At 58.3% G+C, this 57,671-nt stretch carries 49 protein-coding genes and 3 pseudogenes (2 of these 52 only partly in view); 30 read left to right on the forward strand and 22 right to left on the reverse strand.

Annotation, left to right across the window (positions count from 1 at the left end):
• On the forward strand, nt 1–1,033 hold the 3' portion of the coding sequence (locus tag RYB66_RS14585) for an ABC transporter ATP-binding protein (protein ID WP_016980566.1). It extends 821 nt beyond the left edge of the window; only the last 1,033 of its 1,854 coding nucleotides appear in the window; its start codon lies beyond the left edge, outside the window; the stop codon is at nt 1,031–1,033.
• A gap of 93 nt (nt 1,034–1,126) precedes the next feature.
• Here the strand turns inward: RYB66_RS14585 and RYB66_RS14590 are convergent, their stop codons facing one another.
• Both RYB66_RS14590 and RYB66_RS14595 read right to left on the reverse strand, forming a co-directional pair.
• The gene (locus RYB66_RS14590; RefSeq protein WP_029240819.1) at nt 1,127–2,095 is read right to left on the reverse strand and encodes an ABC transporter substrate-binding protein; all 969 of its coding nucleotides are present in this window, start codon (nt 2,093–2,095) and stop codon (nt 1,127–1,129) included.
• An 87-nt stretch (nt 2,096–2,182) separates the two neighbouring features.
• A complete protein-coding gene (locus tag RYB66_RS14595; protein WP_016980564.1) occupies nt 2,183–3,001 on the reverse strand; it encodes a phytanoyl-CoA dioxygenase family protein in 819 nt (272 codons plus the stop codon).
• 108 nt (nt 3,002–3,109) lie between these two features.
• Here RYB66_RS14595 and RYB66_RS14600 point away from each other — a divergent pair, with 108 nt between their 5' ends.
• Both RYB66_RS14600 and RYB66_RS14605 read left to right on the forward strand, forming a co-directional pair.
• On the forward strand, nt 3,110–4,018 hold the full coding sequence (locus tag RYB66_RS14600) for a LysR family transcriptional regulator (RefSeq protein WP_316885773.1): 909 nt from the start codon (nt 3,110–3,112) through the stop codon (nt 4,016–4,018).
• A 98-nt stretch (nt 4,019–4,116) separates the two neighbouring features.
• A complete protein-coding gene (locus tag RYB66_RS14605) occupies nt 4,117–4,989 on the forward strand; it encodes a LysR family transcriptional regulator (RefSeq protein WP_003364397.1) in 873 nt (290 codons plus the stop codon).
• A gap of 54 nt (nt 4,990–5,043) precedes the next feature.
• Here RYB66_RS14605 and RYB66_RS14610 read toward each other — a convergent pair whose 3' ends face one another.
• From RYB66_RS14610 to RYB66_RS14625, 4 genes and pseudogenes are all read right to left on the reverse strand, one after another.
• Entirely contained in the window at nt 5,044–5,469 is a 426-nt protein-coding gene (locus RYB66_RS14610; RefSeq protein WP_003364399.1) for a VOC family protein, read from the reverse strand.
• Nucleotides 5,470–5,608: 139 nt separating this feature from the next.
• Nucleotides 5,609–6,061: pseudogene (locus RYB66_RS14615) on the reverse strand (nickel/cobalt efflux transporter); the annotation flags it as partial.
• A gap of 7 nt (nt 6,062–6,068) precedes the next feature.
• Nucleotides 6,069–6,359: pseudogene (locus tag RYB66_RS14620) on the reverse strand (metal-sensing transcriptional repressor).
• 113 nt (nt 6,360–6,472) lie between these two features.
• Nucleotides 6,473–7,585, reverse strand: a complete 1,113-nt coding sequence (locus RYB66_RS14625; protein WP_005745118.1) for an NADH:flavin oxidoreductase — start codon at nt 7,583–7,585, stop codon at nt 6,473–6,475.
• Between the two features lie 139 nt (nt 7,586–7,724).
• Here RYB66_RS14625 and RYB66_RS14630 point away from each other — a divergent pair, with 139 nt between their 5' ends.
• Nucleotides 7,725–8,627: a LysR family transcriptional regulator gene (locus tag RYB66_RS14630; protein ID WP_054078951.1), complete on the forward strand. Its 903-nt coding sequence runs from the start codon at nt 7,725–7,727 to the stop codon at nt 8,625–8,627.
• Between the two features lie 68 nt (nt 8,628–8,695).
• Here the strand turns inward: RYB66_RS14630 and RYB66_RS14635 are convergent, their stop codons facing one another.
• Nucleotides 8,696–10,330, reverse strand: a complete 1,635-nt coding sequence (locus RYB66_RS14635; protein ID WP_316894992.1) for an E3 ubiquitin-protein ligase — start codon at nt 10,328–10,330, stop codon at nt 8,696–8,698.
• Nucleotides 10,331–10,682: 352 nt separating this feature from the next.
• On the opposite strand from RYB66_RS14635, the gene RYB66_RS14640 reads away from it, so the two are divergent.
• The 8 genes from RYB66_RS14640 (at nt 10,683) to RYB66_RS14675 (ending at nt 19,133) form a co-directional block, all read left to right on the forward strand.
• On the forward strand, nt 10,683–12,314 hold the full coding sequence (locus RYB66_RS14640) for an ABC transporter substrate-binding protein (protein ID WP_316894710.1): 1,632 nt from the start codon (nt 10,683–10,685) through the stop codon (nt 12,312–12,314).
• The gene (locus RYB66_RS14645; protein ID WP_316885758.1) at nt 12,311–13,261 is read left to right on the forward strand and encodes an ABC transporter permease; all 951 of its coding nucleotides are present in this window, start codon (nt 12,311–12,313) and stop codon (nt 13,259–13,261) included. Before RYB66_RS14640 ends, RYB66_RS14645 begins: the two co-directional genes overlap by 4 nt.
• Before the next feature lie 4 nt (nt 13,262–13,265).
• Nucleotides 13,266–14,198 carry an ABC transporter permease gene (locus tag RYB66_RS14650; protein ID WP_005745125.1) on the forward strand — a complete coding sequence of 311 codons (933 nt, stop codon included), beginning with the start codon at nt 13,266–13,268 and terminating at the stop codon, nt 14,196–14,198.
• The gene (locus tag RYB66_RS14655) at nt 14,195–15,838 is read left to right on the forward strand and encodes an ABC transporter ATP-binding protein (protein WP_316894712.1); all 1,644 of its coding nucleotides are present in this window, start codon (nt 14,195–14,197) and stop codon (nt 15,836–15,838) included. The genes RYB66_RS14650 and RYB66_RS14655 overlap by 4 nt, the downstream gene beginning before the upstream one ends.
• A gap of 243 nt (nt 15,839–16,081) precedes the next feature.
• Complete coding sequence (ehuB, locus tag RYB66_RS14660) at nt 16,082–16,954, forward strand: ectoine/hydroxyectoine ABC transporter substrate-binding protein EhuB (protein ID WP_316894714.1); 873 nt, start codon at nt 16,082–16,084, stop codon at nt 16,952–16,954.
• 57 nt (nt 16,955–17,011) lie between these two features.
• Nucleotides 17,012–17,689 (forward strand): ectoine/hydroxyectoine ABC transporter permease subunit EhuC, encoded by a 678-nt coding sequence (gene ehuC, locus RYB66_RS14665; protein ID WP_003383635.1) that lies wholly within the window; start codon nt 17,012–17,014, stop codon nt 17,687–17,689.
• Between the two features lie 3 nt (nt 17,690–17,692).
• Nucleotides 17,693–18,343, forward strand: a complete 651-nt coding sequence (gene ehuD / locus RYB66_RS14670) for an ectoine/hydroxyectoine ABC transporter permease subunit EhuD (RefSeq protein ID WP_004664960.1) — start codon at nt 17,693–17,695, stop codon at nt 18,341–18,343.
• Entirely contained in the window at nt 18,336–19,133 is a 798-nt protein-coding gene (locus RYB66_RS14675) for an amino acid ABC transporter ATP-binding protein (RefSeq protein ID WP_016980807.1), read from the forward strand. The genes ehuD and RYB66_RS14675 overlap by 8 nt, the downstream gene beginning before the upstream one ends.
• A 67-nt stretch (nt 19,134–19,200) precedes the next feature.
• On the opposite strand, the gene RYB66_RS26630 is transcribed toward RYB66_RS14675, so the two are convergent.
• Entirely contained in the window at nt 19,201–20,073 is an 873-nt protein-coding gene (locus RYB66_RS26630; protein ID WP_371875240.1) for a methyl-accepting chemotaxis protein, read from the reverse strand.
• 33 nt (nt 20,074–20,106) lie between these two features.
• Nucleotides 20,107–21,129 (reverse strand): annotated as a pseudogene (locus tag RYB66_RS26635) (methyl-accepting chemotaxis protein); the annotation flags it as partial.
• Nucleotides 21,130–21,444: 315 nt separating this feature from the next.
• On the opposite strand from RYB66_RS26635, the gene mexE reads away from it, so the two are divergent.
• The 5 genes from mexE to RYB66_RS14705 all read left to right on the forward strand — a co-directional run bounded on the left by mexE (nt 21,445) and on the right by RYB66_RS14705 (nt 29,373).
• Nucleotides 21,445–22,686 carry a multidrug efflux RND transporter periplasmic adaptor subunit MexE gene (gene mexE, locus RYB66_RS14685; protein ID WP_002553305.1) on the forward strand — a complete coding sequence of 414 codons (1,242 nt, stop codon included), beginning with the start codon at nt 21,445–21,447 and terminating at the stop codon, nt 22,684–22,686.
• A 12-nt stretch (nt 22,687–22,698) separates the two neighbouring features.
• A complete protein-coding gene (locus RYB66_RS14690; RefSeq protein WP_005745134.1) occupies nt 22,699–25,890 on the forward strand; it encodes an efflux RND transporter permease subunit in 3,192 nt (1,063 codons plus the stop codon).
• A complete protein-coding gene (locus RYB66_RS14695) occupies nt 25,890–27,287 on the forward strand; it encodes an efflux transporter outer membrane subunit (protein WP_005780332.1) in 1,398 nt (465 codons plus the stop codon). The genes RYB66_RS14690 and RYB66_RS14695 overlap by 1 nt, the downstream gene beginning before the upstream one ends.
• A gap of 143 nt (nt 27,288–27,430) precedes the next feature.
• A complete protein-coding gene (locus tag RYB66_RS14700; RefSeq protein WP_016980809.1) occupies nt 27,431–28,525 on the forward strand; it encodes a tetratricopeptide repeat protein in 1,095 nt (364 codons plus the stop codon).
• Between the two features lie 485 nt (nt 28,526–29,010).
• On the forward strand, nt 29,011–29,373 hold the full coding sequence (locus RYB66_RS14705; protein WP_002553302.1) for a histone-like nucleoid-structuring protein, MvaT/MvaU family: 363 nt from the start codon (nt 29,011–29,013) through the stop codon (nt 29,371–29,373).
• Between the two features lie 485 nt (nt 29,374–29,858).
• Here the strand turns inward: RYB66_RS14705 and RYB66_RS14710 are convergent, their stop codons facing one another.
• Nucleotides 29,859–30,467: a DUF4946 domain-containing protein gene (locus tag RYB66_RS14710; RefSeq protein ID WP_057401817.1), complete on the reverse strand. Its 609-nt coding sequence runs from the start codon at nt 30,465–30,467 to the stop codon at nt 29,859–29,861.
• 101 nt (nt 30,468–30,568) lie between these two features.
• On the opposite strand from RYB66_RS14710, the gene gloA reads away from it, so the two are divergent.
• Complete coding sequence (gloA, locus tag RYB66_RS14715) at nt 30,569–31,090, forward strand: lactoylglutathione lyase (RefSeq protein ID WP_002553300.1); 522 nt, start codon at nt 30,569–30,571, stop codon at nt 31,088–31,090.
• Nucleotides 31,091–31,192: 102 nt separating this feature from the next.
• Here the strand turns inward: gloA and ahpF are convergent, their stop codons facing one another.
• From ahpF to RYB66_RS14730, 3 genes are all read right to left on the reverse strand, one after another.
• On the reverse strand, nt 31,193–32,755 hold the full coding sequence (gene ahpF, locus RYB66_RS14720) for an alkyl hydroperoxide reductase subunit F (RefSeq protein ID WP_004658541.1): 1,563 nt from the start codon (nt 32,753–32,755) through the stop codon (nt 31,193–31,195).
• Nucleotides 32,756–32,879: 124 nt separating this feature from the next.
• Nucleotides 32,880–33,443: an alkyl hydroperoxide reductase subunit C gene (gene ahpC, locus RYB66_RS14725; RefSeq protein WP_002553298.1), complete on the reverse strand. Its 564-nt coding sequence runs from the start codon at nt 33,441–33,443 to the stop codon at nt 32,880–32,882.
• Nucleotides 33,444–33,553: 110 nt separating this feature from the next.
• Nucleotides 33,554–34,513 (reverse strand): site-specific integrase, encoded by a 960-nt coding sequence (locus tag RYB66_RS14730; protein ID WP_316894717.1) that lies wholly within the window; start codon nt 34,511–34,513, stop codon nt 33,554–33,556.
• 176 nt (nt 34,514–34,689) lie between these two features.
• On the opposite strand from RYB66_RS14730, the gene RYB66_RS14735 reads away from it, so the two are divergent.
• Nucleotides 34,690–35,700 carry a DNA-binding protein gene (locus RYB66_RS14735; RefSeq protein WP_316894719.1) on the forward strand — a complete coding sequence of 337 codons (1,011 nt, stop codon included), beginning with the start codon at nt 34,690–34,692 and terminating at the stop codon, nt 35,698–35,700.
• A 10-nt stretch (nt 35,701–35,710) separates the two neighbouring features.
• On the opposite strand, the gene RYB66_RS14740 is transcribed toward RYB66_RS14735, so the two are convergent.
• From RYB66_RS14740 to galU, 3 genes are all read right to left on the reverse strand, one after another.
• Nucleotides 35,711–36,985 carry a PAS domain-containing sensor histidine kinase gene (locus RYB66_RS14740; protein WP_316894994.1) on the reverse strand — a complete coding sequence of 425 codons (1,275 nt, stop codon included), beginning with the start codon at nt 36,983–36,985 and terminating at the stop codon, nt 35,711–35,713.
• A 92-nt stretch (nt 36,986–37,077) separates the two neighbouring features.
• Entirely contained in the window at nt 37,078–38,436 is a 1,359-nt protein-coding gene (gene gorA / locus RYB66_RS14745) for a glutathione-disulfide reductase (RefSeq protein WP_016980814.1), read from the reverse strand.
• 102 nt (nt 38,437–38,538) lie between these two features.
• Nucleotides 38,539–39,378 carry a UTP--glucose-1-phosphate uridylyltransferase GalU gene (gene galU / locus RYB66_RS14750; protein ID WP_002553293.1) on the reverse strand — a complete coding sequence of 280 codons (840 nt, stop codon included), beginning with the start codon at nt 39,376–39,378 and terminating at the stop codon, nt 38,539–38,541.
• Nucleotides 39,379–39,774: 396 nt separating this feature from the next.
• Between galU and RYB66_RS14755 the strand changes: the two genes are divergently transcribed.
• Nucleotides 39,775–40,056: a hypothetical protein gene (locus RYB66_RS14755; protein ID WP_029240846.1), complete on the forward strand. Its 282-nt coding sequence runs from the start codon at nt 39,775–39,777 to the stop codon at nt 40,054–40,056.
• Between the two features lie 55 nt (nt 40,057–40,111).
• Here RYB66_RS14755 and RYB66_RS14760 read toward each other — a convergent pair whose 3' ends face one another.
• Nucleotides 40,112–40,462, reverse strand: coding sequence for a hypothetical protein (locus RYB66_RS14760; RefSeq protein WP_005745143.1), 351 nt, complete (start codon nt 40,460–40,462; stop codon nt 40,112–40,114).
• A 166-nt stretch (nt 40,463–40,628) separates the two neighbouring features.
• On the opposite strand from RYB66_RS14760, the gene RYB66_RS14765 reads away from it, so the two are divergent.
• The 3 genes from RYB66_RS14765 to alkB are packed head-to-tail and all read left to right on the forward strand — an operon-like array spanning nt 40,629 to nt 41,842.
• Nucleotides 40,629–40,934: a DUF1883 domain-containing protein gene (locus RYB66_RS14765; RefSeq protein WP_002553290.1), complete on the forward strand. Its 306-nt coding sequence runs from the start codon at nt 40,629–40,631 to the stop codon at nt 40,932–40,934.
• Nucleotides 40,935–40,948: 14 nt separating this feature from the next.
• Nucleotides 40,949–41,131, forward strand: coding sequence for a hypothetical protein (locus tag RYB66_RS14770; RefSeq protein ID WP_002553289.1), 183 nt, complete (start codon nt 40,949–40,951; stop codon nt 41,129–41,131).
• A 24-nt stretch (nt 41,132–41,155) separates the two neighbouring features.
• Entirely contained in the window at nt 41,156–41,842 is a 687-nt protein-coding gene (gene alkB, locus RYB66_RS14775) for a DNA oxidative demethylase AlkB (protein ID WP_002553288.1), read from the forward strand.
• Here alkB and RYB66_RS14780 read toward each other — a convergent pair whose 3' ends face one another.
• The 4 genes from RYB66_RS14780 to gnd are packed head-to-tail and all read right to left on the reverse strand — an operon-like array spanning nt 41,843 to nt 47,020.
• Entirely contained in the window at nt 41,843–43,660 is a 1,818-nt protein-coding gene (locus RYB66_RS14780) for a glycoside hydrolase family 15 protein (RefSeq protein ID WP_316894723.1), read from the reverse strand.
• A gap of 51 nt (nt 43,661–43,711) precedes the next feature.
• Nucleotides 43,712–44,521: a Cof-type HAD-IIB family hydrolase gene (locus RYB66_RS14785; protein ID WP_005745145.1), complete on the reverse strand. Its 810-nt coding sequence runs from the start codon at nt 44,519–44,521 to the stop codon at nt 43,712–43,714.
• On the reverse strand, nt 44,514–46,046 hold the full coding sequence (zwf, locus tag RYB66_RS14790; protein ID WP_005745146.1) for a glucose-6-phosphate dehydrogenase: 1,533 nt from the start codon (nt 46,044–46,046) through the stop codon (nt 44,514–44,516). Before zwf ends, RYB66_RS14785 begins: the two co-directional genes overlap by 8 nt.
• Nucleotides 46,046–47,020, reverse strand: coding sequence for a phosphogluconate dehydrogenase (NAD(+)-dependent, decarboxylating) (gene gnd / locus RYB66_RS14795; protein WP_004664947.1), 975 nt, complete (start codon nt 47,018–47,020; stop codon nt 46,046–46,048). The genes zwf and gnd overlap by 1 nt, the downstream gene beginning before the upstream one ends.
• 315 nt (nt 47,021–47,335) lie before the next feature.
• Here gnd and RYB66_RS14800 point away from each other — a divergent pair, with 315 nt between their 5' ends.
• Nucleotides 47,336–47,509 (forward strand): DUF6026 family protein, encoded by a 174-nt coding sequence (locus RYB66_RS14800; protein WP_002553283.1) that lies wholly within the window; start codon nt 47,336–47,338, stop codon nt 47,507–47,509.
• 158 nt (nt 47,510–47,667) lie between these two features.
• Here RYB66_RS14800 and RYB66_RS14805 read toward each other — a convergent pair whose 3' ends face one another.
• Nucleotides 47,668–48,159: a GNAT family N-acetyltransferase gene (locus RYB66_RS14805; RefSeq protein ID WP_004658555.1), complete on the reverse strand. Its 492-nt coding sequence runs from the start codon at nt 48,157–48,159 to the stop codon at nt 47,668–47,670.
• A 635-nt stretch (nt 48,160–48,794) separates the two neighbouring features.
• Between RYB66_RS14805 and glgA the strand changes: the two genes are divergently transcribed.
• The 6 genes from glgA to glgX form a co-directional block, all read left to right on the forward strand.
• Entirely contained in the window at nt 48,795–50,393 is a 1,599-nt protein-coding gene (gene glgA, locus RYB66_RS14810; protein ID WP_004658556.1) for a glycogen synthase GlgA, read from the forward strand.
• A 15-nt stretch (nt 50,394–50,408) separates the two neighbouring features.
• Nucleotides 50,409–52,232 (forward strand): malto-oligosyltrehalose trehalohydrolase, encoded by a 1,824-nt coding sequence (treZ, locus tag RYB66_RS14815; RefSeq protein ID WP_316894726.1) that lies wholly within the window; start codon nt 50,409–50,411, stop codon nt 52,230–52,232.
• Nucleotides 52,222–54,300 carry a 4-alpha-glucanotransferase gene (gene malQ, locus RYB66_RS14820; RefSeq protein WP_016980822.1) on the forward strand — a complete coding sequence of 693 codons (2,079 nt, stop codon included), beginning with the start codon at nt 52,222–52,224 and terminating at the stop codon, nt 54,298–54,300. The genes treZ and malQ overlap by 11 nt, the downstream gene beginning before the upstream one ends.
• Nucleotides 54,297–57,080, forward strand: a complete 2,784-nt coding sequence (locus RYB66_RS14825; RefSeq protein WP_316894728.1) for a malto-oligosyltrehalose synthase — start codon at nt 54,297–54,299, stop codon at nt 57,078–57,080. Before malQ ends, RYB66_RS14825 begins: the two co-directional genes overlap by 4 nt.
• A gap of 17 nt (nt 57,081–57,097) precedes the next feature.
• The gene (locus RYB66_RS14830; protein WP_002553277.1) at nt 57,098–57,496 is read left to right on the forward strand and encodes a DUF2934 domain-containing protein; all 399 of its coding nucleotides are present in this window, start codon (nt 57,098–57,100) and stop codon (nt 57,494–57,496) included.
• A 158-nt stretch (nt 57,497–57,654) separates the two neighbouring features.
• Nucleotides 57,655–57,671 carry the start of a glycogen debranching protein GlgX gene (glgX, locus tag RYB66_RS14835; protein WP_004667555.1) on the forward strand. 2,167 nt of this gene lie beyond the right edge of the window, so only the first 17 of its 2,184 coding nucleotides appear in the window; the start codon lies at nt 57,655–57,657; its stop codon lies off the right edge, out of view.

Below are 57,671 nucleotides of genomic sequence, written 5' to 3' on the forward strand. Positions count from 1 at the left end.
ATTGGTCGTTGCGTTGATCATGGGTGCAGGTGGTTATGCCCTGTGGCTGTGGCACCAGGGTCAGGTTGGCACCGGTGCCGTTGCAGCGATTACCGCCATGGCGTTGCGCGTCAATGGCATGTCGCACTGGATCATGTGGCAAATGACCTCGCTGTTCGAGAACATTGGCACCGTACAGGACGGTATGGAAACCTTGACCCGCGGCCCCAAGGTTCAGGATGCGCCGGATGCAGCCGCGCTGGTCACCACGGGTGGTGCGGTAACCTTTGATAATGTGAGTTTCAATTACAACGGTGAACGTCAGGTGCTCGATGCCCTGAACCTGAGCATTCGGCCGGGTGAAAAAATCGGCCTGGTGGGTCGCTCCGGCGCCGGGAAGTCCACGCTCATCAACCTGCTGCTGCGCTTTTATGACGTGGACGAAGGAGCGATCAGTATCGACGGGCAAAATATTGCGCATGTCACTCAAGACAGCCTGCGTAGCGCCATCGGCATGGTCACTCAGGACACGTCCCTGCTGCACCGTTCCATTCGCGACAACATCGCCTATGGCCGTCCCGACGCGACTGATGCGCAAATCCACAGCGCGGCGGCCAGTGCCCAGGCCGATGGGTTCATCAGCCAACTGAGCGACAAGCAAGGCAATAGCGGCTACGACACTCTGGTGGGTGAGCGTGGCATCAAGCTGTCGGGCGGTCAGCGTCAACGTGTCGCGATTGCCCGGGTGATGCTCAAGAACGCGCCGATCCTGCTGCTGGACGAGGCCACCAGCGCGCTGGACTCGGAAGTCGAAGTGGCTATTCAGGAAAGCCTCGATGAAATGATGAAAGGCAAGACTGTGATCGCCATCGCCCATCGCCTGTCTACCATCGCAGCCATGGACCGGCTGATTGTCATGGACGACGGTCGCATCATCGAACAAGGCACCCACTCCGAACTGCTCGGCAAGAACGGAACCTATGCGCGGCTGTGGCAGCACCAGAGCGGCGGATTTCTCGGGGAGGATCAGGGTGTGGCCGATATCATCGATTAGGCAGACTGACCAATAGCCCGGCCAGGTCGCTGGTGGCGTACGCAAGCACTCCAGCGGCGATAAGAGAAAGGGCATCCATGCCCTTTCTTGCCTTTAAAGCGTTGCTTCGATCTTTTTGGCAGCAGCGTCACTGACCCAGGTGTGCCAGATTTCCGGGTGCTCCTTGAAGAATATCTTCGCCAGCTTGGGTGAATCGATACGCTCCTTGCTCATGCGGGCCAGGTTCTGGTTTAACAGGTCGATCGGCAGATTGACCTTTTCCAGAACGGCTACCAATTCCGACGCCTGCTCGTGAAAGACATTGGAAAGCCCTACCTGAATGCTGATTTTCTTATCGACGCCCGGCTTTTCTTCCAGCTTTAACAGATCGACTTGTCCCATTAACGGCGTCGGCGACCAGTAGTAGAAAAGAATGGGCTCGCCCCGCTTGTAGCTCGACAAAACGGCAGCATCCAACGCCGGGCCTGTACCCGGGCGGAAGTTGGTATAACTGGCTTCCAGGCCATAGCTCTTAAGCATCTCGCTGTTTTCCAACTCGCAGGTCCAGCCCGCCGGGCAATTGTAGAAACGGCCTTTGTCCGGTTCTTCCGGGTCCTTGAAGAGCGCCACGTACTGGGTCAGGTCGGCGATCTTCTTCAGATCGGGAGCCTTGGGCTTGAGGTTGCGTTTGGCATCGCCTTCGACCAGATAACGTGGCACATACCAACCTTCGGTGGCCCCGATAATCGGTGCCCCCACACCGACTACCTTCCCACTGGCCGCCGCCTTGTTCCAGACCTCGCTTCGCCCGACCCACTCCTCCGCCAGTACCTGAATGTCGTTATTGCTCAAGGCGCTTTCCATGGTGATGGAGTTGCCTGGCAATGTATCGATCGCACAGCCATAGCCGTCCTTGAGCAATATCTGCAGTATGTCGGTGAGCAACATGCCGCTTTCCCAATTGAGCCCGGCAAATTTGACCGGTTTACCCGACTCGCACCAACCGGCGGCCTGGCTTGCAGCACTGCCGGCAAACAGCCCGAGAGCAATCAGTGTGGCGGTAAGGTTTTTTCTGATCTTCACAATCGCACGCTCCAACACAGTGAACAGAGTTATGGCAGTGCAAATGCTCGTCACATCAGTGGCGAACCTGTTTCATCTACATGAAACTCAAGCTCCTTGATGTATCGTCGGGAACCAATCTTCGCGCAGTCTCTGACCGGTCTGCATCGCATGCCCTGGATACGGTGGAGAGGTCCGTCCTGGACGCTCGAAGTAACGTATATCGTCGCCAAGCCAGCGCAGCGACAAGACACGACGGCGCTGAGCCGACGCATTGCCTTTAGCACCATGCACGGTACGGAAATCGAACAGCACCGCGTCGCCCGGCTGCATCTCCCACTCCAGTACCTGCAGGCCTTGCTCGGTATCAGTATCTGGATCCGGCGCGTCGCGGTACCCGCCAGCATCTTTGTAGAAATCGCTTTGATCGGCCCAGTGCACCGGTTTTATGCCCTTCTCCCAACGGTGTGAGCCGGCAAGCAGCCGCAGCGTCGACTCGCGCACCGGGTCCACGGGGATCCAGAAGCTCACGTTCTGGCTACCTTCGACAAAATAGTAAGGGATGTCCTGGTGCCATGGCGTGGCCTTATGCGCGCCGGGTTCCTTGACCAGAACATGATCATGAAAAAACTGTGCCGATCTGGAGCGCATCACGGCAGCCGCGACAGACGCTGCCGGTGAATCCTCGACCATGGCGCGAAACTCTGGAATCCGCTGCCAGTTGCAATAGTCGTCGAAAAAGCCGCCCGGTTTGTCATCCTTCTCGACGTAACGGCTGGCGTAAGCACCCGGCTCGGCGAGGTTACGCTCGATTCCGTCGGCAATGGTGCCGATCCAGTCGCGGAAAACGCCGCGCAGGCAAATTGCGCCATCGCGCTGAAAGGCCTCAATGTCTTCTGTCGTGAGGGCAAACGAATGTTGTGTCATGACCTGAAACTCCCTCGGAGAAGAATAAATGTGGGCAAGGGGCAAATATTTCATGACACTCAGCGAAGATAAAATAATATGTATTGATTTATCACCCAAGAAATTCTTATGAAGTTCAGTCTGCGACAACTCCGTTATGCGCTCGCTGCCGCCAAACACGGCAATCTCACGTTGGCGGCCGAAGAGCTGCATGTTTCCCAACCGTCAATTTCAACGGCGATTACCGAACTCGAGCAGCTTTTTGGTCAGCCGCTGTTTGTTCGTCAACGCGGACTGGGCGTATCGCTTACGCCTTTCGGGCGCACAGTGATGGCCCAGGCCAGGCGGGTTCTGGCCGAAGCCCGGACGTTTTCAGACATCGGCAGCGACAACAACGACTTTTCCGGAGAGCTGGTACTGGGTTGTTACGAGGACCTGGCACCCTATTGCCTGCCGCAGATCCTCAGGCGCCTGCAACAGGAACATCCGCGAGTGAGGGTCGACATGCGCGAAGGCGGCTTCGACTATCTGGGCAAGCGCCTCGCCGAAGGTACTCTGGAACTGGCGCTGACCTACGACCTGGGGCTGCCGGCAAACATGGCGTGTGTCGAGTTGCGTCAACTGACTGCCCATGCCCTGCTGGCGGCTGATCACCCATTGGCAAACGAGCCCGATGTCAGTCTGCACGCACTCAGTGAAGGCAATCTGGTAGTTACTGATCAGGTCCACAGCTGGCAGCACGTGCTGGACCTGTTCAACATGCATGGACTGTCGCCTCAAAGCCTCCAGCGCACCCACAGCTTCGAGTTTCAGCGCAGCCTCGTCGCCAACGGATTCGGTGTTTCCCTGACCTATACCAGGCCCTTCGGCGACCGCAGCTACGACGGTCAGCCCTTGGTGTGTCGCCCGATACGCGAAACGCTGCCCACTCAGCGCATCGTACTGGCCTACGATCAGCGCTATCCGTTAACGCCGCCCGCCGAAGCATTCAAAAACCAGGCCGTTGCCTGGTTCCAGGAAAGAGTACCTTTTGTCTGAGGCAGCGCCCGGGCGTCTATGACGCTGAAGCGGCGACAACCCGCCAACAACAAAATAAACAAATGCATTTTTAGCAAAAATACAATTATTCTTTGCCCATGATCAAAGAACTGAAAACGTTTATCGCCGTGGCAAGAGAAGGCACGTTCGCTGCGGCGGGCAGCAAGATCGGGCTCACCCAGGCCGCTGTCAGTGCGCAGATGCAGCGCCTTGAAGCTGAACTGGGCGTCGAGCTGTTCGACCGAAAAGGACGTTCAGCCCAGCTCAACCGCATGGGGCAGCAGGTGTTGTTACAAGGTCAGGATCTGGTGCGCCAGTTCAGCAGCCTTGGCACTACGACAGTAGGGCTACCCGCGAGCGTGCTGGTGACCATCGGCGCAATTGCCTCTGTACAACGCTCCTTTCTGCCGGAAGCGCTGGCTCGGTTTCATCAGCAATTCTCCGCGTGCAGGACGCGCGTCATTCCCGGCCTGTCCATGGACCTGGTCAATCAGGTGGACGCTGGCGAGATCGACATGGCAGCGATCATCCGTCCGCCCTTCTCACTGCAAAGCGACTTGCGCTGGACAACGCTGGTCCGTGAACCCTATCGCCTTATCGTGCCTGCTGACATGCAGGGGGATGACTGGGCCGAACTGATTTCGGCTCATCCATTCATTCGTTACGATCGATCGTCATTTGGTGGCCGACAGGTCGATAGGTTCCTGCGCCAGACCCATGTCTCGCTGCGCGAAGTCTGCGAGCTCGATGAACTGGATGCGATTATGAAACTGGTCGCCAACGGCGTCGGCGTCGCATTGGTTCCGGAAACGGCAACCCTGCAGAGATGGCACGCCGGTGTGCGCTCTATCGACTTGAAAGAGCATACGTTCCATCGCGATATCGGGCTGGTACATCGCGCTCGCCGCAGCCTGACCGAACCGGTAACCGCGCTGGTCCAACTGATCAACGAACACGCTCTGACTCGTTAGCGCTGCGCCCGCTCTAGCAGGCCTGGCGCAACATAGTGTGCGCCAGGCTTTTTACTATTTTGCGAACAGCTGACTCATGTCTTTGAACGCCTTGAACTCAAGCGCATTACCGCAGGGATCGAACAGGAACATGGTGGCCTGCTCACCCACCTGCCCCTTGAATCGAATGTAGGGTTCGATGACGAACTCGGTGCCGAAGGATTTCAAGCGCTCGGCCAGAGCTTCCCACTGAGCCCATTCCAGAATGATGCCGAAGTGCGGAACCGGAACGTCGTGACCGTCTACCGGGTTGCTGTGCACACTCTCTTGAGAGGCGGTTTTCGGGTGTTCATGAATCACCAACTGGTGCCCGTAGAAATCGAAGTCGACCCACTGATCGCTGGAGCGCCCTTCGGAAAGACCGAACACTTCACCGTAGAAGGCACGTGTCGCGGCCAGGTCATAAACCGGGATTGCAAGGTGGAAAGGAGAAAGACTCATCAGGACTCCGATTTCAGCTCTTGGTGGCGTGTGAAAGCGGGCAGCGTGCTCGCTGTCCGGCGACTTATTCAAGTTCCACTCATGCTAAGGCCGGGCGATACCAATAAAAATCAATATATATTTTAAAAATGCACAAATTATTTTTGTGATAGCGGTCATGCTCGTGCTCATGGGAGTCCACGTCGTGCTCATGGCCATGGCCTGTATGCCCGTGACTGAGCCTGGCACTTTCGACCTTGTACAACTGCTCGCCACGCCAGGTGCGCCATAGCATCCACAATGCAATGGCGATGATCACGGCAGATGACCCGAGCTGGAAGTAAGGTTCCGTGGTTTCAGCATCCAGCCCCTGGCCCAGATACATCCCGCCGATTGCCACCAGCCAGACGACAGCGGTGTGCGAAACGGTAGCGGCGACGCCGAGCATCACGGCCTGTTTCACAGAGCCACGAATGGCCACAATGAACGCCGCCATCATGGTTTTTGAATGCCCGGGCTCCAGCCCGTGCAACGCTCCCAGCAGAATGGCACTGGGGAAATACAGCCAGGCGTGCGAACCCCCTTGCTGCAACAGCTCGACGAAGTTGGGCATGTGAGACCTAGAGGTATTTGGTGATTTGCTTGAAGGCTTCCAGTGGTGCGCGCGCCCCTGGCAATTGAACCGAGCGTGTCTTAAAGGCAGTGATCGATATGATCCTGAATCAACGTACGCTTGGCCTGGCACACCGCTTTCTCGACCGCGTGCAGCTGCTGGGCGATATCCACACACTCGCGCCCTTCTTCGATCATGGTGATGATGCTGCGCAAATGGCCGTCGGCCCGTTTCAGGCGCTTTATAACAGCTGTGTGGGACAGGTGCGTAGGCCGTGGGGGTGGTCGTATTCACTCATGGCTTGAGCTCTGGCCTGGACAATTCAGACCGGCACTCTATCCCCCCAGGGAGGATAGAGTCAAAGGTAATGCAGGATTGGAACCGGAAGCGAGCCCACCTATGAAAACCTGTTCAATTCATCCCGTTGAATGCCAGCTCGCTGTCCTTGATGTTGGCAATCGGCCCGAGAATGGCTGGATCGAAGTCGCGGAGTGGCTTGCCCTGACGCAACAGCTGTGGCAGGTCCGGATTGGCCAGCGCGCCCTTGCCCACCGCGATGATGTCCGCCCCCTGATGAAGCACCTGGTCGGCTTTTTCCGGGTCGTGCAGGCCGCCATTGGCGATCAGCGCAACGCCTGGCGCGTAGCGTCGGGCCAGTTCGACCAGGCTGGCTTTACCTTGGGCAAAGGCCGGCTGCCATGCTTCGTGTTCGGTTACATGGATGTAATCGACGCCGGCACCGGCCAGCGTAGCGAAAATGACTTCGGCATCGCGCCCGCCCCCCGCCCATTTATGTTGAAAGTCGTTGACCTTGCCTTGTGAAAGACGCACACCCACCGGTGCCTGCCCGGCGACCTTTTTCACCGCGGCGATGACCTCAAGCGTCAGCCGCAGACGCTGTACGACCTCACCGCCCCATTGATCGGTGCGTTGATTGCTGTAATCGGTCAGAAACTGGTCCAGCAAGTAACCATTTGCGCCGTGAATCTCGACACCGTCAAAACCCGCAGTGCCTAAAGCCAGCTGCGTGGCACGGGCGAACCCGTCGATGGCCTCGGCGATATCCTTGTCGCTCATGGCTCGCGGAATTCGATAGCTGCCCGCGCCGTAATAGAACGCCATCTGTTCGCCCTTGGGACGAATGGCCGAAGGGCCCGCCGACTCGCTGACGAAGCGATTGGCCTGGCTGAGTGCGCCTGCGTGCATGAGCTGCGCAATCATGACACTGCCATGCCGGTGCACAGCATTGGTCGTGGCACGCCATGCCTGAGCCTGCTCGTCATCGGTGAGCCCGGGCTGGAAGCGGTAGCCTTGGGAAGAACTGCGATCTGTATAGTTGCCCTCGGTGATGATCAGGCCAAAACCACCCTTGGCGAACCGCTCGTAATAGCGCGTCATGTTCTGCGTTGCACTGCCCTGCTCGTCCGCGCTCACGCGTGTCATGGGTGCCACCGCAAACCTGTTCTTAAGTTTGAGATGACCCATGTCGAACGGGGCTGTAACGTGTTTGTTTATCTCGCTCATACTTCAAACCCTCACTGTGCAGATCGCCTGCGAATTGCCCGCAGTCATGGACAGAACCTGTAGCAACGGTAAGGGCTGGCGAAGACCATTGGAACCCGGCCGTGCAGATAAGGCGCTTTAACGAAAATGGATATAATCCGTGCAAATATCTGATATAGAGGTGTTCGCCGCCATTGCTTCCAGCAGAAGCCTGTCGGAAGCGGCGCGTCGACTCGGGTTGTCACCGATGGCAATCTCCAGACGTCTGGCTGCGCTGGAAAACGACCTGGGCGTCAGGCTGTTTCACCGTACAACCCGCTCGGTATCACTGACGCCAGAGGGCGAAGTTTTTCTGCCTCATGCCAAAACCATACTGGAAGCAAGCGAGGCCGCCCGCACCACGCTGAAGGCTGATGCAGGCTCTGCCAGTGGCGTTTTGCGGGTTACGGCGCCGAGTGTGTTTGGTCAGACAGTCATCATGCCGTTGCTGCCCGCATTGATGCTGGAAAACCCGGCACTGAGTATCGACCTGACGCTGTCGGACAGCATTGTCGACATCGCCGGACTGGGAATCGATGTCGCCATCCGGATTGCCACGATACGCGACTCGGCACTGGTAGCCAGGTCGCTGGCGCCCAACCCACGGGTGGTGTGTGTAAGCCCAGACTACCTGGCGAGGCACGGCAAACCAGCGCTACTGGAGGAACTCAGACACCACCCGTGCATTGCCTTGCACGCAATGCCCTGGTGGCCGTTCACAAGAAACGGCGAGCCCATCACCATTCGCGCTCAGGGCCCCTTCTCTGCCAACAGCGTCGAGGCCGTGCGCACGGCATGTAAACAAGGTATGGGACTGGCCATGCTGACCTATTGGGATGTCCGACAGGAAATCAACGAAGGCAGCCTTCAGCAGGTGGACTTCGAAGATGCCATGCCCGAACAGCTGTCTGTCACGGCAGTGCTGCCAACACGCCAGCGCGTTCCTCACAGGGTGCGCCTGTTCATTGACCGCCTTGAAGCAGCGCTCAAGAGCAAGGCAGGCGCGGCGGGAGCCACCTTGTAAACGAACGAACCGGCGTCAAGCCGGTTCGCAAACCATCCACTGCAATCAGACCTACAGGGGCTGCGTGATCAGGGCACGATTCTAAACGCGTAGTTAGCGATGGTTCTGGCGTCAAGCGGTTGTCTGTTCATCGGATGCTCAGGCTTGCCTGCGAGGAATTGGGCAAGTTTTTTCATATCCATGAACACCAGGTCCTTATTTCCCTGCTGACTGTAAAGCTCCGACGTGTCCGTCGGATTCCCCGCCAGGCCGATCACCTGCTGACGAGAATTTTCCAGCGACAATGGTTCACCAAAAAGGCAATGGGTCGCATCGTCCGGGTGATGGTGTTCCGCGTCCCTGAAGGGCGGATTTTGGGATTCAACAACGGCCTTGGAGACCGTACGCAGTTGATTGAATTGCGAGGTTATAGGGTCCCGGGCTGCGCGGATATCGTCCACAACTGCCGGCCGGTCCGCCGGATCGGTTATAAAGGCTGCAACAACCCTCCTTACTCCAACCCCCGGGTTCAGGTTAAGCAAGCGCATTCCGTAAGCCACATTATTTTCATAATCCTCCCGCTCCGGAATTACCCGCAATGCGCTGGAACGCGCGCCATCTGGTCGCCTGGAGGCAGCTGGAGGATGCACCGGAACGGCTGGGCGAGGCGGAGCACTAACGGGACGTGGCCCAAGCACGCGGTGCAGCGCAACACTCAAATCCATCAGCGGGCTTTCCACAAGGCTCTCAGCCGTGTCAACACTTGGGGGAATGCCCACGCTCTGCAACGCGTACGCTATATCCAAGGGGATCGGTTGGTGCCGCAATAGATGTCTTTCAAGCGCCGTGCGCAGGTCTTCCAGATTGACCCCTTGTTGAACCAATCCCTGCAAGGCTGCGGCGGCCTGGTTATTGCCACGATTACGCATCGCAGCCCTGTCGGGGCGTATGGGTACCTGATTGACGCGTGGCGGGCTTCTGTCTACCGGTGTCTGAGAGGTCGATGCGTTTGACGAACGTCTCTGATCAGGCGTCATCAGCCGGGCGAACCGCCCAAATAATGAACGCTGGCTGCTACTCGATGATGATTGCGTAGGGGTACGGGCCGCCGGGGGCCGCGTCGGTGTCCTTGCTGGAGTTGACGCCGCCTGTTGGCGATCCGCTCTACGGAGCGCATGACGGAGCTCGATAGCGAGCTCTGAATGGGGGTTGATTCCAGTCGCAATCATGTTAGGGAAATGCTCGCGCAAAATACTCTGTTCGGCTCTAGAAAGAGCCATCTCTTCGCCTCTCATGATATTGCGCAGCGTGGTACGAGTATGGGCAAGATCAGCGCCCGCGCTGACCAATTGCTGAACGATGCTATTGGCGTGTGCCGTCACCCCTGCGTGCTGCGGCCTGGGTCTTGTCTCGGCAGGTGCATGCGGTGCTGCGGCATCGGCAGACCCATGCGGTCTGCTACGCACTTCAGCCTCCGCCGTTGGCGGCATGCCCTGCTCCAGCCACTCCCTGGTTTCGCGCGACAGCGGTCTGGACCGCAAAAGCCTCTCACGCCGATCTCGCGCCTGCGAGGCGGAAGCCTCTGAAGGGGGCGGCGGCACCTGCAGACTGTTCGAAGAGCTGGCGCCGCTGCTGGATTCGCGTGCGCGCCCTGATGCAGGCTCGGGGTCTGTGTGCCCGGTAATATAAGCGCCCGATGGCCCCGCTCTATTGATACCCACCATATGCTGATCCTCCGCGGTTTTCTGGCTGCGGGCTGACTCACCCGCAAAATCAGCAATGTGTGGCGATAAGGAAAGAACAGGTTCCACCCCACTTCTCCCTGGAATCGCTGCGAACCTACACCGCAGACATTAACCAGGCACCATAAAATACCTATAAAGCATAATAAATTATCAAATAAATCATAAAAACCTATATTAGCTTATAAGAAAAAATACTTTTACAGCCTCCTTACATAAGAATACGGTCTTAAAACCAGCCGGATCGCTGCGCTCGACTTGAAGAGGACTTTTCCATGCACCGCACTCAACCTTCGACTTTCGCCTACAGATTCGTATATCGGAGGACAGCGCGATGACCGTGCGCCCTCTTCTTGCACGCCTGTTATTCGCCGTCATTACCGCCCTCACCCTGCTCGGCTGCTCGCCCTCCGGCCAGGACAGCCAGGCAAGCAAGACGCTCAAAGTCGCTTTCTTCAGAGACAACACCACGCTGGTCAGCCTTGATCCGTTCCAGGTGTATTGGCTGGAGCACCGCGTGGTGCTGCGTAATGTCGCCGAGTCGCTGACCGATCAGAACCCACAGACCGGCACTATCATTCCCTGGCTGGCAGAACGCTGGGACGTCAGTGAAAACGCGCTGGAGTACACCTTCCACTTGCGCAAGGATGTGACGTTCAGCAACGGCACGCGTTTCGACGCACAGGCCGTGAAGACCGCCTACGACAGCAATAAAGCGTTTGCCGCGCAATTGCCTGCAACCTTTGGCGCGACCTACCTGAAGGGTTACGACCACGCCGAAGTCGTCGACGATTTCACTGTCAAACTGGTGCTGGCCACGCCAAATGCGGGCTTTCTGCAAGCCACCTCAACCACCAACCTCGCCATTCTTGCCCCGGAGTCCTACACACTCAGCGTCAAGGAACGCTCGCTGGGTGCAATCATCGGCACCGGGCCATTCGTGCTGGAGCGCTACACCCCTGAAAGCGGTTTGCGCCTGATCAAACGCAAGGGCTATGCCTGGCCATCGGCCAATGCGCAGAACAGGGGCGAGGCGCATCTGGATGCGGTCGAGGTCAGTTACGTTCCGGAAGAGAGCGTGCGCAATGGCCAGTTCGTTCAAGGCCAGGTCGATATCCTCTGGCCACGCAACCCGTTTTCCGAAGTGGACCTGAACCTGTTCAAATCCAGGGGCGCGACTATCCAGAGCCGCTCGCTGCCAGGGCCGGCCCTGAACATGTACCCCAACACGCGCGGCAATCGCATCCTCGCTGACCGCAATGTGCGTCTGGCGCTACAAAAAGCCATCGACCGCAAGACCTACGCCGCCACTGTTTACAACCCGCAATTTCCGGTGGTGTCGGGTATCTACGACGTCACCACGCCGTTTTACAAGAATCAGGCCGACAGACTGGCCTATGACCCAGAAGGTGCCGAGCGCTTGCTCGACGAGGCTGGCTGGCAGAAGAACGCCGACGGCTATCGGTACAAGGACGGCAAACGACTGAAGCTGGCCTACAACCTGTCCCCCGCTGAAACCGCTGGCGATGTGCTGATTCAGGATCAGCTGCGCAAGGTCGGCATCGAGCTCAAGCTCAACGTGGTGACCACCGCCGAATGGGCCGCTGCCAATGCGGCAGGCAATTATGACCTGACGTCCACCTACATGACCCGCGCCGACCCGATCATCCTGCAGACCATCATCGACCCGCGCAGCGCCAACAGCTCGACATTGGCGACCAATCTTTACGCACCGCAAACACTGCCCAAAGCCCTGGAACTGTTTGACGCCGGGCTGACCGCAACGCGCAGCGAACAACGCGCAAAAGCCTATGGCGACCTGCAGGACCTGCTGATCGATGAAGGTTCGGCATTCCCGGTCTACGAGCGGGTCTGGCAAGCCGCCACGGCGAAAAACGTGCGTAACTTCCACTGGACGGCGGAAGGCTTTGCGCTGTTCAACGATATCGAGATCGCAGCGCCATGAGCCGTTATATCCTCAGCCGGATCGCCCAGGCGCTGCTGGTACTCTGGGGTGCTTACAGCATCACCTACTTCATTCTGTATCTGCTGCCCGGCGATACCTTGTCGATCATGCTCAGCGCCTCGGGTGTCGAAATCGACTCCCTGTCCGCGCAGGACCTGGCGCAAGCCAAGCTCTATTACGGGCTGGACCGAGGCGTCTTCGAGCAATACGTCGATTTGCTGTGGGGCGCTGTCCAGGGTGACTTCGGCAATTCGCTGACACTCAATCGTCCGGTTTCGAAACTGCTGGTTGAACGTCTGCCGCAAACCCTGAGCCTGGCCGGGCTGGCCATTGTTCTGTCGCTGATCGGTGGCGTCGGACTGGCTTACCTCACCGCCTACGTGCGCTGGCAGCCGTTGAAGGTCGTCTTGTCCCGGCTGCCGTCGCTGGGTTTTTCAGTACCGGTATTCTGGATGGGCCTGTTGTTTATTCAGCTGTTCGCATTCAGCCTTGGCTGGTTTCCAGCGACCGGCAATCAGGGCTTTTCCAGCTTGATATTGCCCGCTGTCACACTGGCGATCCCCAGTGCTGCAGTGTACGCGCAGGTTTTACAACGCGGCTTTCAGGGCGTCTGGAAAGAGCCCTACATCATTACCGCCTACGCCAAGGGCCTCACTCGCGCCCAGGTTCAGGCCCGCCATGCGTTCAAGAACGCTGCCTTGCCGCTGTTGACGCTGATCGGTCTGCAAGTGGGCAACACCGTGTCCGGTGCCGTGCTGGTGGAAACCATTTTTGCCCGATCAGGGGTCGGTCGACTTGCCCAGGAGGCCGTGCTGCGCCAGGACATTCCGGTGGTGCTGGCCATCGTTGCGGTCTCGGCAGCTGCTTTCGTCGTGGTCAATCTGATCGTTGACCTGCTGTACCCCGCGCTGGATCCGCGCATCGCCCACACGCCAAAGGTCTCCTGACGCCATGACTATCTTCGACAACCGCCTTGCGCGCCTGACCCGCCTTGTTGATTCCAGTCAAAGCCTTTCCGGCAAAACCGCCCCCGCCGCGCAATGGCGGCGGCGTAGCAACCTGAGTCGCGCCGTAGAGGCCGCCAAGCCTCTGCTGCGTCGTCCGGGGTTTCTGCTCGCGGTGGCAATGGTCGCCTTTGCATTACTGGCCGCGCTGGCACCCAACCTGCTGAGCAGCTACGCGCCTTACGCCACCTCGCCCAGCGACAAGCTCACCGCGCCAAATGCCGCGCACTGGTTCGGCACCGACGAACTGGGCCGTGATCTCTACACCCGCGTGGTACACGGATCGAGCCTGTCGGTACAAGCCGCATTGCTGGCGGTGGGCATCGCCATGGCCGGTGGCCTGAGCCTGGGGGTGATTTCCGGTTTTGCAGGCGGGCGCATCGATGCGGTAATCATGCGCCTGATCGATGTATTACTGGCCCTGCCCGGCCTGTTACTGGCGCTGGCGATTGTCACCGCCATCGGTTTCGGCACCATTCCGGTGGCCATCGCGGTGGGTGTAGGAATCATCCCCGGCTTCGCCCGTACCACCCGCGCCGAAGTGCTGCGGGTCAAGACCCTGCCTTACGTCGAAGCGGCGCGTCTGGGCGGTGCCAGCTGGACCCGAACTCTGCTGCGCCACATTCTGCCCAACGCCTGGGGCCCAGTGGCGGTGCTTGCCACGCTGGATTTCGGTGCAGCGATTCTGGCGACTGCCGGGCTGAGTTTCCTCGGCTTCGGTGCCGAGCCACCGGCTGCCGAATGGGGCACGCTGATCGCCAACGGTCGTCACTTCCTGATGACCGCGCCCTGGGTGTCGCTGCTGCCGGGCCTGTTCGTGGTCGGCGTGGTGTTCAGCTTCAACCACATCGCCCGCACTCTGGAAGAGACTCAACGATGACCGATACCGCTCAACTGATCGACATTCGTCATCTGAGTGTCGCCTACCGTTTCGACGGCCAGACCAACCAGGCCGTGCGCGGCGTCTCGTTTCAGGTGGCCAGGGGCGAAACCGTGGCAATTGTCGGTGAATCCGGGTCCGGCAAGTCGACCCTGGCCAACGCCATACTCGGCCTGTTGCCGGATAACGCGACCATCACCGGCGGCGAGCTGCACGTCGACGGTCACGACCTGAGCCACGCCTCCGAGCGAGAAAAACGTCGGGTTCGCGGCAGCGTGATCGGTCTGGTGCCGCAAGACCCGATGGTCGGCCTCAACCCTACCCTGCGCATCGGCCGGCAAATTGCCGAAGCACTGATTCAGGCCCACGGCCGGCGTTACTTGGCGGTGGATGCCGATGTGCTGGAGTTGCTGCAACAGGTCGGTCTGGACAAGCCGGTATTGCGCGCCCGCCAGTATCCGCACGAACTGTCCGGTGGCATGCGCCAGCGCGTGCTGATCGCCATCGCGTTGGCGGGCAATCCTCGCCTGATCATCGCCGATGAGCCCACCAGTGCTCTGGACGTGACAGTGCAGCGCAAGATCCTTGATCACCTGCAACACCTGGTGGCCGAGCGCGGCATTTCCCTGCTGATCATTACCCACGATCTCGGCGTGGCTGCCGATCGTGCTGACCGTGTGCTGGTGATGAACAAGGGCGAGTTGGTCGAACAAGGCCCGCCGCAACAGATAATCATCACGCCTCGCCATACCTATACGCGCGCACTGATCGCGGCAGCACCGGCTTTCGGCCAGCGCAAGAGCCCGGCAACAGTGCGCCCGGTATCGAGCAGCGACACACCTCTGCTGACCCTGAGCAACATCGGCAAGACCTATCGCCTGCCCTACGTGAAAGGTGAAGACACAGACTTCCAGGCATTGCAGGACGTCAACTTCAAGGTTTATCCCGGCCAGACCCTGGCCATCGTCGGCGAGTCCGGTTCTGGCAAAAGTACTGCGCTGCGCATTGCGCTGGGCCTGGAAAAACCCACGCAAGGGCGAGTTTTGCTGGACGGCCAGGATGTCACCGACCTGGGCTGGCGCGAGTTCAGACCGCTACGGCGACGCATCCAGCTGGTACAGCAAAACCCGTTCGCGGCACTTGATCCGCGCTTCACGCTATTCGAAAGCATCGTCGAGCCACTGGTCTCGTTCGGCCTGCTCAAAGGCCGTGAACTGGAGCAGGCCGCGCGCCAATTGATTGAGCGAGTGCACTTGCCCGTGGCGTATCTGGACCGGCTGCCCCGTGAGCTTTCCGGTGGCCAGCGTCAGCGCGTAGCGATTGCCAGAGCGCTGGCCCTGCAACCGGATCTGCTGCTGCTCGATGAGCCGGTTTCCGCCCTGGACGTGTCGGTGCAAGCGCAGATTCTTGACTTGCTGGTCGAACTGCAATCCGAATCCGGCATCGCCTACGTATTGGTGTCCCACGACCTGGCAGTCGTCGCCAGCGTTGCCCACCAGGTTCTGGTGCTCAAGCAGGGCAAGACCGTCGAGCAGGGTCTGGCCGAGGATGTTTTTGCCAGACCTGAAGCGGCGTACACCCAGGAATTGATTGCTGCGATACCTGGCCGGCGTCTGGAGTTACAAACAGGGACGCACTGACAAATACCTGGGCTTGCATCAATTGGTCGCACGACGTTTGAAACCCATGGCGTCGGCGACTGCGTATATGCATATTCCTTATCGATATTTAAATTATCTTTTTAATAGCTATAGAGTTTCATCTTATGCACCAAACGTTGCCGAAGCAGGATGCAGGCAAGACCAGGCCAACTTGCGCACCTGACTCGCATGTTCAGGCCGCATCAGCAAGAAGCCCCCATCCCCCTACTTCGAGCATCCGCAATGAAAGGCATCAACCCCCTGTCGTTCCCAGCCCTGATGGGTTCAGCGCTGTTGCTGAATGCCGTCATTTCGTTTCCCGCCCTGGCCGGGCTGTTGGAAAAAGGTCGCAGCGACGGTCTGACCGCAGGCATTGCCAACGAACAGCCCTATGCCTACATCGGCACCGATGGCAAAGCGACCGGGGCCAACGTAGAGATACTGCGTGCGATTCTCGAACCGCTGGGTATCAAGCAGATCGAGACGCCTATCACCGATTTCGGTTCGCTGGTGCCGGGTCTGGCGGCAGGTCGTTTCGATCTGATCGGTGCAGGCCTGTTCATCAACCCGAATCGTTGCAAGGTGATCTCGTTCTCCAATCCGGTGACGCGATCCGGCGGTGCGTTCATTGTCAAAACCGGCAACCCGCTGAACCTGCACAGCCTCAAGGACGTTGCCAGTAACGGCAAGGCGCGGCTGGCCACGCAACCTGGCAGCAATCAGGTTCAGGAAGCCAAGGACAGCGGTATCGCCAACAGCAACGTGGTGTTGTTTGACAAGGACACCGAGGCATTGGCGGCTTTGCAGGCGGGTCGTGTTGACGTGGTGTATTTCCCGGATGCCGAAGTCATCAGCCTGATCAAGAAGGCCAACAGCCCGGACATCGAGCGCGCCTTGCCTTTCGAGCAGATCCCGGACGCCAATGGCAAGCCGGGCTGGAATTACCACGCCTATGGTCTGCCAAAGAATGACCCGGCCTTTGAAAAAGCTTTCAACGAGCAACTGGCCAAACTCCGGGCGTCGGGCGAGCTGCTGAAAATCCTGCAGAAGTACGGCTACACCGAAAACGAACTGGCTGACCCGGCCATCACCGCAGCCCAACGCTGCAACCCATGATCTGTCCCGCCCCGCAAGGGCGCGCAGTAAACGGCCCTGACCCACACGAGTACGGCCATGCCTGTTGATGCTGCAACACTGGAAACCGCAGGTTTCATTGCCAGACAACTGGCCCACGGCGCCTGGATCACCCTGCAGATCACTGTGCTTGCTGAACTGCTGGTGCTGGTGCTCTCGTTTGTAATCGCCCTGATGCGCCTGTCGCCATTCAGGGCGTTACGCTGGTTCGCCACGGTGTATGTCGAGGTGCTGCGTGGCATCTCGGCATTGGTGCTGCTGTTTTATCTGTTCTTCATCCTGCCGCTGTTCGGCATTCGCCTGTCACCCATGACCACGGGTGTGCTGGGGCTGGGCCTGACGTTTTCGGCGTATGGCGCGGAAATCATTCGCTCGGCACTGATCAACGTCAGCCAGGGTCAACGTGACGCTGTGCGTGCGCTGGATTTCGGGCCGATAAGCGCGTTTCGGCGAATAATTCTGCCGCAGGCCCTGCCGTTCATGATCCCGCCGATGGGCAACCAATTGGTCGAGCTGCTGAAAACCACGTCACTGGTTTCCCTTATTACCCTCACCGACCTGACCTTTACCGGCAGTCAATTGATCACCACGCTGGGCCAGCAAACGCTGATCTGGAGCATCGTGCTGGTCTGCTATTTCGTGATGGCCTGGCCATTGAGCTGGCTGGTCAAGCGTTATGAGCAGCACGCCACCGCGTGGCGCACGGCCAGGGGATGAACGATGGAGTTTGATATCGCATTCGCTTGGTCGATTCTGCCGGAGCTGTTTCAGGGCTTGCTGGTGACCGTGCAGGTCGTGGTGCTGGGGTTCCTGCTCGCGGTTTTGCTCGGTCTGATCCTGGCCCTGACACTGCGCTCGCAGATAACCATCGTGCATCGCCTGAGCAAAGGCTACCTGAGCTTTTTCCGTAATACGCCTTTGATGGTCCAGTTGTATGTGCTGTTCTTCGCGCTGCCGCTGGCGGGCATCACCTTCCCGGCCATCACTACCGGTGTGATAGGTCTTGGCTGCTATTACGCGGCCTACATTGCCGAAGCGTATCGCGGTGCCATTGATGACATCCCTGCCGGGCAATGGGAAGCCGCACGCGCGCTGGACTTCAGCCGTGGCGACACCTGGCGGCGTATTATCCTGCCGCAAGCGTTGAAACCCATGCTGCCGGTGCTCGGCAATTACCTGATCGGCATGTTCAAGGAAACGCCGCTTCTGGCGGTGATTACCATCCCTGAACTGTTTCAGGCTGCCAAGCAGATCGCCGGCATGACCTATCGTTACAACGAACCGTACACAGTGATGGCGCTGATGTTTCTGGCGATCAGTGTGCCGACCTCGTTGCTGTTCAAATACCTGGAAAGGCGCAGCCATGTCTGATCTCGCACACACCGCAATCCCACCCGTCACCATTGCGCAGATACAGCTGAAACACGTGGTCAAGGACTTCGGCCGCAACCGGATCATCGACCATCTGGACCTGAGCATTCCTCAAGGTCAGAAAGTCGCCTTGATCGGCCCCAGTGGCTCGGGTAAATCAACGGTATTGCGCCTCATCAAGGGGCTGGAAAACTATCAGCAAGGCAGCATAGAAGTCGCAGGCGAAACAGTGCCCGCGCGCAAATCCCGATGGCACTGGCCCGGCGCGCGCAAGGCTCCGGTCGAACATCGGGTTGGCATGGTGTTCCAGCAGTTCAACCTGTTCCCACACCTCACTGTTCAGGAAAATGTCACCGAAGCGCCGTTACGGGTACTCAGACTGCCTCGCGAAGAGGCCCTTGAGCGCGCGCATCAATACCTTGGGCTGGTCGGGCTCGCTCACAAGGCCGATGCCTACCCGAGCCAGCTTTCCGGTGGTCAGCAACAACGTGTAGCGATTGCCAGAGCGCTGGCCATGCGCCCGCAGGTCATGTTGTTCGATGAAGTCACCTCGGCGCTCGACCCGGAGCTGGTCGGCGAGGTGCTGTCAGTGATTCGCTCGATTGCCCACGAATTTCAGATGACCATGTTACTGGTGACCCACGAGATGAAATTCGCTCAGGACATCGCTGACCGAGTGCTGTTCATGGAGGGAGGCCGCATCGTGGCAGACGGCACCCCGGGCGAAATTCTGCTGAATCCGCAAAACGAGCGAACCCGAAGGTTTTTGCAGTTGGTGGAGCAGCGCTGATTGCCAGCGCTGCTCTTTTTGCAGGGTGAGACTTTTGGGCCTCGCGACTTTTTGAAAGTGGCGGCAATCAGATCCGGAAGCGCGCAACCATGTCCTGCAGGTTGCTGCCCAGGCGCGCCAGTTCCACGGTAGACGCCGCGCTCTGCTCAGTGGCCGTGGCCGACTGATCGGCGATGTCTCGTACGCTGATGACACTGCGATTGATTTCGTCGGTGACGGCGCTCTGCTCTTCAGCGGCAGCAGAAATCTGTTGGCTCATCTGTTCGATGGTCCCAATCGAATGAGTGATTTCAAGCAGCGATTCTTCGGCCTGCCGCGCCAGCGCCACTGTGCCTTCGGTACGTTGACGGCTGGCATTCATCAGCTCCGATGCCGCGCCGGTGCCATCTTGCAAGGACTTTATCAGCGCCTCGATTTCAGTCGTGGATGACTGTGTACGCTGAGCCAGCGAGCGCACCTCATCGGCCACCACGGCAAAGCCACGCCCCTGCTCACCCGCACGTGCGGCTTCGATCGCCGCGTTGAGGGCCAATAGGTTGGTTTGTTCTGCGACCGCCTTGATCACATCGATTACACCGCCAATCTTGTCACTGTCCTGTATCAGGCGCTGCATGGCCTCGCCCAGTTGCCCCACTTCACCGGCAAGCTGGCTGATTTCACGCGTGGCGTGTTGCACCACGCTGCTGCCATGAGCAGCACGATCACTGGCCTGTCTGGCGGCCTGCGATGCATCTTCAGTGTTCTGCGCCACTTCCTGAACGGTAGACGCCATCTGATTCATGGCGGTCGCTACCTGATCGACTTCCAGTTTCTGCTGAGTGACGCCCGCGCTGGTCTGTTCGCTGACGGCTGAAAGCTCCTCGGCCGCCGTGGCGATCTGTGTCACACCATTACTGATACCGCCAATCAGGGTGCGCAACGATACGGTCATCTGGTGCATGGTGTTTTGCAGCAGGCCCAGCTCATCCTGGCGAGTGGTGCTGAGGTCATTGGTCAGATCGCCGTCGGCAATTCGACGCGCAGCGATCACCGTGGAATCGAGCGGACGAGTAATCTGACGGGTAATCAGAATCGCCGCGAATATGCCCAGCAGCAATACGATCACCGCCACCGTGAGCAACTGGGTGACCGCACTGTCTTTTTCTTTATTGGCACTGACTACCTGGCCCGCCATCAGCTTTTCGGTACTGGTGACGATGTCCATTGACTGCTGGCGAAGGCTGTCGCGAATCTGATCGCTCTGTTGCATCAACTGCGAGATGGAGACCATCAACGATTTGTACTGTTGCAGTGCCCTGAGCGCCTCATCCACTGCCGGGCCGGCCTTGTTCGGCAATTGGTTGCGCGCACTGCTCACCTGAGCGATCAGTGAGTCGGCAGCATCGAAGGTGATCTGCCTGTTTTCAGCGGTCGGGATACTGATATAACGGCGAAACACCAGGCGAAAACTGGTCATGCCATTGCGCAGGTCGCCGGCAATCTTTACCTGGTCGATACCGCTTTGATCCAGCGAGCGGGAAACGTCGTCGAAGGTCTTTTGCAGGAGTGTCTCGAAGCTTCCGCTCACCTGCTCGGAAATGGTGATCAACGGCTGCATGGCCTGATCAATTTGCCGATTATTATCGACCAACTGGCTGAACGTTTGTCTCAAGCCACCCACCTGATCACGAATACCTCTGAGAATATCGGCATTGGCCGGAACAGTCAGAAGCTTCAGGCCGTCCTCGATGGTCTTGCCCAGGTTGTCCAGAGCGACCGTGTAGCCCTGCGAATTGCTCGCGTCAGGCTTGGCAGTATAGGCCTGCGCAGCGATCCTGAGGCTTAGCGCATCGGCCTTTACTTCAGAAACTTTGGCTGCCTTGCCCAGCCGTTCGATCAGCAGGTTGGTGCTGAGGTAGCCGATCGCGGTGACCGTCAGCACACCCAGTAGTATCAGACCGAAGCCTATACTCAGCTTTTTGCTGACCTTCAAATTGTCCAGCCATGTCGACTTCATCAAATTTTTCCTCGGGATTTATCGTAATACTCAAGGATCGACTGTTCGCTGGACAACTTGATAGCGGCGGCGATTGCAAAGATTGATCGAAGAGATAGCAATATGACATGAGCTTTTTGGCTCGCCATAAGGGGAGCATTCTCAGCCCCGAATTCCTGGCCACCATTCACCTTGCGGGTCACTCGGAGGCAGGTTTTCGAAGACCTATGGGTACTCATCATTGCCAGTGATAGTAACCTTCGGTTTATTCGATTCGTTAATAACACCCTGTGCGCAACAGAATCCGCCCATTCCTTACTATCGGCGGAACTTCCCATGCACCAGACACTCAGCCATCTGCGCTACCCCCTCACCGCCCTCGCCCTTATCGTTATCAGTGCTTGCGGCCGCGCGCCGGAAGCCACCAGTGCGCCTGGCGCAGCCAAGGTCAGCGTGGCCAAGGTGCTGGAGCAGCCGATCAACGAATGGGATGAATTCACAGGTCGTCTTGAAGCGCCGGAAACCGTCGAGGTTCGCCCAAGGGTGTCTGGTCAGATCGATCAGGTAGCGTTCACCGACGGTTCGCTGGTCAAGAAAGGCGACCTTCTTTTCCAGATCGACCCGCGCCCGTTCCAGTCCGAAGTTCGTCGTCTTGAGGCACAGCTGCAGCAGGCCCGTGCCGTTGCACTGCGCAGCGACAATGAAGCCCAGCGCGGCGAGCGTCTGCGTACCAACAACGCGATTTCCGCCGAGCTGGCCGACTCGCGCACCACCTCGGCGCAGGAAGCCAAGGCCGGTGTCGCGGCCATTCAGGCGCAGCTGGATCTGGCTCGACTGAACCTCAGTTTTACCCGTGTTACTGCACCGATTACAGGTCGTGTCAGCCGTGCAGAGATCACCGCTGGCAACATTGTGACCGCAGATGTCACCGCGCTGACCAGCGTGGTCTCCACCGACAAGGTCTACGCCTACTTCGACGCTGACGAACGCGTGTTCCTCAAGTACACCGAGCTGGCCCGCAAAGGCCAGCGCGGCCAGACCACTCCGGTGTACCTGGGCCTGTCCAACGAAACCGGTAACCCGCACCTGGGCCAGATGAACTTTGTCGACAACCAGGTCAACCCCAGGACCGGCACCATTCGCGGTCGTGCGGTGTTCGATAACGCCGACGGTGATTTCACCCCCGGCCTGTATGCCCGTCTGAAACTGGTGGGCAGCGGCACTTACTCGGCGGTGCTGATCAATGACGAAGCGGTGGGCACCGACCTGGGCAAGAAGTTTGTGCTGGTCATGGACAAGGACAACAAGCCTGCCTACAGAGCTGTCGAGCTGGGCCCGAAAATCGAAGGCCTGCGCATTGTGCGCAACGGTCTGGGCAAGGACGACACCATCGTCGTCAAAGGCTTGCAGCGCGTGCGTCCGGGCCAGCCTGTAGACCCTGAAGTGACACCGATGGCCAGCGCCGACACCCTCGCAGCATTGCTCAAACAACGCCAGGCTCTTGAAGCCAGCAACCTGCCACAAGTGGCGCCCAAAGCGGCCGTCAAAATCGCCAGCGCCACTGCGCCGCGCGGCTAAGGGACTTGTCCGATGAACTTCTCCAAATTCTTTATTTCCCGGCCGATCTTTGCCGCAGTGCTGTCGCTGCTGATCCTGATCGCCGGTGCTATCTCACTGTTCCAGCTGCCGATCAGTGAATACCCGGAAGTAGTGCCGCCCACGGTAGTCGTGCGCGCCAACTTTCCCGGCGCCAACCCCAAGGTGATCGGCGAAACCGTAGCCTCTCCTCTGGAACAGGCCATCACCGGTGTGGAGGGCATGCTCTATATGTCGTCCCAGGCCACTGCCGACGGCAAGCTGACCCTGACCATCACCTTTGCGCTGGGCACTGAACTGGACAACGCGCAGGTGCAGGTGCAGAACCGTGTGACGCGTACCGAGCCCAAGCTGCCGGAAGAAGTGACGCGCATCGGCATTACCGTGGACAAGGCCTCCCCCGACCTGACCATGGTTGTGCACTTGACCTCGCCGGATCAGCGCTACGACATGCTGTACCTGTCCAACTACGCTGTGCTCAACATCAAGGATGAGCTCGCGCGACTGGGTGGTGTCGGTGACGTGCAACTGTTTGGTATGGGCGACTATTCGCTGCGGGTCTGGCTGGACCCGAACAAGACGGCCTCACGCAACCTGACCGCCACCGATGTGGTCAATGCGATTCGCGAGCAGAACCGTCAGGTTGCAGCAGGTCAGCTGGGCTCCCCGCCCTCGCCGAATGCCACCAGTTTTCAGATGTCGATCAACACCCAGGGCCGTCTGGTCACCGAGGAGGAGTTCGAGAACGTTGTGGTTCGTGCAGGCGCTGATGGTGAAATCACTCGCCTGAAAGACGTTGCGCGCATCGAGCTGGGCTCCAGCCAGTATGCGCTGCGCTCGCTGCTGAACAACCAGCCCGCCGTGGCCATCCCTATTTTCCAGCGGCCCGGCTCCAACGCCATCGACATCTCCAACGATGTACGGGCCAGAATGGCCGAGCTGAAAAAGAGCTTCCCGGAAGGCATGGACTACAGCATCGTCTATGACCCGACGATCTTCGTGCGCGGCTCCATCGAGGCGGTGATTCACACCCTGTTTGAAGCACTGATCCTGGTCGTGCTGGTGGTGATCCTGTTCCTGCAGACCTGGCGCGCTTCAATCATTCCGCTGGTGGCCGTTCCGGTCTCGCTGATCGGCACCTTTGCGGTCATGCACATGTTCGGTTTCTCGCTGAACGCGCTGTCCTTGTTCGGTTTGGTACTGGCGATCGGTATCGTGGTCGACGATGCCATCGTGGTGGTGGAGAACGTCGAACGAAACATCGAGCTGGGGCTTGAACCGGTTCAGGCCACGCACAAGGCGATGGCCGAAGTGACCGGACCGATCATCGCCACCGCGCTGGTGCTGTGCGCGGTATTCGTACCGGCAGCGTTCATTTCCGGCCTGACCGGACAGTTCTACAAGCAGTTCGCACTGACCATCGCCATCTCGACAGTGATTTCGGCCTTCAACTCGCTGACCCTGTCGCCTGCGCTGGCCGCGGTACTGCTCAAAGGCCACGATGCGCCCAAGGATCGTTTCTCGCGTTTCCTCGACAGAATCCTTGGCGGCTGGCTGTTCCGCCCGTTCAACCGTTTCTTCGAAAAAGCCAGCCATGGCTACGTCGGCACCGTCGCCCGGGTTATTCGCAGCAGTGGTATCGCACTGTTGGTGTATGCAGGCCTGATGGTCCTGACCTGGCTGGGTTTCGCCAGCACGCCGACCGGTTTTGTACCCAGCCAGGACAAGCAATACCTGGTGGCCTTTGCCCAGCTGCCTGACGCTGCCAGCCTCGACCGTACCGAAGACGTCATCAAGCGCATGTCCGAGCTGGCACTTAAACAGCCGGGCGTGGAAAACGCGATTGCCTTCCCCGGCCTGTCGATCAACGGCTTTACCAACAGCCCTAACAACGGTGTGGTATTCGTCGCCCTCAAACCGTTTGAGGAGCGCAAGGACCCCAGTCTGTCAGCCAACGCCATTGCCGGCGCCCTGAACGGCCAGTTCGCGTCGATCCAGGAAGCGTACATGGCGATCTTCCCGCCACCTCCGGTACAGGGGCTGGGCACCATCGGCGGTTTCCGCCTGCAGATAGAGGACCGTGGCAACCTGGGTTACGACGAGTTGTACAAGGAAACCCAGAACATCATTGCCAAGAGCCGCAGCGTGCCGGAACTGGCCGGGTTGTTCACCAGCTATACCGTGAACGTGCCGCAGGTGGATGCCGCCATCGACCGCGAGAAGGCCAAGACGCATGGCGTTGCGGTCAGCGACATCTTTGACACCCTGCAGGTTTATCTGGGCTCGCTGTATGCCAACGACTTCAACCGTTTTGGCCGCACGTATCAGGTCAATGTCCAGGCAGAGCAGCAGTTCCGTCAGGATGCCGACCAGATCGGTCAGCTCAAGGTGCGCAACAATCTGGGAGAAATGATCCCGCTGGCAACCTTCGTCAAAGTCAGTGACACCGCAGGTCCCGACCGCGTAATGCACTACAACGGCTTCATCACGGCAGAAATCAACGGTGCTGCCGGTCCGGGCTTCAGCTCTGGTCAGGCTCAAGCGGCGGTCGAGAAACTGCTGCGTGAAGAGCTGCCCAACGGCATGGTTTACGAGTGGACTGACCTTACGTACCAACAGATTCTTTCAGGCAACACGGCGCTGTTCGTCTTCCCGCTGTGTGTTCTGCTGGCATTTTTGGTACTGGCGGCTCAGTACGAAAGCTGGAGCCTGCCACTGGCGGTGATCCTGATCGTACCAATGACCCTGCTTTCGGCGATTGCCGGGGTGATGATTGCCGGTAGCGATAACAACATCTTCACCCAGATCGGGCTGATCGTACTGGTGGGCCTGGCGTGCAAGAACGCGATTCTGATCGTCGAGTTCGCCAAGGACAAACAGGCCGAGGGAATGAGCCCGCTGGATGCAGTGCTGGAGGCATGCCGACTGCGCCTGCGTCCGATTCTGATGACGTCCTTCGCGTTCATCATGGGCGTAGTACCACTGGTGCTTTCCAGCGGTGCAGGTGCGGAAATGCGCCATGCCATGGGGGTCGCCGTGTTCTCCGGGATGCTGGGGGTCACGTTCTTCGGCCTGCTGCTGACGCCGGTGTTCTACGTGCTTATCCGTAATTACGTCGAACGCCAGGAGGCCCGCAAGGCCGCCAGGGCACAAAGACTGCAAAACCTGCCTGCGGAGATGCATTGATGAGCGCGTTCAAACTTTTCCTTCCGAGCCTGCTGGTCATGGCGCTGGCGGCCTGCGCCGTCGGCCCGGACTACAAGGCACCGGTTACGGCGCCAGCACAACTGGCGTCCGCAGCCCAGGGCAACTATGACCGCAGCAAAGTGGACACCGTCTGGTGGCAGCAGTTTGAGGACCCTACCCTCAATAAACTGGTAGCCAGGTCGCTGGACGGCAACCGCGATCTGCGTGTTGCCTTTGCCCGCCTGAAAGCCGCACGGGCGATTCGCGATGACGTTGCCAACGACGCCATGCCGGTGATCACCAGCCGGGCCAGCAGTGACCTGGGCAAGGGTCAGCAACCTGGTGTTACTGAGCGGCGCGTCAATAGCGAGCGGTATGACCTTGGCCTGGACATGGCCTGGGAGGTCGACCTGTTCGGACGTATTCAGCGCCAACTGGAAGCCAGCGATGCCGATCAGGAAGCCGCCGAAGCCAACCTGTATCAGCTTCAGGTGACTCTGATTGCCGAGGTGGTCGACGCCTACGGGCAGCTACGCGGCGCACAGCTGCGTGAAGCCATTGCCCGCGACAACCTGAAAAACCAGCAGAGCTCTCAGGACGTGACCACCCAGTTGCGTGATGCCGGCGTGGGCAATGAACTGGACGTGGTGCGTGCCGAGGCACGACTGGCAGCCGTTGAAGCGACCGTGCCGCAGTTGCAGGCCGAACAGGTTCGCCAACGCAATCGTATCGCCACATTGCTGGGCGAGCGCCCGGAAAACCTCAGCGTCGACCTGAGCCCGAGCAAACTGCCTGCTATCGCCAAGGCTCTGCCGATTGGCGATCCGACACAGGTGCTGCGCAATCGGCCCGACATCCGCGCCGCCGAACGCCAACTGGCCGCCTCGACCGCACGCATCGGCGTGGCGACCGCCGACCTGTTTCCGCGGGTCAGTCTGAGCGGTTTTCTGGGCTTTACCGCTGGCCGTGGGTCGCAGATCGGTTCGTCAGCGGCCAAAGCCTGGTCACTCGGCCCCAGCATCACCTGGGCGGCTTTCGATCTGGGCAGCGTCCGGGCGCAGATTCGCAGCGCCGATGCCGATGCCGAGGGCGCGCTGGCCAACTATGAGCAGCAGGTATTACTCGCCCTGGAGGAGTCGGAGAACGCTTTCAGCGATTACGACAAACGCCAGCAACGGCTGGTTTCGCTGATGCGCCAAAGCGATGCGAGTCGTTCCGCAGCCAGGCTGGCGTCAGTGCAGTACCGCGAAGGCACAGCGGACTTCCTGGTCCTGCTGGATGCCGAGCGCGAGCGTCTGGCGGCCGAAGACTCTCAGGCGCAGGCAGAAATCGAGCTGTACCGTGGCATCGTGGCCATTTACAAGGCACTGGGTGGCGGCTGGCAACCTCAGGCCTGATACGCCAACAGGCCGTAAACCCGCCCCGCGCCCCTTCAGGACGCGGGGCTTTTTTTGTCCGAACGCCGACGGCATCATGATTGTCGTTTGACAGCTGCCACCCACTCCCCGAAGCTGCAACCCGTCAAGCATTGGAAATCGATATGCCCAGACTTTCTACCAAGGGGTTATCGCCTCAACCCACTACTCGACATCGCTGGCTAATCGGCGCAGCGGCTGCGGCAATGCTGGCGCTATCACTGGCTTTCTGGTGGTGGCGCTTGCCTGTTCAGACAGCTCCCGCCAGGTTGAGCCACACCTACGCTCAAGCACTGGAACAGGCGCACGACGGCAAGCCCGGCGCTGCACGCGTGCTGTACCAACAACTGGCACGAACCGACCTGTCTGACGAGCAGCGCATCAACCTGCTCGCCGAATTGAGCGACTACCCCAGCCCTCAGGCCCTCAAATTGCTCGATGCCGCGCTGGGTGACCGATCCGCACAGGTGCGTGAAGCGGCTATCGATGTCAGCGTCAGACTGGTCTCCAACAGCCAGCGCAGCCTGCTGCTGGGCCCATTGCTGGACGACGACGAACAATCCGTCAGGTTCCGCGCCACCAGTGCCCTGCTCGGCCTGTCACCAGATGAACTGGGCCTGTACTTTGCCGTGCTGCAGCAAAGTGCCGAGGCGTTTCAGGAGTCGCTAAAGAGCCAGCCGCAAAACGCACAAAATCAGTTGCAACTGGCCAGACTGTACCTGCAGACCGGCGACCTGGAGCCGGCAGTCGCCGCGCTGCAGAGGGCCACAGCACTGGACCCGGGTAATATCGAAGCGGCGCTGGCGCACATCGAGCTGCTGGACCGCAAGGGCCAGGCCGAGCAGGCACGCAGCCTTTTTGCACAGTTGCTGGAACATAATCCTGGTTCATCCATGCTTCAGCACGCGCTGGGCATGTGGCTGCTTAACCACGGACAAGCAGAGTTCGCTGTGCTCAGCCTGGCGAAGGCTACAGAGCTGGCGCCCGATAACACCGACTACCGCTACGACCTGGCGGTTGCCCTGCATTCGTTGCACGAGCTTGAGGCGGCGCAGAGGCAGTTGACGCAGATTGTTCAGAGCCAGCCTGCGAACCGAAAGGCCAGAGTGCTGCTGATTCAATACTGGAAAGAAAATGGTCAGTTGCAAAACGTGCAGATTCTGCTGGCAGAGCTCGAGCAGCAGAACCCCGACGACCCGGTGCTGCAACAGGGACTGTAGGGTCAGAAAGGCAAAAAAAGGCAGGCCAAGGGCCATCTTTTATGCCGCTACACGCCCTTTCATCCGCTGCCTTCAGACACTTCTGCTCTTTCCGCATCCGCCAGCCTTCATGTCTGTCAGATGTTTCTCCTTTTAAGCCGTCCAGTGTCGCATGGCTCGTTTTCCATCTGCGACTAATGTCGGAAATAACTTACACAACAGCTCGCCTGATAACGCCGGCTTCATCGCCTATATCCAACACCCTCCACCACGACTATTTAACGAATTTGAAAAAGGCTATTTTCTAACTGAAAAAAAAGGTGCATCATTTGCGGGCTACTGAGTTATAACTATCCTCTGTCTGCGCAATGACAAGCCGCAAAGGCCATGTTTCAGCATAGAAACCGCAGGTACAGGGCAGCATCGAGTGAGCGAATCGGCCAATCAGTTTTGTCTCATCGCTTTATAGGGCTGACAACAGCCATTACATTGTTGGAGTGTATTACTTGTCCAGACTTGCCGAGTTTCGAGCAGCAGAGAAAGCCCTTCAAGAACAGCTTGCACAGCTGGAATCCTTGAAGAATGACGCCGGGTTGAAGAAGGAAATCGAGTTCGAGCAAAAGCTCCAGGACCTGATGGGCACCTACGGCAAAAGCCTGCGTGACATCATCGCAATCCTTGATCCTTCAAGCGCCACGTCGCTGGTCGCACCCGCCGGACCAAAGCGTCGTCGTGCACGCGTGGTCAAGGTTTACCAGAACCCCCACACCGGTGAGCTGATTGAAACCAAGGGTGGTAACCACCGCGGTCTCAAAGCGTGGAAAGAGCAGTACGGTGTAGACACTGTTGATTCGTGGCTTCGCGCCTGATTAAAACTTTGTCAATTGAAGCCCTGCACTTGCAGGGCTTTTTTTATCGACCCGTACGTCAACTGAGCGTCTGCACACTGCATCTGCCTGATCAAACGCCCATACACAGTTGACTGTCTGCCCGCCGCCGACATTCATATATATGATTAAGTGAACTGCTCGGTACATGTACTTCCAGCGCGTCAGGTATTAATACCGTTGAAATAATGACGCCAATAAAAATTCATCGATTATTCGATTCAGCGCACAGTTACAAACCTGAACAGTTGCTGAAATGTGTAGAGTAATTGTTCAGTTTATTCGGTCTAATGAGCGATAAGAGAATTTGTTACTGCGTGCTTCGCCGGATCGAAAATCGGCGGATGGCCGACACCGCGCAGCTTCACACTTTTTTCACATGGATTCTCGGATGATGAAGACCGCTAAAGGAATAGCGCCCCATGCCCGCCTCGGCGGGCTTCTTTTTGTCTGCGAAAAAGCAGGTATCACTGCGCATCGTCCAGACGCAAACTCTCGCGGATACGCAACGCCTCTTCCTTGTTGGCCGCGTACCCATCTGCCGATCCTGCGTAGGAAAGCGACCAGGCCATCTCTTTACTGGCAGCCGCTACCAGTGTCTGGGTCAACACATGTACGCCGTTCTGGGTGATCGTGCAGGTGGTTTCCAGTGCCGGCACGACGCTGAGCCGGCTCTCACGCACATGCGTGCAGACGCTCTGCAGGCCGCTGCGGGCAAAATTGACCTGAACCGACTTGCGCATCTCCAGCAGCACACCCGGGACATTAACCTCATGCCCGGGCGTCAGGCGTGTCTGAGTCAGCTCCATGACCATCAGCGGGTTTCCACTTTGATCGTTTTTCACCGCGCGCTGTCTGACTTGCACGGACGGTTGCACGGGCTTGCCCGACTCGGTCGGCAGCGACTCTACCTCCCAGCCTGCGGGCCAGATGATCATTGCGTCGGCGGCGTGAGTCTGTGCGGCGCCCAGCAGCAGGAACAGGCACAGACCTGGCAAGGAGCAACGGTATTGCGAAAGGATCATGGTCAGGTCGCCAGAACAGTTGACCGGAAATTCTGAGCCTGTTGCCGGCATCGAGCAAGACCGAAGCGAAGTTATCCGAACGAGGGTTTGGCACTGCCCGCCCTGCCCCGTATCATTTGGCATTATTTGTACATTCTGTTGGAGACACATTGATGAGCTTGCACGAACTCAACACACTACCGGGCGTTACGGCCGACCCTGAAGCGGCTACCCGGCAGTTTGTGTTCAACCACACCATGCTGCGCGTCAAGGACATCACAAAATCGCTGGATTTCTACACCCGCGTGCTCGGCTTCAGCCTGGTTGAAAAGCGTGATTTCCCGGAAGCCGAATTCAGCCTCTACTTCCTCGCACTGGTGGATAAGGCGCAGATCCCGGAAGACGACAAAGCCCGCAACGAGTGGATGAAATCGATCCCCGGCATTCTCGAGCTGACCCACAATCACGGCACCGAGAGCGATGCGACAGCTTCGTACCACAACGGCAACAGCGACCCGCGTGGCTTTGGTCACATTTGCGTCTCGGTACCAGACGTGAAGGTTGCCTGCGAGCGATTCGAGACTTTGGGCGTCGACTTTCAAAAGCGTCTGTCCGATGGCCGCATGAACAGCCTGGCCTTCATCAAGGACCCGGATGGCTACTGGGTAGAGATTATCCAGCCAACCCCGCTCTGAGGCCTTGGTTGCCCTGAGTGATTGCTCCCGCTCGGGAACGATCACCCAGATAACAAAAAGCCCCGTGATCGCTCACGGGGCTTTTTGTTTAGCGCTGCCCGATCAGGCCGGTGCGGAGGTACGGATCAGGTGGTCAAAGGCACTCAGGGAGGCTTTGGCACCCTCGCCCAGGGCGATGATGATCTGCTTGTACGGAGTTACCGTCACGTCACCGGCAGCGAAGATGCCCGGCACCGAGGTTTCACCACGTGCATCGACCACGATCTCACCACGCGGCGACAGCTCGATGGAGCCCTTGAGCCATTCGCTGTTAGGCAGCAGGCCGATCTGCACGAAGATACCTTCCAGCGGCACGGTGATTTCTTCGCCGGTGGTGCGGTTCTTGTAACGCAGGCCGTTGACCTTCTGCTCATCGCCGGTCACCTCAGTGGTTTGCGCACTGGTGATCACGGTAACGTTGGGCAGGCTGTGCAGTTTGCGCTGCAAGACGGCATCGGCACGCAGTTGCACATCGAACTCCAGCAGCGTCACGTGTGACACGATACCCGCCAGATCGATTGCCGCCTCGACACCCGAGTTACCGCCACCAATCACGGCGACGCGCTTGCCCTTGAACAATGGACCGTCGCAGTGCGGGCAATAAGCCACGCCCTTGTTACGGTACTGCTGTTCGCCCGGTACGTTCATCTCCCTCCAGCGTGCGCCGGTGGCAAGAATGACGGTCTTGGCCTTGAGGCTGGCACCGCTGGCGAATTTAACTTCGTGCAGCTCACCGGCCGCGCCCGGAATCAGCTTGTCGGCGCGTTGCAGGTTCATGATGTCGACTTCGTACTGTTTGACGTGCTCTTCCAGCGCAACGGCCAGTTTTGGGCCCTCGGTGTGCTGTACCGAAATGAAGTTTTCGATCGCCATGGTGTCGAGCACCTGACCGCCGAAACGTTCGGCTGCAACGCCGGTACGAATGCCTTTGCGGGCTGCGTAGACCGCAGCCGCCGAACCAGCAGGGCCGCCGCCGACTACCAGCACATCAAAAGCCTGTTTGGCGTTGAGTTTTTCTGCCTGACGCGCACCGGCACCGGTGTCGATCTTGGCGAGAATTTCTTCCAGGCCCATGCGGCCCTGACCGAACAGCTCACCATTTAGATAGATGCTGGGCACCGACATGATCTTGCGATCTGTGACTTCGTCCTGGAACAGTGCACCGTCGATAGCGACATGCTTGATGCCAGGGTTCAGTACTGCCATCAGGTTCAATGCCTGGACAACGTCCGGGCAGTTCTGGCAGGACTGCGAGAAATAGGTTTCGAAATGGAATTCGCCTTGAAGAGCGCGAACCTGTTCGATGGTTTCCGCACTGACCTTGGGTGGGTAGCCGCCAACTTGCAGCAGCGCCAGGACCAGCGAGGTGAATTCATGGCCCATGGGGATACCGGCGAAACGCAGGCTGATATCGTGGCCAGGGCTGCTCAGCGAGAACGACGGAGTACGCGCATCGTTGCCACTGTCATTCAGGGTGACATCTTTGGAGACACTGATCACATCATTGAGCAGTGCAAGCATTTCCTGAGACTTCGCGCCGTCATCAAGGGACGCGACGATCTCGATGGGGCGAGTAACCCGCTCCAGATAGGATTTCAACTGGGCTTTAAGATTGGCGTCCAACATGTGGCGGCTTCCTGTTTACAAAGGGTAGAAATAACAACGCCCAGGCGATTACCGCCCGGGCGTTTTTTGGGGCGATGCGGTTTACTTGCTCAAGAGCTCAACGCCCCCAGCCGATTCATGCGACTCAGATCTTGCCAACCAGGTCCAGGGACGGAGCCAGAGTAGCTTCGCCTTCTTTCCACTTGGCTGGGCAGACTTCGCCCGGGTGAGCAGCAACGTACTGAGCAGCCTTGATCTTGCGCAGCAGCTCGGAAGCGTCACGGCCAACACCACCGTCGTTCAGCTCGACGATTTTGATCTGACCTTCAGGGTTGATCACGAACGTACCGCGATCCGCCAGACCGGCTTCTTCGATCAGCACGTCGAAGTTGCGCGAGATAGTCAGGGTCGGGTCACCGATCATGGTGTACTGGATCTTGCCGATTGCAGGCGAAGTGTTGTGCCATGCAGCGTGGGCAAAGTGGGTGTCGGTCGAAACGCTGTAGATCTCGACGCCCAGCTTCTTGAACTCTTCGTAGTTGTCAGCCAGGTCTTCCAGCTCGGTCGGGCAAACGAAGGTGAAGTCGGCCGGGTAGAAGAATACGACAGACCACTTGCCTTTGAAGTCGGCGTCCGAAACGTCAACGAAAGCGCCGTTCTTGAACGCGGTAGCCTTGAACGGTTTTACTTGGCTGTTGATGATAGGCATCGGTATATCTCCTGATGGGTTGGATGGGTTGTTAATTCGATGGAGTGAAGCTTACGCATGATCAGTGACAATCGCTCATTGGCAAACCTGATGTCACTGATTGCTTTTCACTATGAAGGCAGCTTATCGATAGAAGAAACCTTCGACCCGCTCCCTGTCTCCAGGTTGCCCGGGAACGGCGCGGCGTCAATGTAGCGCATCGCCGACTTGATGTCCCTCCAGCCTACATAAGACATCAGTGACTTGAGGTCCCAGCCATTGCTGTGCGCCCAACTGGCGAAGCCGCGGCGTAGCGAGTGACTGGTGTAGTGCTCGGCGGCAATGCCTGCACGCTGGAGAGCCTGACGCAGCAACGGGATAACGCTGTTGGCGTGCAGCCCCTCCTCGCCAAGATTACCCCATCGATCCACCGCCCGAAACACCGGACCGCGCACCAGCGCCGCGCAATTGATCCACTCTATATAAGCCTGCACCGGGCACAGCCGCTGCAAGGCGGGCGTCTGATACGTTCTGCCCAGGTTATCGCGATCGCCCTTGCTGCGCGGCAGATAAAGGCTGATGCCCGAGTGGGCGATGGCCTTGACGTCCTGCACTTGCAGGCGACACAGCTCGTCGCTGCGAAAGCCGCGCCAGAACCCCAGCAGAATCAGCGCCGAGTCACGACGACAACGCAATAGCCGCGGCTGATCGTGTCGCGCCTCTGCATCACGTATCTCGATCTCCAGCCAGGCAATGACTTTCTCCAGGTCCTGCAACTGCAAAGGCTCGGCCTGCTTCTCTTGTGCCGGATGCAATGCACGAATGCCCTTGATGACCTTACGCACCATGGGCGCCTTGGTGGGATCGGCAAAACCCTGACTGGCATGCCATTGCGCCAGTGCTGACAGGCGCAGTTTCAACGTGTTGACCGATAGCTTTCCGGCATGGCTGGCCAGGTAACGCGCCACGCTTTCGCTGGTCGCCGGCAGAAACCCGCCCCATGTCACTTCGAAATGCTCGATGGCCGCCCGATAACTGCGGCGTGTGTTGTCACGGGTTGCGGCATCGATATAGCGATCAACGTCATTCATGGCTCGAACCTGCGCGGTGTACCGGAAAGAGCGCCGAAAAATGAACTGACAACGCCTGATACGGGATAATACGCCAATATCCCGTGTTAATTAATTCAAAAAGTGGCTAATTATTTCAAAACATATAGTATGTAATTACAGAGTACATACCACAGTATGAAATCGTAGGAGACAGCATGGCCCGTGGCGGTGTAAACAAGGCGTTAGTGCAGAAAGCGAGAGCGTCCCTGCTGTCACGAGGCGAAAACCCCAGCATCGACGCGGTACGTATCGAAATGGGCAATACTGGCTCGAAAACCACTATCCACCGCTATCTGAAGGAGCTTGAATCCACGCAAGCCCCAGCGCCGGATATCAATGAGGAATTGAGCGATCTGGTCGCGCATCTCGCCCAAAGGCTTCAGGAACAGGCGCAAGAGCGTATTGATCAGGCGCGCGATGAATATCAGGCCGAGCGCGACACCCTGCAGCGGCAACTTGCGGGCACTCAAGAGCAGATCAGCCAGCTGGAAAAATACGCGCAGCAGCGTGAACAGGCGCTGGAACAGCAGGCCGCCGCCCTGCTCCACACGCAAGGCACACTGCAGGATGTGCAGACAGAACACGCCCGGTTGCTTCAGGCCAATCAGGACATGGAGGCACGCCTGCGCGACAAGGACGGGCAGATCCATTCGCTTGAAGAAAAACACCAGCACGCCCGCGAGGCACTGGAGCACTATCGCAACTCGATCAGGGAGCAACGCGAGCAGGAGCAGCGACGCCACGAAACCCAGGTTCAGCAGCTGCAAATGGAACTGCGACAGGCACAGCAAGACCTTGCCGTGCACCAGGAAAACATCACACAGCTCAATCGAGATAACGAAAGGTTGCTGGCTGAAAATCGCAACACCCTGCGCGAACTGCACAGCCAGACCGACCAGCTGAAGCAAGCCAACACGCAGAATGCCGCCTTCGCCGAACAACAGCACCACACCCGCACCCAATGCGTGCTGCTGGAAGAAAGGTTACGCAGCGCGCAGGACGAAAACACCGCACTTAAACAAGGCATGACCGATGCGCAGCAACAGAGCCGCATGCTGGAACTGCTGCTGACCAAGAAGGAAGCGGCACTGGAGAACCTGCAGACAAGGCTCGATCAGCCGGACAAACCCAAAGCCACCAGAAAGAAACCATCAGACAAAGCCTGATCAGCAAGCTTCAGGCCAGCGCTATCTCGCCGCATGGCAGATGCAAATCAACCCGGGTGCCCTGACCTTCGACGCTGTCTATGTGCACGTGTCCGCCGGCTTGCCGGGTAAAGCCGTAGACCATCGACAAACCCAGGCCGGTTCCCTGACCTACCGGTTTGGTGGTGAAAAACGGATCGAACACCTGATCGATAACATCCCGAGCAATGCCACAGCCGTTATCTTCAACACTAAGCTGTACGTAGTCGCCAGGCAGCAGACCGTCTTTTTGCGTCTCCAGCGTTAACGCGCGGCTGCGCACGCACAACCTCCCTCCGACAGGTACGGCATCGCGCGCGTTGATGACCAGATTCAACAAGGCATTTTCCAACTGATGCTCATCGGTGCGCACCGCGCTCAGCCCCTCCTCCAGCTCGATCTCCAGGTGCGCATGAGCGCCGACCGTCCCCCGCAACAACTCTTCCATGGAGCGGACCATGCAATTGACATCTACCACGGTGACGTTAAGCGACTGCCGACGGGCAAATGTCAGCAGCCTGCGGGTCAGTGCAGCAGCACGGTTTGCAGAACTCGCTGCGGCATCCAGGTAGCGATCGACCTCACTGACACGCCCGGCAGCCACACGCAGCCTGATCATGTCCAGTGCGCCAATCACGCCGGAAAGTACATTGTTGAAGTCATGGGCGATACCACCAGTCAACTGACCGATAGCATCCATCTTCTGCGCATGGCGCAAGACTTCTTCAGCCATCGCCCGCTCGGCAATTTCAGCCTGCAACAGCTCATTTGCAGCTTCCAGCTCACGCGTGCGCTCGGCGACGCGCAACTCCAGACTTTCGTTGAGTTCGCGCAACGCCTCTTCTGCATTGACCTGAGCGGTGATGTCGGTGTGAGTACCCAGCCAGTGGGTAATGTGCCCCCTTGCGTCGCGCAGCGGCAGCGCACGCGAAAGGAACCAGTTGAAAGCGCCGCCCTTGCCACGTATCGGAAATGTATCTTCCCAGATCGAGCCAGTGGAAAAGCAGTATTGCAGACGCGCCATCACGCGCTCGCGATGTTCGGGGTGCAGAACCGAGCGCCACCCCAGGGCAGTCATGGCCTCGAGCGAAGCGCCGGTGTACGCATGCCAACGCTCGTTATACCAATGGATTTGCCCGCGGGGGCTGGCAGTCCAGGCCAGTTGACTCATGTTGTCAGCCAATGCCCTGAACTGACGCTCGCTTTCACGCAAGGCATCAATGTGCTGCGCGACTTCGCGGTCCTGCTCGACAGAATGCAATGGCATTCTGGCCGGTGATTGCTCTCTATTCACGTCGGGATCCATCCTCTCAAAACTCTTACCCCGGAGTTCTTCCTGAACTCCGGGCGTTGCGTGAGTTAACGTTTGACAGGCGTCCGCATGGTAACGAACTCTTCTGCCGCGGTCGGGTGTACCCCGATAGTATCGTCGAATACCTGCTTGGTCGCGCCAGCCTTGATGGCAATGGCCAGGCTCTGGACGATTTCGCCAGCATCCGGCCCGACCATATGGCAGCCCAGCACACGATCGGTTTTGGCATCGACGACCAGCTTCATCAATGTGCGCTCCTGATCATCGGTCAGGGTCAGCTTCATCGGCCTGAAACGACTCTCGAAAATCTGCACATCGTGACCGGCCTTGATTGCATCCTCTTCGGTCAGACCGACCGTACCGATGTTCGGCAGACTGAAAACCGCCGTCGGGATGTGATTGTAGTCTACCGGGCGATACTGCTCAGGCTTGAACAGTCGGCGCGCGACCGCCATGCCTTCAGCCAGAGCGACCGGCGTCAGTTGCACACCCCCGATGACATCGCCGATGGCCAGGATAGAAGGCTCGCTGCTCTGGTAATTGTCATCGACCTTGATATAGCCGTGCTCGTCCAGCTTGACGTCGACACTGTCCAGACCGAGGTTGTCGAGCATTGGGCGGCGCCCTGTTGCGTAGAACACGCAATCGGTCTCGAGCGTGCCGCCACCTTTCATGGACAGCAGCAGACTGCCGTCGGCCTGCTTGTCGATACGCTCGATATCGCTGTTGAAGCGAATCGTCATGTGGCGCTTGAGCAACTCTTCGTGAAGATGGGTGCGAACACCGCCATCAAATCCACGCAAGAACAACTCGCGGCGATAGACCAGCGTGGTGTCGGCGCCAAGCCCGTTGAAAATCGAGGCGAACTCCACCGCGATGTAGCCGCCACCCACAACGACGACCCGCTTGGGTAGCGTTTTGAGATAGAACGCCTCGTTGGAGGTGATCGCGTGCTCGCGCCCTGGTACGTCAGGCACCTGGGGCCAGCCGCCGGTGGCAATCAGAATGCGCTCGGCGCTGTAGGACTGGCCGTTGATCTCGACCCGCTGCGGGCCGACCAGCCTGGCGTGGCCTTCGAGCAGGGTAACGCCGCTGTCGACCAGCAGTTTGCGGTAGATGCCATTGAGGCGATTGATTTCGCGATCCTTGTTGGCGATCAGTGTGGACCAGTCAAAACTGGCCTCACCCAGCGACCAGCCGAACCCTTTGGCATGATCGAAATCTTCGGAAAAATGCGCTCCGTAGACCAACAGCTTTTTGGGCACGCAACCCACGTTGACGCAGGTTCCACCCAGATAGCGGCTCTCGGCCACGGCAACCTTGGCACCGAAACCGGCAGCAAAACGTGCCGCCCTGACGCCGCCGGAGCCGGCGCCAATTACAAACAGATCAAAATCAAAGGCCATCGATATCTCCTTGGCAGAGGCACAGCATAACCGCTTGGCGGCCAGTCAGAAATGACAAAGCCACCCGAAGGTGGCCTTGTCCCGAGCGTCATCAATCGAAAATCAATGCGCTTTACCGGTTTTGTAAAAGTGTTCGAAGCAGAAGTTGGTAGCCTGGATGTAGCCTTCAGCGCCACCGCAGTCAAAGCGCTCGCCCTTGAACTTGTAGGCCAGTACGTTGCCTTCTGCAGCCTGCTTCATCAGGGCGTCGGTGATCTGGATCTCCCCACCCTTGCCTGGCTCAGTCTGTTCGATCTTCTCGAAAATGTCCGGAGTCAGGATGTAGCGGCCGATGATCGCCAGGTTGGAAGGCGCATCTTCAGGCTTCGGTTTTTCAACCATGTTGGTCACGCGAAACAGGCCCGGCTTGATTTCTTCACCGGCGATCACGCCATACTTGTTGGTTTCCTGCGGATCGACTTCCTGAATGGCAATGATCGAGCAGCCATAATGCTTGTGCAGTTTGACCATCTGCGCCAGCACGCCATCACCATCAGGATTTACGCACAAGTCATCCGCCAGAACCACGGCGAATGCTTCATTACCAATCAGCGGACGACCGCTGAGAATGGCATGACCCAGACCTTTCATTTCAGTCTGGCGAGTGTAGGAAAAGCTGCACTCGTCGATCAGTTTGCGAATACCAACCAGGTACTTTTCCTTGTCCGTGCCCTTGATCTGATGCTCAAGCTCGTAGCTGATATCAAAGTGATCTTCAAGAGCACGCTTGCCACGACCGGTCACGATGGAAATTTCGGTCAGGCCTGCCGCGAGGGCTTCCTCAACACCGTATTGGATCAGTGGCTTGTTGACCACCGGCAGCATTTCCTTGGGCATGGCCTTGGTCGCTGGCAGGAAGCGAGTGCCGTAACCGGCTGCTGGGAACAAGCATTTCTTGATCATAAAAGTCCTTGGTAAGGGCTGTTGGTGTTAACGGCGCAGTCTAATCAGGAGGCGGTCACCTTACAATGCCCCGCCTTTGGCCGTACGATGCCATGATAGAGGAATCCTCAGGCAGATAGTTCCGCACTTCCTGGATATTGCCTACAGCCAATTGCAGACTGGACCACGCTCAAGTCACCGCCAAAGCCCGGCGTAACAGCCTTGTGCACGCTCTTTCGACGACCGAAGCATTTATGCTCTGCTCCCAGAGAGCTGCAACAGTGGCCAGCAAACGACGAGCTATTTATCGAGCTATCTATGATGAAAAACATGGCGGAACGATGGCACTTGTTACCAGTCCAACGTTCGCATTTGTCAATTCTCTGACCTTATCTTGAAGCGAAAAACATGATCAGAATCCTTTCCCTACTGTCCATTATTGTTGCGCTGGGCCTGACCGGCTGCGCAACCGCCTCCAACACTTACCTGAAAAACGGCAGACAGGGCTTGAGCATCGACTGCTCCGGCGAGGCGATGTCCTGGGCCAGCTGCTACGAAAAAGCGGACGCCTCCTGCGCGGGTACAGGTTATGAAATTGTCGGTACGGACGGCACTCCGCAGCCTGCGGAAAGCGAGAAAACACTGGGTGTGGACGTAGGCAACTACAAGAGCCGCAGCGTGCTTGTAGTGTGCAAATAATCAAGCCTGCCGCCCTGTCCGAAGCGGACAGGGCCGGTTGAACCCGCCAGAGCGATCAGCCTGAAATGCACGCTTCGGCAGCGTTCTGAACATCCCTGAAGCGGATCGGCACGTTGGAAAGTCGTTCATAGACCTTGATCGTACTGCCACCCGAGCGGCTCTCGACATCGACGACCGCCGCAGGCGATTTGCTGAGCTTTTGCGCCACAATTACCCGCAGGCCATCATGACGAGGCTCGACAAGCGGCGGCTTGCGACTGCTGGCGATCTTGCCGACGAAGCAATCGGCATACTCCTTGGGGTTCTTGCCCGACATCACGTTCATGGTGGGGGGTGTATGTTCGATGTCATTTACTGTGGCACAGCCAGTCATTGCCAGAGCCAGGACTACTACAGCCAGTTTCATACAAAGCCTCCAAATAAAGGTGCTACGACAAGCTCGCGCGCAATTAAATCCCTACTGAGGCAATATTTGCCAGAAACACGGCAAATTAGTGTCCAGCGACGTCAAATTGCGGGCATCACATGCTATCGTTTTGATTTTTCAGAAAAACCCTCATTCGGAGCCCGTCATGAAATTCGTACACCAGCGTGAGCATCTCAACGAGGACGACCTGGTCGTTATCGAGTGCTCGCAAACCTGCAATATTCGTCTGATGAACGATGCGAATTTTCGCAGCTTCAAAAATGGCGGTCGACACACTTATCATGGCGGTGCATTTGACACGTTTCCGGCCAAGATCGCCGCGCCGAGCACCGGTTTCTGGAACATCACCATCGATACCGCAGGCCGCAAGATAGATACCAATGCAGGCCGCAAACCGCCTTTCACTCACAAGATCAAGATCGTCCGGCGCTCTACCTCACGCCTGGGATGATGCAAGGAGTCACCGTGAACAATCCAGTCCCGCGCACCACTAAATTTGCTGTCAGCTACAAGCTCAACGGCGAACGCCGCTTCGAGTTCGCCCAACTGCAATCGGCCTCAACCGAAGAGGCCGAAGCCGCCTTGAAAAAAATGCACGGCCAGAGCGACGATCAAATCACTGACGTGAAGGTCAGCAAGGCGCTCTGATACGCGCAGGAGCTCGATCCGACCATGCAACGCAAAGGTGAAACTCCCGCCAATCTGGATCTGTTTGCCGACCAGACGACCCAGCCTGCAAGCAATGAGCTGATCGGGCCTGGGTCATGGCTGCTCAGAGGCTTTGCGCTGCCTGTCATGCCACAACTGCTGGACTCTCTTGAGGCGACACTGGCCCTTTCTCCATTCAGGCACATGCAGACCCCCAGCGGCTTGAGCATGTCTGCAGCGCTGAGCAGTTGCGGACAACTGGGCTGGATAACCGACCGTCATGGTTATCGATACACCGCAACCGACCCACAAACAGGCCTGGTATGGCCTGCGATGCCGGACGCCTTCATGCAACTGGCAAAGGATGCTGCGCACGCGGCGGGCTATGCCGACTTTATGCCTGACGCCTGCCTGATCAATCGATACATCCCTGGGGCGAAGATGTCTCTGCATCAGGACAAAAACGAGTACGACCATCGCTGGCCAGTGGTATCAGTGTCATTGGGTATACCGGCCACCTTCCAGTTCGGCGGCCTGCTGCGCAGCGACAAGACCCAACGCATATCGCTGTTTCATGGAGACGTGGTGGTCTGGGGCGGCGAGGACAGATTGCGCTTTCACGGCATTCTGCCCGTCAAACAGGCCGAGCACCCTCTGCTCGGCGAACAGCGGATCAATCTGACGTTTCGCAAGGCTGGCCGCGACGACTGATCATGCGCCTTCAAGCTCGCTCGATGTGCGAGCCAGTGCGGGACACACCGCTCGATGCAGATTCAATGCGGTGTTGATAATGCCGATGTGACTGAACGCCTGAGGGAAATTACCCAGCATGCGGCCGTCCTTCGGATCATATTGTTCCGCCAGCAGGCCGACGTCGTTGCACAGATCACACAGCCTCTCAAACAGCCGTGCAGCATCATCAGCCCGCCCCAGCAGCACGTAAGCGTCAGCCAGCCAGAACGAACACACCAGAAACGTCCCTTCGCGGCCGGCGACACCATCATCACTGCGCTCGTTGTCGTAACGCAGCAGCAGGCCATCCTGCATCAGCGTGCGCTCGATCTGCGCGACAGTACCGATAACTCGCGGGTCTTCAGGCGCAAGAAAACCGGTTAACACAATTTGCAGCAGACTGGCGTCGACCTCTTTGGAGCCATACGTCTGCACGAAACTACCAAGATCAGCATCGAAACCGTTGCGACAGACATCAGCATGGATTTCGTCCGCCACACGCCGGTAGTGTCTAGCCAACGCATGATCCTCATCGTTTTCGGCAGCCTTGGCGATCTGAGTGGCGTTTCGGTCGAAGGCCACCCAGGCCATGACTTTTGAATGGGTAAAGTGACGTGGTTCTGAACGAATCTCCCAGATGCCCGCATCCGGCAGGTGCCAGATCTTTTCCAGATAGGGCATGACCACCTTGGAGATCGCCACGCTGCGCGGGTGCTGCGGCATGCCGCCTCTCAGCGCCTGGATCAGGGCATCGGCAACCTCGCCATAAACGTCCAGTTGCACCTGAGTCGCTGCGCCGTTGCCGACACGCACCGGCAGCGAGTTCTCGTAGCCACTCAGCCACGGCAGCTCGTACTCCTGCAAACGTCGCTCACCGCCTACGCCGTACATGATCTGTATCTGTTCCGGGTTGCCGGCAACCGAGCGCAGCAGCCAGTCTCGCCAGGCGGTCGCCTCCTCGAAATAGCCCAGATTCATGAACGCCAGCAATGTCATGGTGGCGTCGCGCAGCCAGCAATAGCGATAGTCCCAATTGCGCTCGCCACCCAACTGTTCGGGCAGTGAGGTGGTCACGGCGGCAACGATGCCGCCAGTGGGCGCGTAGGTCATGGCTTTCAGCGTAATCAGCGAGCGCTTTACCTGAGCCGTCCACGGCCCGACGTCAGGGCAGCGATCAGAAAACTCGCGCCAGTAGGCAGCGGTGCTTTCCAGAGCTTGGTCGGCATCGATCTGCTCGAGCAAGGGTGCAAAGGATGCCTGATAGGCCAGCGTGAAGACCTTGCGCTCGCCTTCATCGACGTAAAAACGGCTGGCGGTGTGATGATCCTGCGGGTGCAAGGCCACAGGGCTGCGCAGCACCAGCATTTCCGGCCCGGCCACGGCAGTCAGGGTATGTTCATCCTTGCGCTCGACCCAAGGCACACTGCTGCCGTAATCGAAGCGAATGGCGAGGTCCACGCCGAACTCGACACGCCCGGACAGCCCGACCACGATGCGCACCACATGACCAGTCGTCTTCATGGGCATGAAATCGATCAGCATGGCGCGACCGTCACGGGTTTCGAAAACAGTTTCAAGAATCAGGGTGCCGTCGCGGTAACGGCGCTCGACAGCGATGACCTCTGCAGTCGGCGCAATCTTCCAGCGGCCCTGATCGTCGTTACCCAGCAACGCGGCGAAACAGGCAGTCGAGTCGAAACGGGGGAAACACAACCAGTCCAGCGAACCATCACGGGCGACTAGCGCCGCTGTCTGACAGTTGCCCAGCAATGCATAGTCTTCGATCAGTGCAGCCATTCAGAAATGCCCGTCGTGATGATGATTCGTCCGCATGCGCAAACTGCTCGATCAAGCTGGAAGAATGTAACGCTCGATGGCGACAGCAACGCCGTCCTGCTCATTGCTATCTGTAACATGATCAGCCTGTCCTTTGACTGTCTGCTCGCCCTGCCCCATCGCAATCGACAAGCCAGCCTTATGGAACATCGCCACGTCGTTACCACCGTCGCCAATGGCCGCCGTGCGAGAAAGATCGACTCCCAGATACTTTGCCAATGTAACCAGCGCGTAGCCCTTGTTGGCCTCAAGCGCAGTCACGTCGAGGTAGTATTTTTGCGAACGCGCAGCCAGGGCCAATCCTTCGATCTGCGGGTTGATGCGAGCTTCCAGAGTCTTCAGCAGCTCAAAATCAGCGCTGGCCGCAACGATCTTGTCGACGCGATCAAGGTATGGCTCGAAACTCTCGACCTGAACATAGCGGTACCCCAGTGCGTCGAGCTCATGATCAACGTAATCGGCGTGAGGATCGAGCAACAGCCATTGATCGTCGGCAAACACCCAGATCGCGACATTCTGCCCGGCAAACGACTCCAGACAGATGCGAACGGCGCGCGGGTCAATGCGATGAGCCACCAGCAGGCTGCCATCGGGATGAGTGATGGTGCCGCCATTGAATGCCACAGTGGGCAAATCCACACCCAGCGCTTCGATCACCTGGCGCATGGCCCTGGGCGGGCGACTGCTGGCAAGCGTGAAGTGAATACCCACCTCGCGCAAGCGCCTGATCGCGTCGATATTGGCCTGGCTAAGGCTGTGATCACGGCGCAGTAACGTGCCGTCGATGTCGGACAACAGGAACTGTACGGGCAGTTCAGACATTCAATTCTCTCCATTCGCGGCCATCACGGCTCAGCAGCTCTTCACCCGCTTGCGGGCCATCCTTGCCGGCTTCGTAAAGCTGCACTTGCGGCTGCGCGGCCCAGGCGTCGAGGAACGGCTGCACGGCACGCCAGCCGTTCTCGATGTTGTCGGCCCGCTGGAAGAGCGTCTGATCACCGGTCAGGCAGTCATAAATAAGGGTTTCGTAACCTGTGGAGGGCTGCATCTCGAAGAAATCCTTGTAGGCGAAGCCCAGCGCGATATCTTCCATTTTCAGTTCCGGGCCAGGACGCTTGGCAAACAGATCGAACCACATGCCTTCGTTGGGCTGGATCTGAATCCTCAGGTAGTTGGGCTTGAGGCGGTCGACTTCGGTGTCGCGAAACTGCGCATACGGCGCGGGCTTGAAGCAGATGGCGATTTCCGTGCTGCGAGCACTCATGCGCTTGCCGGTGCGCAGGTAGAACGGCACCCCGACCCAACGCCAATTGTCGACCATGACCTTGAGCGCGACATAGGTTTCGGTCGTGCTGTCGGGCTCCACGCGATCCTCCTGACGATAACCGACAACCTCCTTGTCACCCATCGCGCCTTTCGCATACTGGCCACGCACCGAGTTGGCCAGAGCCTCCTCCTGACTCCAGGGCCGGATCGCTCCAACCACCTTGGCCTTCTCGCCGCGAACAGCATCGGCACCGAAAGCGGCCGGCGGCTCCATGGCAACCATAGCCAGCAACTGGAACAGGTGATTGGGCACCATGTCACGCAATGCGCCGGTGTGTTCGTAAAAACTGCCACGGGTTTCGACGCCTACGGTCTCCGCCGCCGTGATCTGTACGTGGTCGATGTAGTGGTTGTTCCAGAACGATTCGAACAGACCATTGGAGAAACGGCTGACCAGAATGTTCTGTACCGTTTCCTTGCCCAGGTAGTGGTCGATGCGGTAGATCTGCTTCTCGCTCATGACCTTGAGCAGGCAGCCATTGAGCTCGACCGCACTGGCCAGATCGGAACCGAACGGTTTCTCGATCACTACCCGGCGAAACCCGTCGCCGTTTTCCTGCAACAAACCTGACGAGCCCAGCCGCTTGGCTACTTCGCTGAAAAACCGGGGTGCGGTGGCCAGATAAAACACCGCGTTCGCGGTGCCGGTGCTCTCGATCTTGCTGGCGATGTCCTGATAGGTGGAGTCGTCGAGGAAATCACCCTGCACATAACTGATACGCTCAGCCAGATTGCTCCACAGCGCAGGATCGAGTGGATCCTTGCCGCCACCGGCAACCTTCCCGGCGGCTTCGTCGCGAATGAAGTTCTCGAGCTTTTTCGCAAAGTCGGCATCGCTGATCGCATTGTGATCGACGCCAACGATGTGCAGCCCTTCATCCACCAGACCGTCGCGTGACAGGTTATAGAGTGCCGGCATCAGCAGGCGCTTGACCAGATCTCCATGGGCACCAAACAGAAACAGGGTCGTGGGGGGCGCCACTTCGGCTTTTTGCTCGGCGCTGCCGCGCGACAGGCCCATTACTTGGGTTCCTTGTGGCCACCAAATCCGAAGCGCATGGCCGACAGCATTTTATCTGCGTAGGAACTCGCCTGACGTGAGCGGAAGCGCGCAAACAACGCACTGGACAGTACAGGAACCGGAACCGCCTGCTCGATGGCGGCTTCGATGGTCCAGCGCCCTTCGCCACTGTCGGCAACCGAACCGGAAAACGCATCCAGTTGCGGGTCCGTCGCCAGGGCATCAGCGGTAAGGTCCAGCAGCCAGGAAGACACCACACTGCCACGACGCCAGACCTCGGCGATATCAGCCGTGTTCAGATCAAACCGCTGCTCAGCCGGCAAATGCTCGGAGTTTTTCTGCTTGAGAAGATCGAAGCCCTCAGCGAAGGCCTGCATCATTCCGTACTCGATACCGTTATGGATCATCTTCACGAAATGACCGGAACCCGCAGGGCCGGAATGGATATAGCCACGTTCGGCGCGATCGTCGGTCGAGGTACGGCCTTTGGTGCGCTCGATCGAGCCAAGACCTGGTGCCAGAGTTGCAAACAGCGGATCCAGGCGCTCGACAACAGCAGCCTCGCCTCCAATCATCATGCAATAGCCGCGCTCAAGCCCCCAGACCCCGCCTGACGTGCCGACATCGACGTAATGCAAGCCTTTTTCGGTGAGCTCCTGAGCGCGCCGAATGTCATCCTTGTAGAAGGTATTACCGCCGTCGATGATCACATCATCGGCGTCAAGCAACTGGCTGAGGGTCTGAATGGTCTCTTCGGTCGGCGCACCTGCCGGGAGCATTACCCAGATGGCGCGGGGCTTGTCGAGCGCATCGACCATTTCCTTCAGGCCTGCGACTGCAACCGAACCGTCATTGGCCAGGGCGTTGCGTGATGCCTCATCGCGGTCATACACAACAGTCGTGTGGCCGTTCAACATCAAGCGGCGTGCGATGTTGCCGCCCATGCGGCCCAGTCCAATAATCCCAAGTTGCATGAAGGTGCTCCTTAAATCGTAAAAAAGGTGCCGCACTTGCTGTCCAGCGCATCGACAGGTTACGAGCATGCTGGTTAGTCAAGCGAGGCGGAACGTCGGTTCCCTTGCGAGAAGATGAAGGCGTCTACGCCCTCCTGTGGTGCATTTTGTCGCGATTAATAAACATTCGCGACAATTAAAAATAAAAAAGTTCCAAAATCATGCAAAAGAAATCAAAATCGGTGCCGATAGAGAGGGTAAGCAGCGGCGCTCATGGATTGAAAGTCATTGCCACGGACCTTTCTGAGGTTGAATCCGCCATTTGCGAGGTGAGCAATGGGCACTGTACTACCAGCACTTGCACCACAAACCCTGTATGTCACGATCCGCCGCGACGAATTGCGTGCATTGAAAGAAGAGCGCGAGCAGTTGCAGAAAAAGGTCGCTCATTTGAGCTCGATGCTGCAGCAACCCCACTTGTCTGCACCCGGCAAGATGCTTCAAGCCTGACTGCCATTGCATCACCCCTTAAAACGCTTCAGGGCAAGCCCGATATTCTGGCTTGCCCACCTGATCTGCCCTCACAACCTGCACCCCTTCCCTGTCCGATTCTGCTGAACAGTTTTCCCTTGCACCCGACACGGCTGCACACAAACCTGCTGCGTACTTTATAGCGCCTTCTGCCAAAACATGGCACGCCCCATTTCAGGGCTCAACTGGTAATTGTCGAAACCGAGCTTCCTGTAGGCACCTTGAGCTACCTCATTGCCCTCCAGAACCTCAAGTGTCAGTTTGCAGCAACCTCGCTGGCGTGCAATCTCTTCCACCTTGAGCAACATTTTCTGGCTGATGCCCATGCCGCGGTATTGAGCGACGACCGCAACGTCGTGAATATTGACCAGCGGACGACAGGCAAAGGTTGAAAAACCCTCAAAGCAATTGACCAGCCCTACCGGCTCTCCGGAAATGAACGCCAGCACACTGAAAGCGTAGGGACGTTTGGCCAGCTCGATAGCCAACTGCTGACGCGCATCGCTCGACAGCGGCCGACCTGTACCCATGACATCCATCGAATATTCGTTCAGCACAAATCCAATTGCATCAGCGTGCACGGGATTCGTGTAACTCGCTTGCAGTACCAATACCTCGGGGGCTTCCATTTCCATCCTCGTCAATTCAATAAAAGTGATTCTGTAAAATCAGTCAAAGGGTAACTCTTTCAGACCAGCACGTTATTTCAAGCCAGCTCTGTGACTAGAGCGTCCAGCCCGATTCTATCCTGCCTCGCTGCAAAATGTTCCAGCGCGGAGGTAGGAATTTTCTCGCCACGCCCACAGATTGACCGCCAGACGCACCCAGAAAAGGCGCGACGCACCGATGGGGATCATGAGCACCTCCACTCACCCGTTTTTTTCGATAAAAAAGAAACGCATGACCTCGATTGTCGAACGATCCGACGACCGGTCATGCGCCCTCGGGACTCGAATTTAACCCATAAAAAAGCGCAACGACTGCCGGGCTGGCCCTTGCAGCGTGCCAACAAGCGCGGCTTCAAAGCCCTTGCCAGACATTCGCGCAGAAAAAAGTCGAAACTTCTCCAAAACGCCCCGGTCAGGTGAATGGAGCATCTATGCTATTGGCTGACATCCGGTAATGGCGACATCACGCGGCTTTGTCACTACGCATGGTCCAAACGGGTATTGATCTTGCGTAGTGCACGTATGTGTACCCGGCCATAGGAAATGGCCAATAAAAATCAAGTGATGCACCAAGACTGTTTTAAGGGGAAAAATCGATGATTAGCGCCGCTGTCAAAACCCAGAAGGGAGAGAGTTTTAACCAGCCTGTCGGCGAGCTGACTCATCTGCCAGTCTTCTCTACCAAGAGCGTTCCTTTGCTGCAATTACCAACCTCGACAATTCAGCCTACGCCGACCATGTCTCAGGTCAGCAGACGCAAAGTGTTGTTCGTGACCTCGGAATTGGCCGACCTGGTGAAAACCGGTGGGCTGGGCGACGTATCCGCCGCATTGCCACGAGCAATGCGCCACCTGCATGACGTGCGGGTTCTTATTCCAGGTTATCCGCAGGTCATCAACAGCGGAAACCCGATCCATATCATCAGCCAGCTGGGCGGGCATGCTGCACTGCCACCTTGCAAGGTGGGTCGCATGGACATGAAAGATGGCCTTGTGATCTATGTGTTGATATGCCCTGAGCTTTACGAGCGTGAAGGCACGCCTTACGCCGACAGCGATGGCCGCGACTGGTCCGATAACCATATTCGTTTTGCCCGTCTGGGGCTCGCGGCTGCCGAATTTGCGGCTGGCGAAGTGAAAAGCCAATGGTGCCCCGAGCTGGTCCATGCCCATGACTGGCCTGCCGGCCTGGCGCCTGCCTACATGCGCTGGCGCGGGCAGTCCACGCCAAGCATCTTTACTATTCACAATCTGGCCTATCAGGGGACCGTGAGTACCGCTTCGAGTCGTGAACTGGGCATTCCAGATGAAGCGATCACCCCGGAAGGCATGGAGTTCTACGGCAAGCTGTCCTTCATCAAGGCAGGCATGGCCTTCGCGAGCCACATTACGACCGTGAGTGCCACCTATGCTCGGGAAATCACCACGCCAGAGTTTGGTTGCGGCCTGGAAGGTTTTCTGCAGAGCAAGGCTAACAAGGGTCAGCTCAGCGGCATCCCTAACGGAATCGACGAAAGCTGGGATGCAGCGACCGACGAACACCTGATCTGCCACTTTGCGCCCAACGAATGGACGCGCAAGGAAATCAACGCCGACTATGTGCGTGAGCTGTTTGAGCTGGATGCCTCGACCGGGCCCCTGTATGCAGTGGTTTCGCGCCTTGTGTATCAAAAAGGCCTGGACCTGACCATCGGGGTTGCCGAGCACATCGTCAACAACGGCGGACAAATCGCAATTATCGGTCGCGGCGAGCCCGAGGAAGAAGATGCCATGCGCGAGCTGGCCGCACGCTTCCCGGGGCGCATTGGTGTGCGTATCGGTTTCAATGAAACCGACGCTCGACGCATGTTCGCCGGCAGTGATTTTCTGTTGATGCCATCGCGCTATGAACCCTGCGGTCTGAGCCAGATGTACGCGCAACGCTTCGGCTCCCTGCCTGTCGCACGCAACACCGGCGGCCTGGCGGACACAATCGAGGACGGCGTGACCGGCTTCCTGTTCAAAGAATCAACCATCGAAAGCTACACCGAAGCCCTGAACCGCACGTTTCAGGTATTCGCCCACCGTGAGCTGCTCAACGCCATGCGCTGCCGTGCAATGGCTGCTCCCTTCAACTGGCATCAGGCAGTAGAGCCCTACGCAGATCTCTACCGTGACCTGTTGAAGAAAAACGTGAGCATTTCCAGCAACTACTAGTTTAAGGATCAATGGATGCCACTGCGTACAGACGATAACTGGCGCCACGGCGCCGTCTTGCTAGACCCCGAACACACCCGGTTTGCCCTCTGGGCACCGGATGCCAACTACGTAAATGTCGAACTCCAGGATGGCCAGGGTGTTCAGTCACTGGCCATGCTGCCCCAGCCGGACGGCTGGTTCGTCCTTGAGGCCCGCTGCGAAGCGGGCACTCGATACAGCTTCAAAATCGACCATGAACTGGAAGTGCCTGACCCCGCCTCCCGCGCGCAGGTCGACGATGTCCATTCTCAAAGCTTCGTAGTGGACCCTCTGGCCTATTCATGGCAAAACACCTCATGGCAAGGTCGGCCGTGGCATGAGGCGGTGATCTATGAGCTGCACGTAGGTGCGATGGGCGGCTATGCTGCGGTGGAAAAACACCTGCCGCGCCTTGCGCAAATGGGCGTTACCGCGATCGAGCTGATGCCGCTTGCGCAGTTTCCCGGTGATCGCAACTGGGGCTACGACGGCGTTCTGCACTACGCCCCGCAATCTTCCTATGGCACTCCGGAAGAGCTCAAGCACCTGATCGATACAGCTCACGGTCTTGGCCTGATGGTAATTCTGGACGTGGTGTACAACCACTTCGGCCCGGACGGCAACTACCTGGGAAGTTACGCCAAGGAGTTTTTCCGCAGCGATCTGCATACCCCGTGGGGCGATGCCATTGATTTTCGCCGCCCGCAGGTGCGCGACTTCTTCGTCGACAATGCGCTGATGTGGCTGCTGGAATACCGCATCGACGGCTTGCGCATGGACGCTGTGCATGCCATTCGCGATGAAACGTTCCTGCCAGAATTCGCAACTCGCGTACGCGGCCAGATCGAGCCGGGCAGGCACGTGTGGCTGAACCTTGAGAACGAGTTCAACCAGGCCGGTCTTCTGGAGAAAGGCTTCGATGCACAATGGGACGACGACGGGCACAACACTTTGCACGTGCTGCTGACCGGTGAAACCGACGCCTATTATTCCGACTTCGCTCAGGAGCCTACGCAAAAGCTTGCGCGCCTGCTCAGCGAAGGGTTTGTCTATCAGGGCGAACAGACGCGGCATGGACACACGCGAGGCGAGCCCAGCGGCCACCTTGCGCCAACAGCCTTTGTGTTGTTTCTGCAGAACCATGACCAGATCGGCAACCGCGCACTCGGTGAACGTTTGCCGCAGCTGTGCACGCCTGCTGCGCTGAAGGCCGCAACCGCCCTGTTGCTGCTTTCGCCGATGATTCCGCTGATGTTCATGGGCGATGAGTGGGCGGCCAGCGAACCGTTTCTGTTCTTCACCAGCCACCGCGGCGAACTGGCCGATGCGGTGCGCGAAGGACGTCGCAAGGAGTTTGCCGACTTTGCCGCATTCGCCGACCCGGAAAAGCGCGAGCACATTCCCGACCCGAACGACATCAAGACATTCGAGGCATCGCGTCCGGCGTTTTCGGCAGTTGATCTGGAGACCGACAAAGGCCTGGATCACCGCAGCTGGGTCGACTTTTATACACAGTTGCTGGCTTTGCGGCACAAAGAAATCATGCCGCGCCTGCCCGGTGCACGCTTCCTGAAAACCGATATTCTCGGCGACAAGGCAGTCAGTGCACGCTGGGCGCTTGGCGATGGCAGCGAACTGCGTATCGACCTGAACCTGAGCGAACAGGCTGTCGATGCTCCGCCGCAGCAAAATGCCCGGCAGATATTCTCCAGCGCCGCAAAATCGTCCGAACTTTCCCCGCAGGCCATCCTCAATCCTTACACGGCCATTGTCAGCCTGACAGCAAGTGATGTTCTGGAGGAACAGGATGAACAATGAGCAACTGGAGAGGCTTGCGACCGAGGCAGGGCTATCGGTGCATTGGGTCGATGCCAACGCTCGGCCGCAGACTGTCAGCCCTGATGTACTGCGCAAGGTTCTGGAGGCGCTGGGCTATCCGGCCGAAAACGGCGAGGCTATCGATGCCAGCCTGTTAAGTCTGCAAAACGCCAGCCACGGCAAAAGCGCCCCGCCGCTGCTGACGGTCGACACGGACAGTAATCTGGATCTGTCCGAGTGGTTTGCGCCGCAAACGCCATTCACGCTGCACCTAGAAGACGGTTCATCGCTGGACGCCAGGCTCACCGCGTCCGGCGAACTTCCAGCGCTGGCACCGCCCGGCTATCAACAGTTGGAGATTGCCGGTCAACATCTGACCATCGCTGTCGCCCCTAAAACCTGTTTCAGCATGGCAATGGCCACCGATGCGCCGAAGCCGCATGGCTGGGGTCTGACTGCTCAGCTTTACAGCCTGCGCCGCGAGGGCGATGGCGGTTTTGGCGATACGGAAGCACTGGAGAAGGTTGTTCGCGCTGCCGGAGAGCGCGGTGCCGATGCGCTGGGCATCAGCCCGATCCATGCAATGTTCGCCAATGATCCACACCGTTACAGCCCTTATTCGCCGTCCAGCCGACTGTTTCTAAATAGCCTGTATGCGTCGCCCGGTGCCATTCTGGGTGAACATGCATGGCGTCAGGCGATAGAAGACGCGCGCGTCGGTGACGAAATGAAGCAACTGGAAGCGCAGCAGTTGATTGACTGGCCTGCTGCTGCCCAAGCCAAGTGGAAAGCGCTGCACAAGCTGTACGAAGGGTTCAGTGCGGGTGATCACCCTTTGCACGAAGACTTCAACAGCTTCCGCCACAGCGGTGGCGAGGCCCTGGAGAACCACTGCCGCTTCGAAGCGCTGTGTGCCGAATCCGAAACGTTGAATATCGGCAACAATTGGCATGAATGGCCGGAAGAGTTCAAAGACCCTCGTAGTGACGCCGTAGCAGCATTTGCCGAAGCGCACAGCGAGCACATCAGTTTTCATGCATTCGCTCAATGGCTCATCGCCCGCGGCCTGGAGCGTGCGCAGTCTGCCGCACGCAGCAGTGGCATGCGCATCGGCCTGATCGCCGACCTGGCAGTGGGTGCCGATGGTGCCGGAAGTCAGGCCTGGAGTCGTCAGGACGAGTTGCTGTCGGCTCTGACTGTTGGCGCACCACCCGACATTCTCAACCGTGCCGGCCAGAGCTGGGGGATTTCCGCGTTTTCACCGGACGGCCTCAAGCGTAACGGTTTTCGCGCGTTCATCGAGATGCTGCGGGCCAACTTCGCCCATGCCGGCGGGTTGCGTATCGACCATGTCATGGGCTTGCAGCGGCTATGGGTCATCCCTCAGGGGGCGCCTCCCAGTGAAGGCGCGTATCTGAATTTCCCGTTGGACGACATGCTTCGCCTGCTGAGTCTGGAATCCTGGCGGCACAAGGCGATCGTGCTCGGTGAAGACCTTGGGACTGTGCCTGAAGGTCTCAGCGACAAGCTCAGCGCTCGGGCGATTCTGGGCATGCGTGTGCTGCTCTTCGAACAGAACAACGGTCAGTTCAAGCCCATCCTTGACTGGTCGGACCAGGCACTGGCCACCACCAGTACCCACGATTTGCCGACACTGGCAGGCTGGCTCAGCGAGCTGGATATCGAGTGGAATGCCCAGCTGGGTCACATTGACGAGCAACATGAATCGCAATGGCGTGAAGAACGCGGGCGCGAATATGCAAGCCTGTGCCGAGCCTTGAGTCAGAACGTCGACAGCCTGCCGTCCGACAGTGAAGACCCTGAGCAGATCATCGACGCGAGTATCCGCTATCTGGGTCACACGCGCGCTCCACTGGTGCTGCTACCGATGGAAGACGCGCTGGGTGTCAAGGAGCAGGCCAACCTGCCCGGCACCATTGACAGCCACCCGAACTGGCGCAGACGCCTCCCCGGCGATGCGGCCTCCTTGCTTGATAACCCGAATGCTGCTCGACGACTGGAATTGCTCTCCCAATCCCGGCTGCAAGCTGCGGAGCGTGACCAATGACCCGTCCATTACAGCCTTTGCGCGCTACCCAGCGTTTACAATTTCATAAAGATTTCACGCTCGACGATGCGGTGCCACTGGTGCCCTACTTCGCCAGCCTGGGGATCAGCCATGTCTATGCCTCGCCGCTGCTCAAGGCGCGTGCTGGCTCAATGCATGGTTACGACGTCGTCGACCCGACCGTCATCAACCCGGAACTGGGTGGCGAGCCTGCCCTGCTGCGTCTGGTATCGGCTTTGCGCGAACACGGCATGGGGCTGATCCTCGACATCGTCTCCAACCACATGGCCGTCGGTGGTGCAGACAATCCCTGGTGGCTGGACCTGCTCGAATGGGGTCGGCGCAGCCCGTATGCCGAGTTCTTCGACATTCAGTGGAATTCGCCGGATCCCTTGCTGGAAGGCCAGTTGCTGCTGCCGTTTCTGAGCAGCGATTACGGCACCGTCCTGCAGGCCGGAGAAATCCCGCTGCGCTTCGACGCCGAGCGCGGCATGTTTTATATCGAGCACTACCAGCATCATTTCCCGATCTGCCCGCTGACCTATGATTCATTGCTTCAGGCAGTCGAACACCCGCAATTGAAGGAAATGGGCCAGCGCTTCACTGCGCTTGCTCAATACCCGCAAGCCTACGAACGTGCACGTCAGGCCAGAACCGAGCTGGCCGAGCTGGCGAAAGATCCGCAGGTGCTCAAAGGCATCGAGCAGATCCTTGCGCACTTCGACTCCAGCAAGCCGGAAGGCTTTCAGCGTCTGCATCAGTTGCTGGAACGTCAGCACTATCGTCTGGCCAGCTGGCGTACTGCCGGTGATGACATCAATTGGCGGCGCTTCTTCGACATCAACGAGCTAGGTGGTTTGCGTGTCGAACGGCCGCAGGTATTTGAAGCCACCCACGGCAAGATATTCCAGCTGATTGCCGACGGCCTGGTTGACGGGTTGCGGATCGATCATATCGATGGGCTGGCCAACCCGCGCGGCTACGGCCGCAAGCTGCATCGCCGGGTAAAAAGCCTGCTCAAGCTGCGTCCTGCCGAGGCGCGCATTGATCATCTGCCTATTTTCGTCGAGAAAATTCTAGGGCCGGATGAGCCGTTGCGTGAAGACTGGAGCGTGGACGGCACGACCGGCTACGAGTTCATGAATCAGGTCTCGCTCCTGCAACACGATCCCAAGGGCAAAGAGCCACTTGGAGAGCTGTGGAGTCGACTGACAGAACGTACCGCTGACTTCGATCAAGAAGTGCTGGTGGCCCGGGATCTGGTCCTGCACGGCACGCTGGCGGGCGATTTCGAGAACGTCGCGCAGTCGTTGCTGCAAGTTGCACGCAGCGACCTGATGAGTCGTGACCTCACGCTGGGTGCAATTCGCCGTGCCCTGCTCGCGCTGATCGTCAATTTTCCGATTTATCGCACCTATATCTCGGTATGCGGCCGCTCGGCGCAGGACGACAAGTATTTCCAGCAGGCAATGGAAGGCGCTCGCACCACTTTGAACGAAGGCGACTGGCCAGTGCTGGATTATCTGGCACGCTGGCTGGGTGGCGAAGCGTGGCGCAAACTGCCACGCGGACCGTTGCGCAAGCTGTACAAGAATGCGTGTGTACGGTTCCAGCAACTGACCTCCCCGGTTGCCGCCAAGTCGGTTGAGGACACCTCGTTCTATCGCTCTGCAGTGCTGTTGTCGCGCAACGACGTAGGCTTTCATCCGCAGCATTTCAGTGCGCCGGTGGAAGACTTCCATCAGGTCTGCCTGGAGCGTCTGGAAAAATTCCCCGACAACCTGCTGACCACTGCAACGCACGATCACAAGCGTGGCGAGGACACACGTACACGCCTTGCGGTCCTGAGTGAATGTGCGCCGTGGTACGCCGAACAGGTAGAACGCTGGAGACAGCTGGCAGTGCCCCTGAAAGGCGAAGAACCGGCCATCAGTGCGGGTGACGAGCTGATGCTTTATCAGGCCTTGCTGGGCAGCTGGCCGCTGAGCCTGGAGGGCGAAGAAGCTCACCAGGAATACGCGAAGCGCATGGTGCAGTGGCAAGAGAAAGCCCTGCGCGAAGCCAAGCTGCAAAGCAGCTGGAGCGCGCCGAATCAGCCTTACGAAACGGCTTGCCGCGAATTTCTTGAACGTTTGCTGCTGGCTCCTGAAGCGCTCGCGTTGCGCCAGTCACTGAGTGCAACGGCCAATCGTATCGCGACCGCCGGGGCACTCAACAGTCTGGCGCAAACCTTGCTACGCTTGACCGTACCCGGTGTTCCCGATTTGTATCAGGGCACCGAGTTCTGGGATTTCAGCCTGGTGGATCCGGACAACCGGCGACCGGTTGATTATGCAGCCCGACAGAAAGCGCTGGCAGAAGATGCAAGCGCTGCCGACCTGCTCGATAACTGGCAGGATGGCCGCATCAAACAGGCGCTGATTGCGAAGGTTTTGAACCTGCGTGCCGAGCACCCAACGCTGTTCAGCGAGGGGCGTTATCAGCCTCTGGAAATAAAGGGTAGCCACGCTGGGCAAGTGATGGCTTTTGCCCGGGAGACACAAGGAGTGCGCGCTGTCATCGTAGTCCCACGCACAAGCAGTGAACTATTGGGTACTGCGCAAACTCCATTGATTAATGCTGCCAATTGGGGCGACACACGGATTATGCTTCCGTTTGCCGACTCTGGATCTGACTGGAAAGGACTCTTTTCCGACGGTGTCGCAACACACGTTCGGGAGATACCGCTCAGTGCAGCGCTTGAAAGATTTTCCGTCAATTTGCTTATTCAAACTATGTAATAGCTGGGAGTCTCAAGATGAGTGCCGACGAAAAAAGAATTCGCGATTTTGCTTACCAAATCTGGGAGTCCGAGGGTAAGCCCTCCGGACACGACGAGCGTCACTGGGAGATGGCTCGCAAGCTTGCAGAAGCAGAAGCCCTGGCACCTGACAAGTCCAGCGTGCGCAAGTCCAGCAAGCCCAAGCTGCCTGAAGTAGACAGCGCCAAGGCGCCTGCCAAGGGCGCGGCCAAACCTGTGGCGAAGTCAGCACCAGCAGCAAAGCCAGCGGCCAAGCCCGCAGCTGAAGCCAAGCCAAAGCCAGCGGCCAAGGCGGCTCCCAAGCCTGCTCCCAAAGCCAAGCCGGCTACCGCTGCGCCAACTGATGCCCCAGCCAAGCCTGCTGCCAAGAAGCCACGCAAACCGTCGAATTCTTGAAACTCTTCTGGCCGGGCGCCAGTCCATTGTTGCAGGTCGCACTCTGATCGGAGATGAGGCCTGCTACACCCCCATACTTTATCGTCAATATTGAAGCCTTGGTGGCTTCGATAGCGGCCTTGGCCGCTCAGAAAATCATTCGACGTCAGGAAGTCATCATGAATACGAAGTCCAC

The sequence above is a fragment of the Pseudomonas syringae group sp. 243L2 genome (genome assembly GCF_032587875.1).
Taxonomy (GTDB): Bacteria; Pseudomonadota; Gammaproteobacteria; order Pseudomonadales; family Pseudomonadaceae; genus Aquipseudomonas; species Aquipseudomonas amygdali.

Coding starts and splice junctions, on each gene's coding strand:
- RYB66_RS14830 (WP_002553277.1), top strand. CDS start 57,098: ATGAGTGCCGACGAAAAAAGAATTCGCGATTTTGCTTACCAAATCTGG.
- RYB66_RS14610 (WP_003364399.1), bottom strand. CDS start 5,469: ATGAGTCTTTCTCCTTTCCACCTTGCAATCCCGGTTTATGACCTGGCC.
- RYB66_RS14655 (WP_316894712.1), top strand. CDS start 14,195: ATGACCGATACCGCTCAACTGATCGACATTCGTCATCTGAGTGTCGCC.
- ahpF (WP_004658541.1), bottom strand. CDS start 32,755: ATGTTGGACGCCAATCTTAAAGCCCAGTTGAAATCCTATCTGGAGCGG.
- RYB66_RS14735 (WP_316894719.1), top strand. CDS start 34,690: ATGGCCCGTGGCGGTGTAAACAAGGCGTTAGTGCAGAAAGCGAGAGCG.
- RYB66_RS14675 (WP_016980807.1), top strand. CDS start 18,336: ATGTCTGATCTCGCACACACCGCAATCCCACCCGTCACCATTGCGCAG.
- gorA (WP_016980814.1), bottom strand. CDS start 38,436: ATGGCCTTTGATTTTGATCTGTTTGTAATTGGCGCCGGCTCCGGCGGC.
- treZ (WP_316894726.1), top strand. CDS start 50,409: ATGCCACTGCGTACAGACGATAACTGGCGCCACGGCGCCGTCTTGCTA.
- ahpC (WP_002553298.1), bottom strand. CDS start 33,443: ATGCCTATCATCAACAGCCAAGTAAAACCGTTCAAGGCTACCGCGTTC.
- RYB66_RS14650 (WP_005745125.1), top strand. CDS start 13,266: ATGACTATCTTCGACAACCGCCTTGCGCGCCTGACCCGCCTTGTTGAT.
- gloA (WP_002553300.1), top strand. CDS start 30,569: ATGAGCTTGCACGAACTCAACACACTACCGGGCGTTACGGCCGACCCT.
- RYB66_RS14595 (WP_016980564.1), bottom strand. CDS start 3,001: ATGACACAACATTCGTTTGCCCTCACGACAGAAGACATTGAGGCCTTT.
- ehuB (WP_316894714.1), top strand. CDS start 16,082: ATGAAAGGCATCAACCCCCTGTCGTTCCCAGCCCTGATGGGTTCAGCG.
- RYB66_RS14645 (WP_316885758.1), top strand. CDS start 12,311: ATGAGCCGTTATATCCTCAGCCGGATCGCCCAGGCGCTGCTGGTACTC.
- ehuC (WP_003383635.1), top strand. CDS start 17,012: ATGCCTGTTGATGCTGCAACACTGGAAACCGCAGGTTTCATTGCCAGA.
- mexE (WP_002553305.1), top strand. CDS start 21,445: ATGCACCAGACACTCAGCCATCTGCGCTACCCCCTCACCGCCCTCGCC.
- RYB66_RS14730 (WP_316894717.1), bottom strand. CDS start 34,513: ATGAATGACGTTGATCGCTATATCGATGCCGCAACCCGTGACAACACA.
- RYB66_RS14700 (WP_016980809.1), top strand. CDS start 27,431: ATGCCCAGACTTTCTACCAAGGGGTTATCGCCTCAACCCACTACTCGA.
- RYB66_RS14760 (WP_005745143.1), bottom strand. CDS start 40,462: ATGAAACTGGCTGTAGTAGTCCTGGCTCTGGCAATGACTGGCTGTGCC.
- RYB66_RS14825 (WP_316894728.1), top strand. CDS start 54,297: ATGACCCGTCCATTACAGCCTTTGCGCGCTACCCAGCGTTTACAATTT.
- RYB66_RS26630 (WP_371875240.1), bottom strand. CDS start 20,073: ATGCACCAGATGACCGTATCGTTGCGCACCCTGATTGGCGGTATCAGT.
- malQ (WP_016980822.1), top strand. CDS start 52,222: ATGAACAATGAGCAACTGGAGAGGCTTGCGACCGAGGCAGGGCTATCG.
- glgA (WP_004658556.1), top strand. CDS start 48,795: ATGATTAGCGCCGCTGTCAAAACCCAGAAGGGAGAGAGTTTTAACCAG.
- alkB (WP_002553288.1), top strand. CDS start 41,156: ATGCAACGCAAAGGTGAAACTCCCGCCAATCTGGATCTGTTTGCCGAC.
- zwf (WP_005745146.1), bottom strand. CDS start 46,046: ATGGGCCTGTCGCGCGGCAGCGCCGAGCAAAAAGCCGAAGTGGCGCCC.
- RYB66_RS14710 (WP_057401817.1), bottom strand. CDS start 30,467: ATGCCGGCAACAGGCTCAGAATTTCCGGTCAACTGTTCTGGCGACCTG.
- RYB66_RS14690 (WP_005745134.1), top strand. CDS start 22,699: ATGAACTTCTCCAAATTCTTTATTTCCCGGCCGATCTTTGCCGCAGTG.
- RYB66_RS14765 (WP_002553290.1), top strand. CDS start 40,629: ATGAAATTCGTACACCAGCGTGAGCATCTCAACGAGGACGACCTGGTC.
- galU (WP_002553293.1), bottom strand. CDS start 39,378: ATGATCAAGAAATGCTTGTTCCCAGCAGCCGGTTACGGCACTCGCTTC.
- RYB66_RS14640 (WP_316894710.1), top strand. CDS start 10,683: ATGACCGTGCGCCCTCTTCTTGCACGCCTGTTATTCGCCGTCATTACC.
- RYB66_RS14635 (WP_316894992.1), bottom strand. CDS start 10,330: ATGGTGGGTATCAATAGAGCGGGGCCATCGGGCGCTTATATTACCGGG.
- RYB66_RS14785 (WP_005745145.1), bottom strand. CDS start 44,521: ATGTCTGAACTGCCCGTACAGTTCCTGTTGTCCGACATCGACGGCACG.
- RYB66_RS14805 (WP_004658555.1), bottom strand. CDS start 48,159: ATGGAAGCCCCCGAGGTATTGGTACTGCAAGCGAGTTACACGAATCCC.
- RYB66_RS14740 (WP_316894994.1), bottom strand. CDS start 36,985: ATGCCATTGCATTCTGTCGAGCAGGACCGCGAAGTCGCGCAGCACATT.
- RYB66_RS14605 (WP_003364397.1), top strand. CDS start 4,117: ATGATCAAAGAACTGAAAACGTTTATCGCCGTGGCAAGAGAAGGCACG.
- RYB66_RS14800 (WP_002553283.1), top strand. CDS start 47,336: ATGGGCACTGTACTACCAGCACTTGCACCACAAACCCTGTATGTCACG.
- RYB66_RS14695 (WP_005780332.1), top strand. CDS start 25,890: ATGAGCGCGTTCAAACTTTTCCTTCCGAGCCTGCTGGTCATGGCGCTG.
- gnd (WP_004664947.1), bottom strand. CDS start 47,020: ATGCAACTTGGGATTATTGGACTGGGCCGCATGGGCGGCAACATCGCA.
- RYB66_RS14625 (WP_005745118.1), bottom strand. CDS start 7,585: ATGAGCGAGATAAACAAACACGTTACAGCCCCGTTCGACATGGGTCAT.
- RYB66_RS14600 (WP_316885773.1), top strand. CDS start 3,110: ATGAAGTTCAGTCTGCGACAACTCCGTTATGCGCTCGCTGCCGCCAAA.
- ehuD (WP_004664960.1), top strand. CDS start 17,693: ATGGAGTTTGATATCGCATTCGCTTGGTCGATTCTGCCGGAGCTGTTT.
- RYB66_RS14780 (WP_316894723.1), bottom strand. CDS start 43,660: ATGGCTGCACTGATCGAAGACTATGCATTGCTGGGCAACTGTCAGACA.